General features: G+C 62.7%; 42 protein-coding genes (1 of these 42 only partly in view). 22 read left to right on the top strand and 20 right to left on the bottom strand.

Features of this window, described 5'->3' with window-relative positions:
* Window positions 1–138: 138 nt before the first annotated feature.
* From msrQ to M5B96_RS08135, 12 genes are all read right to left on the bottom strand, one after another.
* Window positions 139–765, bottom strand: coding sequence for a protein-methionine-sulfoxide reductase heme-binding subunit MsrQ (gene msrQ / locus M5B96_RS08190; protein ID WP_248796174.1), 627 nt, complete (start codon window positions 763–765; stop codon window positions 139–141).
* Window positions 765–1778, bottom strand: a complete 1014-nt coding sequence (msrP, locus tag M5B96_RS08185) for a protein-methionine-sulfoxide reductase catalytic subunit MsrP (protein WP_248796173.1) — start codon at window positions 1776–1778, stop codon at window positions 765–767. Before msrP ends, msrQ begins: the two co-directional genes overlap by 1 nt.
* A 63-nt stretch (window positions 1779–1841) precedes the next feature.
* Complete coding sequence (gene pssA / locus M5B96_RS08180) at window positions 1842–2699, bottom strand: CDP-diacylglycerol--serine O-phosphatidyltransferase (RefSeq protein WP_191489653.1); 858 nt, start codon at window positions 2697–2699, stop codon at window positions 1842–1844.
* 126 nt (window positions 2700–2825) lie between these two features.
* On the bottom strand, window positions 2826–3983 hold the full coding sequence (locus M5B96_RS08175; RefSeq protein WP_248796172.1) for a glutathionylspermidine synthase family protein: 1158 nt from the start codon (window positions 3981–3983) through the stop codon (window positions 2826–2828).
* A gap of 14 nt (window positions 3984–3997) precedes the next feature.
* Window positions 3998–4735 (bottom strand): DUF1190 domain-containing protein, encoded by a 738-nt coding sequence (locus tag M5B96_RS08170; RefSeq protein ID WP_248796171.1) that lies wholly within the window; start codon window positions 4733–4735, stop codon window positions 3998–4000.
* A gap of 27 nt (window positions 4736–4762) precedes the next feature.
* The gene (locus M5B96_RS08165; protein ID WP_248796170.1) at window positions 4763–5188 is read right to left on the bottom strand and encodes a DUF350 domain-containing protein; all 426 of its coding nucleotides are present in this window, start codon (window positions 5186–5188) and stop codon (window positions 4763–4765) included.
* A 13-nt stretch (window positions 5189–5201) separates the two neighbouring features.
* Entirely contained in the window at window positions 5202–5861 is a 660-nt protein-coding gene (locus tag M5B96_RS08160) for a DUF2491 family protein (protein ID WP_248796169.1), read from the bottom strand.
* A 97-nt stretch (window positions 5862–5958) separates the two neighbouring features.
* Window positions 5959–6663 (bottom strand): PspA/IM30 family protein, encoded by a 705-nt coding sequence (locus tag M5B96_RS08155; RefSeq protein WP_248796168.1) that lies wholly within the window; start codon window positions 6661–6663, stop codon window positions 5959–5961.
* A gap of 22 nt (window positions 6664–6685) precedes the next feature.
* On the bottom strand, window positions 6686–7357 hold the full coding sequence (locus M5B96_RS08150) for a YjfI family protein (RefSeq protein WP_248796167.1): 672 nt from the start codon (window positions 7355–7357) through the stop codon (window positions 6686–6688).
* 176 nt (window positions 7358–7533) lie between these two features.
* Window positions 7534–8550, bottom strand: coding sequence for a ketol-acid reductoisomerase (ilvC, locus tag M5B96_RS08145; RefSeq protein WP_003212125.1), 1017 nt, complete (start codon window positions 8548–8550; stop codon window positions 7534–7536).
* A gap of 56 nt (window positions 8551–8606) precedes the next feature.
* The gene (gene ilvN, locus M5B96_RS08140; protein WP_003176102.1) at window positions 8607–9098 is read right to left on the bottom strand and encodes an acetolactate synthase small subunit; all 492 of its coding nucleotides are present in this window, start codon (window positions 9096–9098) and stop codon (window positions 8607–8609) included.
* 1 nt (window position 9099) lies between these two features.
* A complete protein-coding gene (locus M5B96_RS08135; RefSeq protein ID WP_248796166.1) occupies window positions 9100–10824 on the bottom strand; it encodes an acetolactate synthase 3 large subunit in 1725 nt (574 codons plus the stop codon).
* A gap of 402 nt (window positions 10825–11226) precedes the next feature.
* On the opposite strand from M5B96_RS08135, the gene M5B96_RS08130 reads away from it, so the two are divergent.
* Entirely contained in the window at window positions 11227–11658 is a 432-nt protein-coding gene (locus M5B96_RS08130; RefSeq protein ID WP_248796165.1) for a DUF4124 domain-containing protein, read from the top strand.
* An 87-nt stretch (window positions 11659–11745) separates the two neighbouring features.
* On the opposite strand, the gene M5B96_RS08125 is transcribed toward M5B96_RS08130, so the two are convergent.
* Genes M5B96_RS08125 through mrcB form a run of 3 tightly spaced genes read right to left on the bottom strand, consistent with a single transcriptional unit; the run spans window position 11746 to window position 15201 of the window.
* Window positions 11746–12075 carry a YqcC family protein gene (locus M5B96_RS08125; protein WP_248796164.1) on the bottom strand — a complete coding sequence of 110 codons (330 nt, stop codon included), beginning with the start codon at window positions 12073–12075 and terminating at the stop codon, window positions 11746–11748.
* Window positions 12075–12854: a tetratricopeptide repeat protein gene (locus M5B96_RS08120; RefSeq protein WP_248796163.1), complete on the bottom strand. Its 780-nt coding sequence runs from the start codon at window positions 12852–12854 to the stop codon at window positions 12075–12077. The genes M5B96_RS08125 and M5B96_RS08120 overlap by 1 nt, the downstream gene beginning before the upstream one ends.
* A gap of 16 nt (window positions 12855–12870) precedes the next feature.
* Window positions 12871–15201, bottom strand: a complete 2331-nt coding sequence (mrcB, locus tag M5B96_RS08115) for a penicillin-binding protein 1B (protein ID WP_248796162.1) — start codon at window positions 15199–15201, stop codon at window positions 12871–12873.
* A 116-nt stretch (window positions 15202–15317) separates the two neighbouring features.
* Here mrcB and M5B96_RS08110 point away from each other — a divergent pair, with 116 nt between their 5' ends.
* From M5B96_RS08110 to M5B96_RS08095, 4 genes are all read left to right on the top strand, one after another.
* Entirely contained in the window at window positions 15318–16871 is a 1554-nt protein-coding gene (locus M5B96_RS08110) for an AAA family ATPase (protein WP_248796161.1), read from the top strand.
* A gap of 89 nt (window positions 16872–16960) precedes the next feature.
* Window positions 16961–17302: a pentapeptide repeat-containing protein gene (locus M5B96_RS08105; RefSeq protein WP_248796160.1), complete on the top strand. Its 342-nt coding sequence runs from the start codon at window positions 16961–16963 to the stop codon at window positions 17300–17302.
* Between the two features lie 259 nt (window positions 17303–17561).
* Entirely contained in the window at window positions 17562–17834 is a 273-nt protein-coding gene (locus tag M5B96_RS08100) for a TfoX/Sxy family protein (RefSeq protein WP_177090230.1), read from the top strand.
* A 15-nt stretch (window positions 17835–17849) separates the two neighbouring features.
* Complete coding sequence (locus M5B96_RS08095) at window positions 17850–18650, top strand: Crp/Fnr family transcriptional regulator (protein WP_248796159.1); 801 nt, start codon at window positions 17850–17852, stop codon at window positions 18648–18650.
* Between the two features lie 241 nt (window positions 18651–18891).
* Here M5B96_RS08095 and deoC read toward each other — a convergent pair whose 3' ends face one another.
* Complete coding sequence (gene deoC, locus M5B96_RS08090; protein WP_248796158.1) at window positions 18892–19674, bottom strand: deoxyribose-phosphate aldolase; 783 nt, start codon at window positions 19672–19674, stop codon at window positions 18892–18894.
* Between the two features lie 205 nt (window positions 19675–19879).
* Between deoC and M5B96_RS08085 the strand changes: the two genes are divergently transcribed.
* On the top strand, window positions 19880–20197 hold the full coding sequence (locus tag M5B96_RS08085) for a Rieske (2Fe-2S) protein (protein ID WP_248796157.1): 318 nt from the start codon (window positions 19880–19882) through the stop codon (window positions 20195–20197).
* Between the two features lie 4 nt (window positions 20198–20201).
* On the opposite strand, the gene sfsA is transcribed toward M5B96_RS08085, so the two are convergent.
* Together sfsA and M5B96_RS08075 are read right to left on the bottom strand one after the other, a co-directional pair.
* The gene (gene sfsA, locus M5B96_RS08080) at window positions 20202–20909 is read right to left on the bottom strand and encodes a DNA/RNA nuclease SfsA (RefSeq protein WP_248796156.1); all 708 of its coding nucleotides are present in this window, start codon (window positions 20907–20909) and stop codon (window positions 20202–20204) included.
* Window positions 20909–22081, bottom strand: coding sequence for a pyridoxal phosphate-dependent aminotransferase (locus M5B96_RS08075; RefSeq protein ID WP_248796155.1), 1173 nt, complete (start codon window positions 22079–22081; stop codon window positions 20909–20911). The genes sfsA and M5B96_RS08075 overlap by 1 nt, the downstream gene beginning before the upstream one ends.
* 439 nt (window positions 22082–22520) lie before the next feature.
* Between M5B96_RS08075 and dksA the strand changes: the two genes are divergently transcribed.
* From dksA to M5B96_RS07995, 16 genes are all read left to right on the top strand, one after another.
* Window positions 22521–22967, top strand: coding sequence for an RNA polymerase-binding protein DksA (gene dksA, locus M5B96_RS08070; RefSeq protein WP_100939578.1), 447 nt, complete (start codon window positions 22521–22523; stop codon window positions 22965–22967).
* Between the two features lie 102 nt (window positions 22968–23069).
* Window positions 23070–23960 carry a tRNA glutamyl-Q(34) synthetase GluQRS gene (gene gluQRS / locus M5B96_RS08065; RefSeq protein WP_248796154.1) on the top strand — a complete coding sequence of 297 codons (891 nt, stop codon included), beginning with the start codon at window positions 23070–23072 and terminating at the stop codon, window positions 23958–23960.
* A gap of 77 nt (window positions 23961–24037) precedes the next feature.
* A complete protein-coding gene (locus tag M5B96_RS08060; protein ID WP_003176118.1) occupies window positions 24038–24214 on the top strand; it encodes a hypothetical protein in 177 nt (58 codons plus the stop codon).
* Window positions 24198–27152, top strand: a complete 2955-nt coding sequence (locus tag M5B96_RS08055; protein WP_248796153.1) for a sensor histidine kinase — start codon at window positions 24198–24200, stop codon at window positions 27150–27152. Before M5B96_RS08060 ends, M5B96_RS08055 begins: the two co-directional genes overlap by 17 nt.
* 22 nt (window positions 27153–27174) lie before the next feature.
* Entirely contained in the window at window positions 27175–28605 is a 1431-nt protein-coding gene (locus tag M5B96_RS08050) for a sigma-54-dependent transcriptional regulator (RefSeq protein ID WP_248796152.1), read from the top strand.
* Between the two features lie 765 nt (window positions 28606–29370).
* Window positions 29371–30759, top strand: coding sequence for a polynucleotide adenylyltransferase PcnB (locus tag M5B96_RS08045; RefSeq protein WP_248796151.1), 1389 nt, complete (start codon window positions 29371–29373; stop codon window positions 30757–30759).
* Window positions 30760–30763: 4 nt separating this feature from the next.
* Entirely contained in the window at window positions 30764–31246 is a 483-nt protein-coding gene (folK, locus tag M5B96_RS08040) for a 2-amino-4-hydroxy-6-hydroxymethyldihydropteridine diphosphokinase (RefSeq protein ID WP_248796150.1), read from the top strand.
* A gap of 398 nt (window positions 31247–31644) precedes the next feature.
* A complete protein-coding gene (panB, locus tag M5B96_RS08035; RefSeq protein WP_248796149.1) occupies window positions 31645–32445 on the top strand; it encodes a 3-methyl-2-oxobutanoate hydroxymethyltransferase in 801 nt (266 codons plus the stop codon).
* Window positions 32442–33302 (top strand): pantoate--beta-alanine ligase, encoded by an 861-nt coding sequence (gene panC, locus M5B96_RS08030; protein WP_248796148.1) that lies wholly within the window; start codon window positions 32442–32444, stop codon window positions 33300–33302. The genes panB and panC overlap by 4 nt, the downstream gene beginning before the upstream one ends.
* A gap of 71 nt (window positions 33303–33373) precedes the next feature.
* The gene (gene panD / locus M5B96_RS08025; RefSeq protein ID WP_248796147.1) at window positions 33374–33754 is read left to right on the top strand and encodes an aspartate 1-decarboxylase; all 381 of its coding nucleotides are present in this window, start codon (window positions 33374–33376) and stop codon (window positions 33752–33754) included.
* 249 nt (window positions 33755–34003) lie between these two features.
* Complete coding sequence (gene pgi, locus M5B96_RS08020) at window positions 34004–35668, top strand: glucose-6-phosphate isomerase (RefSeq protein ID WP_248796146.1); 1665 nt, start codon at window positions 34004–34006, stop codon at window positions 35666–35668.
* Window positions 35669–35869: 201 nt separating this feature from the next.
* Complete coding sequence (gene acs, locus M5B96_RS08015; protein WP_248796145.1) at window positions 35870–37807, top strand: acetate--CoA ligase; 1938 nt, start codon at window positions 35870–35872, stop codon at window positions 37805–37807.
* A 45-nt stretch (window positions 37808–37852) separates the two neighbouring features.
* Window positions 37853–38725, top strand: coding sequence for an oxygenase MpaB family protein (locus tag M5B96_RS08010; RefSeq protein WP_248796144.1), 873 nt, complete (start codon window positions 37853–37855; stop codon window positions 38723–38725).
* 45 nt (window positions 38726–38770) lie between these two features.
* Window positions 38771–39787, top strand: coding sequence for a class I SAM-dependent rRNA methyltransferase (locus tag M5B96_RS08005; RefSeq protein WP_248796143.1), 1017 nt, complete (start codon window positions 38771–38773; stop codon window positions 39785–39787).
* A 108-nt stretch (window positions 39788–39895) separates the two neighbouring features.
* The gene (locus M5B96_RS08000; RefSeq protein ID WP_248796142.1) at window positions 39896–42829 is read left to right on the top strand and encodes a DUF748 domain-containing protein; all 2934 of its coding nucleotides are present in this window, start codon (window positions 39896–39898) and stop codon (window positions 42827–42829) included.
* Window positions 42826–43125 carry a DUF2845 domain-containing protein gene (locus tag M5B96_RS07995; RefSeq protein WP_412548590.1) on the top strand — a complete coding sequence of 100 codons (300 nt, stop codon included), beginning with the start codon at window positions 42826–42828 and terminating at the stop codon, window positions 43123–43125. Before M5B96_RS08000 ends, M5B96_RS07995 begins: the two co-directional genes overlap by 4 nt.
* Before the next feature lie 150 nt (window positions 43126–43275).
* Here M5B96_RS07995 and M5B96_RS07990 read toward each other — a convergent pair whose 3' ends face one another.
* Window positions 43276–43629: a BON domain-containing protein gene (locus tag M5B96_RS07990; protein ID WP_248796141.1), complete on the bottom strand. Its 354-nt coding sequence runs from the start codon at window positions 43627–43629 to the stop codon at window positions 43276–43278.
* A 293-nt stretch (window positions 43630–43922) separates the two neighbouring features.
* Window positions 43923–45338, bottom strand: the 3' portion of a protein-coding gene (gene pnp, locus M5B96_RS07985) for a polyribonucleotide nucleotidyltransferase (RefSeq protein ID WP_248796140.1). The gene runs 690 nt beyond the window's last position; only the last 1416 of its 2106 coding nucleotides appear in the window; its start codon lies off the right edge, out of view; the stop codon is at window positions 43923–43925.

The following is a 45338-nucleotide window of genomic DNA, read 5'->3' as shown; positions in this document are numbered from 1 at the left end:
AGTCATAAAGGTCAAAAACAGTGTGAAAACCCGGGTTTTGCGGTGCCTGAACTGGCGCCTTCGCGGCGGTGCGGCGATCCGACAAGCTCCGCGAAGCTTTTAGCGGCCTCAAGGACGCCATCACCCGCAAGCCGGCGCCTACAGGGACCGCGTTGTTGTGGAGAGCGGCTTTTTTGCCACCAGGCGAGGAATTCGACGCGCCACCACAGGGATACGCAACACCAACAGCAACGCACCGATAGCGGCATACACCGTCCACTCCTTCAGATCAGCCCGCACGATCCACAACATATGCAGCAGCCCCAACCCGAGAATCACATAGACCAGCCGGTGCAACTTCTTCCAACGCGTACCCAGGCGACGCTGGCTGTAACGGTTCGACGTCACCGAAAGCGCCAACAAAGCGAGAAAACCCAACGCCCCGACAATGATGTAAGGCCGCTTGCGCAACTCGACAACCAACTGCGACCAGTCCAATCCGAGTACGAACACCAGGTAAGCCGCCAGATGCAGGACCACATAGGCAAAACACCACAAACCCAGTTGGCGTCGCACCGCGATCCAGCCCGGCCAGCCACTGAGTTTCTGCAATGGCGTCATGCCCAAGGTCACCTGCAACAGAACCAGCGTCCCCAAGCCCAACCGATCAACCATGACCTTTCCCGGATCCGGCCCCAGGGCCAGGCTCCAGGCCTGATACAACCAGAGCAACGGCCAGATCGCCATCGCAATGAAGACGCCCACACGCCAGAACGGATAGCGCATCAGTAGTTCTTCCGCAGATCCAGGCCACTATATAAAGAGGCAACCTCATCCGAGTAGCCGTTGAACATCTGCGTCTCGCGCACATTGGGACTGAGCAGTCCGCTGGGCAAACGCCGCTCCCGGGCCTGGGTCCAGCGCGGATGGTCGACGGTGGGATTCACATTGGCATAGAAGCCATACTCATCCGAGGCAATGCTTTGCCAGGTGGTCTTGGGCTGCTCTTCCACCAGGCTGATGCGGACAATGGATTTCACACTCTTGAACCCATACTTCCACGGCACCACCAGACGCAACGGCGCGCCGTTCTGATTCGGCAGTTCCCGCCCATACATGCCCACCGCCAGAATTGCCAAGGGGTTCATCGCCTCGTCCAGCCGCAAGCCTTCCACATAGGGCCAGTCAATCAGGGCAAATCCGGAGCGCTGGCCCGGCATGCTCTTGGGGTCCTGCAGGGTTTCGAAGCGAATGTACCTGGCCTTCGAAGTCGGCTCGACCTGCTTGAGCAACGCCGAGATGGGGAAGCCGATCCAGGGAATCACCATGGACCAGGCCTCGACACAGCGCAGCCGATAGATCCGCTCCTCCAACTGGTAAGGCTTCATGAAGTCTTCCAGGGCATAACGTCCCGGCTTGCCGACTTCACCATCCACCACCACCGACCAGGGTTCGGTTTTCAGGCTGCCGGCGTTCTGCGCCGGATCGCCCTTGTCGGTACCGAACTCATAGAAGTTGTTGTAGTGGGTCGCATCCTTGTACGGGGTAATCGCCTCCCCCTTGACCGTCACGGCGCCCCATTTAGTCTCGGCCAGCTTCCCGCTAAACCAGGACGGCGCGTTTCCCGCCTCCACTTCGGCATAACGCGCCGCCTCGGCGGCACCGGACCAACGCGGCAGACTGCCGATCGCCAGCGCGGCAACGGAGGCACCGAGTACTGCACGACGGGAGAAATAGAGGGATTCGGGGGTGATATCCGATTCTTGGCAATCGGATCGCTTGGGAAGCTTGATGAGCATGGCAACTCCGTAGCATTGGAGGACTGATGCACCAATAGACTACGGAGTCCGCGGGAAATTACATCACTCGCCTGCTTTGTGCCGACGAAGATGCAACAGGTACTGGATGGGACCCGAGGCCGCATAGGCGAGGAAAATCAGCAACAGGATGCGCGGCGGATCGCTGAACACCACGGCGAACACCAGAACCACGGCGAGAATCGCCACAAACGGCACGCGCCCCTTGAGATCCAGCTCCTTGAAGCTGTTGTACTTGATGTTGCTGACCATCAGCATCCCGGCCGCCGCCACCAGCAAGGCCACCAGGAACGACATCTTCGAACCCTGGATCCCATAGTCGCTGAATGCCCATACCGTACCCGCCACCACCCCAGCCGCCGCCGGGCTGGCCAGGCCGATGAAGTAGCGCTTGTCGGCAGTCCCGACCTGGGTATTGAAGCGCGCCAGACGCAACGCCGCGCCGGCCACATAGATGAAGGCGACCATCCAGCCGACCTTGCCCATATCCCCCAGCGCCCAGCCGAATGCCAACAGTGCCGGGGCGACACCAAAGGCGACCATATCGGACAGCGAGTCATACTCGGCGCCGAAAGCACTCTGGGTATTGGTCATGCGCGCCACGCGCCCGTCGAGGCCGTCGAGCACCATGGCAACGAAGATCGCGATGGCGGAAAACGCGAAATACTTGCTCGCCCCCGCCGGGTCCCCGGCACTCGCGGCACTCTGCGCACTCATCGCACTGATGATGGCGTAGAAACCGGCGAACAGGTTCGCGGTGGTGAACAGGTTCGGCAACAGATAGATACCGCGATGGCGGACTTTCTGGCCGTTGGCGTCATGCCCTTCTTCGACATGTTCGTCGATGGGCAGCAGGCTTTCGGCGTCGGAGCCCTGACCAGGCTCTTCGGGACGTTCAGTCATGACATTACCTTGCAGCTAAATGAATGGTTTCAACAGCACTCGGCGACCGCTCTGGGACCGCAAAACGATCCCGCTTTATACCAGAAGCGCCCCGACCTGCGGAAAAACCCGGGATAGACAGGTCGATCAGCCCAGGACAACGTGGGGCAGGAATCGACTGCTGTCCCTGGTAATCAGGCTGTCGTCTTCGCGAATACCGATCCCGGCCGCGACATCCCCCACCACCCATGAACCGATCACGGTGTAGCTGTCGCCGAACTTCGGCAACGGGGAAAACGCCTGCAGGATGTAAGGCGCATCAGTGTAAGGCCCATCTTCGACCACCACCTGATTATCGCCGGTACGGATCTCGATGTTCGCCCCCTCGCGGGAAAAGAACGGTTTGCGCACCCAGCCCCTGGGCACCGGTCGCTGCGGATTCTGGTCGACGTAGGCAGGCAGCAGGTTGGGATGGCCTTCGTGGAATTTCCACAGCAGCGGCAATATGCCTTTGTTACTGACAATGGCTTTCCACGCTGGTTCGACAAACTGGGTATCACAGCCGGACACGGCCTGGCCGAACTCCTCATGGAAGATATGCTCCCAGGCATGCAGTTTGAACAACCGCTCGATCCAGCGCCCGTCCAGGTCGACAAAGCGGCCCTGGGCGGTGAGGCCGATATCCTCGATGTCGATATGCCGCGCCTCGATCCCCGCATGCGCGGCCATCTTGCGCAGGAAGTCGGTGGTTCCGCGATCCTCCTGCGAACCCGACATGGCCGAGAAGTAGAACGCCCCGCCGGGCGGAAACGCGGCGAAGGCCCTGACCAGATCCTCGGCAATGGTGTTGAACTGATTCGCCTGCGCCGGCAGTCCCCCCCGGGCGATCTGCTCCTCAAGCCAGAGCAACTGCACGGAGCCGGCTTCGAGCAGACTGGTAGGCGTGTCGTAATTGGCTTCCAGGCACTTGGCCGGACCGCTGCCGTCATACGCCAGGTCGAAACGTCCGTACAAATGCGGATGCCCTTGCTTCCATGAGTCGCGGACCAGATCGAAAAACGCCGGCGGTATGGCCAGGCTCGCCAGCAGCTCTTCGCTGTCAACGACGCGCTCGACCACATCCAGGCACAGGTCATGCAATGCCTTGGTCGGCGCTTCCAGGTCGCGGCTGACCTGCTCTTCGGTGAACAGGTAATAACCGCGCTCATCCCAATAGCGCTCGCCACCAATGGTGTGGAAAGCAAAACCTTCGCGCTCGACGCGTTCACGCCAGTAGGGGCGCTCTTCGATACCGATTTTTTTCACCCTGCCCGCTCCCCTCAACCACCGGAACTGAAGATGCCGCTGCTCTTGCCGCCCCAGCCGCTGCGCGCGGTCGCCTGGCTACCGAAACCGCCGCGCGAGACCGTCGAGGACACCGAGCCAGAACCGCTGCCCAGGCTCTTGCCGAGGGTCGCCGGGGTGTAGGTGTTGGTGGAACTGCTGCGGGCCTGGGTCGAACGGCTGAACGACTTGCCCTGCTCGATCTGCTGCGACAGCGTCGAACTACCATAGCTACCGCGATTGTCGCGACTGTCGTAGATCGGTTGGGAATAGTAGCGCCCGCCGCCACCGCTGTTGCTGAGCAGATTGCCCAGCAACAACCCGGTCAGCAGACCGCCACTCCCACCGCCGCCACCATTGCCCGACTGCGCGGCTGCCTGCTGGGCCTGTTCAAGGTCCTTGCGTGGCACATCGCCAGACATCGCCAGCTCGAAACCGCCCATCTTTGGCATGTACTTGCCGTCCGGGGTGACCTGGCAATAGCCGGGAACGAAGTCGCTGTCGCAGGAGGCCTGGTCGTCATAGGTCGGCGCGATACGCCGGTGATCGGCCAGCGCCTGCATGAAGGCGTCGGAGCAGACCTCCACCGGCACTTTCGCCGCCACGCACTCCTCGACCGATTTGAAGTTGCTCTTCGTGTTGACGGCAACGGTGTCCTGGGACGCACCACAAGCAGAAAGCGCCAACGGGAAGGTACCGGCCAGCAACAGTTTTACGGAGCTACGGGTTCTCATCGAATGATCCTTATCCTTGCCCTGGGCTCAGGTCGACGGCGTCATGCAGGCCGAATTCAGCAACCCGACACTGATGGCCACCGACGCCGAATAGATCGCCGCCGCCAACTCACCGCGCACGATACGCGCCGACAGCCCCTTGAGCACCAGGCTGGTCACGGCAAACGCCAGCAACTGCACCACGGCTGCGATCAACACCCAGACGACGACGTCGACGACACTGATGCTGTTGGCAATGATATTGCTGGCCGGCAGGGCAAAACCCACCATGGAACCGCCCAGCGCAATCGCCGCGGCGGTATTGCCCTCGCGGATCAGGGCAAACTCCTTGTGCGGTGTCAGGCGGGTATAGATGAACTGGAACAACACGAACAGGACAGCCGCCACCGCCATATAGAGGATGAAGCCATATACCGCGGTGGCGTTGAGCGATAGGCGCAGCGCTTCAAGCATGATGATTTCCTTGTCAGAGAACTTCGATATCGGTGATTTGCAGCGTCACGCCAACAGCGGTGGACAGGGTGATCACCCCCTCTTCGTCTTCCTCGACCGAAAAAAGCAGGAATTCCCGGCGGTTGAGCAGGCCGATCTCGCGCGCATAGAGCATGCTCAGGTGCCTGATCGAGTAGGCGCCGTCCGGGCTCTTGACCCACTCCTGCATCGGCGTGAGTTCGGTCTGCCCGTCTTCGCCGCCCCATTGCCGGGCATACTCCTCGCCCTCGAGCTCGTAGAGCGGCATGCCGATCTTCGCATTCGGGCCGGTCAGTTGCAGCAATTGTTCCTTGCTGTTGATCGTGGTGACATCGTGGTAGCCGAACAGGATCAGGTCCTGGATATCCTCGGCCGCGGGACCGTCCATGACCACTTGCAGGAAGTAATCCTCGTTGTCGAGGTAAAACCGCTGCAAGCGCATCGACTGCCCGAGATCGATATCGCCCACCGCCCAGACTTTCTCGTCATCGGGTACCACTACATGGGACTGCCCTTCAAGCAACAGCCTCAAGGAACGATCCAGGCACAGCATCCGCCCCGAGGCCAATCCCAGGGGATTGCCCGGCGCTAGCGGGGTCGTGCCCGCGGCAGGCGTCGGCGCCTCGAATCCCATGGCGCGCTTGATCCAACTCATCGTGTCTCTCCTTGCTGTCGCGACAATGCACTACCCAAGCGGTTTTTCAGACGGCAAAAAGGGCAAGGCGCTCACGCGCTTGCCCCGTGACCGCAACTTACTGGCCCGAGCCAGGATTCTGCCGGGCCTTCAGGCGCGCCAGCACGTCACTGCCGCTGCCCGACTTGGCGCCGATACCGGCTTCCTGCAGGCGACGTTCCAGATCGCCGCCATTGGACTCGTCAGCCAATTCCTGCGCCGCATCCAGCTTGGCGTCGCGTTCATCCTGGCGCTGCTTGATCCGCGCCAGCGAACCGACCGCCGTTTCCAACTTGCCATTCGCCCCGCCGGTGGCAGCCGCCGTGGCGACGCGGGCCTGCTGGACCGTCTCGCGGGCCTTGGCCATCTCGACCTGCTGCTTCAAACCCTTGATCTGGTTTTCCGCCTTGATCACCTGGGCATGCAGCATCTCGACCTGGGCGCCGAACTGATCGGCCAGGAGTTTCTCCTGGTCGCGCTGGGCCTCGATCTCGGCCACCTTGTTGGCGCACTCGCCGGCCAGGCTTTCCGAGCCTTTGTCCAGCGCGGCCATGGCCTTGCCTTCCCAGTTGGCGATGTCGTTGTTCAGGCCGTCGAGTCGCTGTTGCGACAGTTTGTAGCGCGCCTTGATGTCCACCAGGCCGTTCTTGGCCTTGGCCACGGCATTTTCGGCGTCGCGCTGTTCCTGCTCGAGGATGCGAATGGCGTTGGCGTCGACGATGGTCTCACCGACCTCGGAAACACCACCACGAATGGCCGTTATGACTTTCTTCCAGATACTCATCGAAAACTCCTTGGGGACTTCATTAAACGTGGATGTGGTCTTCAAAGGCTTCCACCGCACGAATCACGTTCTCGGCCAGGGTGAAAATCTCCTGGACGATCACGGTGATCGTGGAAGCCGCGCTCAGCGCGCCGAACATGCAGTAGACCTCGGTGCCGTCGCCGACCCGCTCGATGCCCACGGAGGACAGCGGGAACAGGTCGCGGCTGCGTAGTACCAGGCTGTTGAAGACCACCGGGTCCTTGACCCGGCTCACTTCAACCAGGGTCGCGTCCACCAGGATCTGGTCGCCGGACACCGCCAGGTAGAGTGGCAGGTCGCCGAACTCGGTCATGCTCAGCTTGATGCTCTGCTCGGCGTTTTCGGCGAGGGTCAGCACAATCTCGCCACTGGACACGACCTCCAGCTCCGACAGCGCCTTGTGCAGCGAGTTGATCGTCCAGTTGATGTTCTCAGTCATGAAAGCCTCCAGTTTGATCCGTTCACCCAGGAAGGGCTGGCGTAACGCCTTTTCGATACCCCGCAGGGCGGTCGCATTCTCGGGAAGAATCCAGAATTCCCGTTTCACCAGCCCGGCGTCGCGCAGACGTGTACGCATATCGCGAACGTAGTCGGCGGTGGTCTTGGGCTTGGCCGGTGATGACGATTTCTCACCCGTGAGGGGCTTGTCATCCGCTGCTTTTTTACGGGGCATCGGTCCTCCGAAAAATCTTACATGTAAGCAAATTACGTCCTTTGCCTGGAATGTTCAACATCTGACACAAGAGCTTTGTGTGACAAAACAAAACGCCCCGACAAGTCGGGGCGTTTGTGTGCAGCCTGTACCGGCGCCCAGCCCCGAGGGGGCCAAGCAACCGGTTGAGCGTCGACTCAGTTCTTGGCTTTGTCGACGATCTTGTTCGCGCCGATCCACGGCATCATCGAACGCAGTTGCTCGCCGATGATCTCGATGCCGTGCGCGGCGTTGTTGCGACGCTTGGCGGTCATCGACGGGTAGCCGGTAGCACCTTCGCTGATGAACATCTTCGCGTATTCGCCGTCCTGGATGCGCTTCAGGGCGTTGCGCATGGCCTGGCGGGATTCGGCGTTGATGACTTCAGGGCCGGTCACGTACTCGCCGTATTCGGCGTTGTTGGAGATCGAGTAGTTCATGTTGGCGATACCGCCTTCGTACATGAGGTCAACGATCAGCTTCAGTTCGTGCAGGCATTCGAAGTAGGCCATTTCTGGCGCGTAGCCAGCTTCAACCAGGGTTTCGAAACCGGCCTTGACCAGTTCGACGGTACCACCGCAGAGAACGGCTTGTTCGCCGAACAGGTCGGTTTCAGTCTCGTCCTTGAAGGTGGTTTCGATGATGCCGGTACGACCGCCACCAACGCCGGCGGCGTAGGACAGTGCGACGTTCTTGGCGTTGCCCGAGGCGTCCTGGTAGATCGCGATCAGGTCAGGGATACCGCCGCCCTTGACGAACTCGGAACGCACGGTGTGGCCAGGAGCCTTCGGCGCGATCATGATCACGTCGAGGTCGGCGCGCGGCACCACCTGGTTGTAGTGGATCGCGAAGCCGTGGGAGAAGGCCAGGGTGGCGCCTTTCTTGATGTTCGGCTCGATTTCGTTCTTGTACAGCGCGGACTGGAACTCGTCCGGGGTCAGGATCATGACCAGGTCGGCAGCGGCAACGGCGCTGGCCACGTCGGTCACTTTCAGGCCATGGGCCTCAGCCTTGGCAACAGTGGCCGAGCCTTTGCGCAGGCCGACAGTCACGTCAACGCCGGAGTCTTTCAGGTTGCAGGCTTGCGCGTGACCCTGGGAGCCGTAACCGATGATGGCGACTTTCTTGCCCTGGATGATCGACAGGTCGCAATCTTTATCGTAGTAAACCTTCATGAAATTCCCCTTTATATCCAGGCCGTTCAGGCCATTCGCTAAATTAATTAATTGAGTTAGATGCTCAGTACTTTGTCGCCACGGGCAATCCCGGTGACGCCGCTACGTACGGTTTCCAGAATCGAGGCCGTCCCGATCGACTGGATGAAGCTGTCCAGTTTGTCGCTCGTACCGGTCAGTTGCACGGTATAAACGCTGGCGCTGACATCGACGATCTGCCCGCGATAGATATCGGTGGTGCGTTTGATCTCGGCGCGCTGGGCACCGGTGGCCTTGACCTTGACCAGCATCAGTTCGCGCTCGATGTGAGCGCTTTCCGAGAGGTCCACCAGCTTGACCACTTCGATCAGCTTGTTCAGGTTCTTGGTGATCTGTTCGATGACCTCGTCATGCCCCACGGTGGTCAACGTCAGGCGCGACAGGGTCGGGTCTTCGGTCGGGGCCACGGTCAGGCTTTCGATGTTGTAGTTGCGTTGTGAAAACAGGCCAACCACACGGGACAGAGCGCCAGGTTCGTTTTCCAGAAGCAGGGAAATGATGTGCCGCATATTAGGTACGCTCCGTCTTGCTCAGCCACATATCGCGCATGGAGCCGTCTTTGATCTGCATCGGATAGACGTGCTCGCTGGTGTCGACCTGGATATCGAGGAACACCAGGCGATCCTTCATCGCGAACGCTTCTTCCATCTTCGGCTTCAAGTCTTTCAGATCCGTGATCCGGATACCGACATGACCGTAGGCTTCGACCAGCTTGACGAAGTCAGGCAGCGATTCCATGTACGAGTGCGAGTGACGGCTGCCGTAGCTCATGTCCTGCCATTGGCGGACCATGCCGAGCACGCCGTTGTTCAGGCTGACGATCTTCACCGGCAGGCCGTACTGCAGGCAGGTCGACAACTCCTGGATGTTCATCTGGATGCTGCCCTCGCCAGTGACGCAAGCGACGTCGGCGTCCGGGAAGCTCAGTTTCACACCCATGGCGGCCGGGAAACCAAAGCCCATGGTGCCCAGGCCGCCGGAGTTGATCCAGCGGTTGGGCTTGTTGAACTTGTAGTACTGCGCCGCGAACATCTGGTGCTGGCCCACGTCGGAGGTGACAAAGGCATCGCCCTTGGTCACTTCGCACAGGGTCTCGATCACGGTCTGCGGCTTGATGATGCTGCCGTCGCCCTTGTCATACGGGAACAGGCCGCGATCACCGCGCCATTCGTCGATCTGCTTCCACCAGCTGGCCACCGACTCCTTGTTCGGGGTCTCGCCGATTTCCTTGAGGGTCGCGACCATTTCGCTCAGCACGCTCTCCACCGGCCCAACGATAGGCACGTCTGCCTTGATGGTCTTGGAGATCGATGCCGGGTCGATGTCGATGTGGATGATCTTGGCGTTCGGGCAGAACTTCGATGGGCCGTTGATTACCCGGTCATCGAAACGCGCGCCCACGGCCAGGATCACATCGGCATGGTGCATGGTCAGGTTGGCGGTGTAGCTGCCGTGCATGCCGAGCATGCCGACGAACTGCCGGTCGGTACCCGGGTAGGCCCCGAGGCCCATCAGGGTGTTGGTCACCGGCAGGTTGAGCATCTTGGCCAGCTCGGTCAGCGGCGCGGAGCCACCGCCGAGGATCACGCCGCCGCCCGAGTAGAGCACCGGACGCTTGGCCGCCAGGAGCATCTCCGCCGCCTTGCGGATCTGGCCGGAGTGGCCACGCACCGCCGGGCTGTAGGAACGCAGCTTGGCTTTTTTCGGGAAAATGTATTCGAACTTCTCGGCCGGGTTGGTCATGTCTTTCGGGATATCGACAACGACAGGACCAGGACGACCGGATTGCGCCAGGTAGAACGCCTTCTTCATGACTTCCGGGATTTCCGAGGCGTGCTTGATCATGAAGCTGTGCTTCACGATCGGCCGGGAAATACCGATCATGTCGGTTTCCTGGAACGCATCGGTACCGACCAGGGTGCTCGGCACCTGGCCGGAGATGATCACCATCGGAATGGAGTCCATGTACGCCGTGGCGATACCGGTAATGGCATTGGTTGCGCCAGGACCGGAAGTCACCAGGACCACGCCGGCCTTACCGGTGGCACGGGCGTAGCCGTCGGCCATATGGGTCGCGGCCTGCTCATGACGGACCAGGATGTGGGTCACGTCCGGTTCTTTGAACAGGGCATCGTAGACATGAAGGAGAGCACCACCCGGGTACCCGTAGATGTACTTGACGCCTTCGTCACGCAAAAAGCGGACGAGCATCTCACCGCCAGATAAAAGCTCCACGTTGTTCACCTCTAAAACGCCAGAATACCGTCCACACACTGGAGACGGGTCTTAATAGGTTTACTTCCCAGCAGAGCATGAGCGACGGTGGTCGCCGACTACGTCAGCACTGACTGAGCAAGTATTGGGAGCGCCCCAGAATGTTGCGGGGGTTTCCCACCCAGCGCGAGGTAACGCGTTGCGGGTGTAACAGGTCGGCGCGGATGTGCGCCTCATGATCTGCCGAGTGGGCCTGCTTCTGGCAGTCCCTCTACAGCGGACTTTGGATTGTTCTGATTCGCCCGGCCCAAGTCAAGTCATCTTGTGCGCTTTCTTCGAACTAAGCGCATGACAACGCACAAGAAAACCTTTCCCGAGGGAATGTGCTACGTTGCTTATCGCATTGTCTGACAAGGAAACCTGATGCGTAGAAGCATTCTGATAACGGGCCTGCTGCTCGCCTTGAGCCCGCTGTGCCAGGCCGGGCAGATCTACAAATGGGTCGATGCCCAGGGCCAGACGCATTTCGATGCACAGCCGCCAGCCGGCCAAGCGGCGACCGTGGTGACCCCGGCGATCGGCAGCGTCCCCGCGCCGCCGCCGCGCCCGGCGGTGCCCGCGAGCACGCCGGTGGGTGACCAGAAGGCCGTGGATGCCAAGGTCAAGAAGCAGATTGCCGACCAGGAAGTGCTGCGCAAGGCCTATTGCGAGAAAGCGCGGACCAACCTGGCACAACTGGAAAACAATGCACGGGTACGTGAAGAGATCAATGGCGAAGTGCGCCGCCTGACCGAAGAAGAACGCCAGACGCGCCTGCTGGAGACACGCAAGGCCGTCGAGGAAAACTGCTCGTAACCGTGGGAGCTGGATTACCGGCGATGACTACCGGAAGATCGATGCAGGCCTCAAGGGCCTTATCGCCGGCAAGCCGGCTCCTACAGGTCAGCGGGTCTCGGCAATCAACCGGTCGAACTGCGCCAGCAAGCGCTGCAAGCCCCGCCCCTGCCCCGGCCGCTGGGCATAGACCATTTCCGCCATGGCCAGAATCCCGGAAGCATTGGGCAGCGGCAGGTCCTCCTCGAGGATCATCTTCATCCGCGGCAGGAAGATCCACTGCAGCCACTGCTCGAACTCCAGCGTATCGACGCTGAAAGGCTCGACACTGGCCAGGGCCTCGGCACTGGGTGGCAGCTCATCCCAGCAGCCCTGGAGCCGCAGCTCCCGCTCGATCAGCAGGAGTTGCTCGGCGATCAATGGAAAACGCGCATCCATCAGTAACCGACCTTGGCCTTCTGTTGCGCCTGGGCGGCACCGGCGGCATCACCCTGCTTGCTCCGCGCCTGGGCGATGATGCCCCAGAGGTTGGCTTGCAGGTCCGGACGTCCGCTGGCGAAGCTCAGGCCGCGCCGGGCCAACTGCTCGGCCTGCGGCGCATCGCCCTGGGCCATGCGCACCTGAGCCAGCCGATAAAGCACTTGCGGTTCACGGGGTGCCACGCGCTGGGCACGTTCAAGGCTCGACGAGGCTCCATTGAGATCGCCACTGGATTGCTGCTGCTGGGCGGTGGTCAACAATGCCAGCACCGGGCCGTCCAGCTGTTCATCGGCGGACAGGCCACTGTTGTTGTTCGACGGAACACCGCTCGGCGCCACCGGGCTCGGCATGTTGTAGCTGCCCTGAGTGACCGGCGGGGTGTACGTGCCTTGATTATAGGCACCCGAGTCACCCGGCACGGCCTGGATCGGCGTGCTGTTCGCCGGCCCCGGGGTAATCGGCCCCGGCGTGAACGGTTCGGTACTGATCGGCGCCGAGCTGGTCGCCCCGCCGCCCGGAATCATCACCACCACGCCGGAATCCTGCGGGACCGCCTGGGTCTGGTTCGGCACCGGCCCCTTGACCACGCTCTTGCGGAACCCGCCAGTGGACGAGATCCGCTCGTTGTTGGAGACCGCGGTCCCCGAATCAACCACCGGGATCGAACCCCGTGGCACGCTGGAACAACCACCCAGTACGGTCAGCGCTGCAAAAGCTGGAATCCACCACTTGTTCACGTCAAACCCTCTTCGCTCAATTCAACCAGCCCTTGACCCAATCCATCACTTCGGTGGCCGGCGCGGGGGCCGCGCCACCGCACGAAGCGCCAGGCACCGGTTCACTGCCGCGAATATACGGCATCTGCACCGCGCCCGGGCAATTGGCATCGGAGCCTTGCCCGCTGTGCGGATCGACCCAGGCCTGGACCACGTTATCCGGCTGCGGCATGTCCAGTGGCAGCGGGTCGGCCTTGCGCATGAAGCTGGTCCAGACCTGCAAGGCACCGCTGGCCCCGGTAAATGGCGTCTTGCCGTTGTCATCGCGCCCGAGCCAGACCACCGCCAGCAGATCCTGGCCGAAACCGGCGAACCAGCTGTCGCGCGAGTCGTTGCTGGTACCGGTCTTGCCAGCCAGGGTCAGGGTCTTGGGCAGGACATTGTAAACCCCGCTCCCGGTACCTTCGCGCATCACCCGCTGCATGGCCGCCTGGATCAGGTAGATCGAGCCCGCGTCGAAGCGCTGCTGGATCTGGAACGGATAACGCTTGAGCGGCTGGCCCTCGGCCGTCAGGACACTGCGAATACCGCGCATCGGCGTGTTGAAGCCGCCGTTGGCCAGGGTCTGGTACATGGTCGCGATATCCATCGGAGTCATGCTCGCGGCCCCCAGCAACATCGAAGGAAAGGCCGGGAACTCGCGGGTGACACCAAGGCGACCGAGGGTCTTGAGGACATTCGGCACGCCGACCTCCAGGCCCAGTCGAGCGGTCGACAGGTTGTAGGAGTGCGCCAGGCCCTGATAGAGGAAAATCGTGCCGTGGGAACGCCGGTCGTAGTTCTGCGGCTTCCAGATCTGGCCGTCGGCACCTTTCACCGAAAAGGCTTCGTCGGACAGCCAACTGGTCAGCGTGTACTGGCTGGGTTTCTCCAGCGCCGTCAGATACACCGCCGGCTTGATCAGCGACCCCACCGGGCGTACCGCGTCCAGCGCCCGGTTGAACCCGGCAAAGCTGGCCTGGCGACTGCCGATCATGGCCTGGACCTCACCGGTTTCCGGGTTGGTCACCACCATGGCGGCCTCGATATCGTCACTGCCCTTGCGCCCGGCCAGGCGCTTGAAGGTGTCGTTGACCGAGGCTTCGGCCTTCATCTGCAGGATCGGGTCGAAGCTGGTGAAGATGCGCAAGCCTTCCTCGGTCAAGTCTTCGTCGCGGTAGTCTTCACGCAGTTGCCGCTTGACCAGGTCAAGGAAGCCGGGGAACGAGCTGTCCGCCAGGCTGCCGCGGGCGGTCACCCCCAGCGGCATCTTCTTCGCCGCCGCGACTTGCTCGGCAGTTGCCACGCCCTGCTGTTCCAACAGGTCGAGCACCAGGTTACGCCGCTCCAGCGCCCGCTCCGGGTAACGTCGCGGATTGTAGTAGGACGGGCCCTTGACCATGCCCACCAGCAAGGCCACCTGATGCAGCTTCAGCTCCGCCAGGGGCTGGCTGAAGAAGAACTGGCTGGCCAGGCCGAAGCCGTGCACCGCGCGCTGGCCGTCCTGGCCGATAAAGACCTCGTTGAGGTAGGCCTCGAGAATCTCTTTCTTGTCGTAATGCAGCTCCAGCAACAAGGCCATCATGGCCTCGGTGAGCTTGCGGCTCAGGCTGCGCTCGTTGGTCAGGAAGAAGTTCTTGACCAACTGCTGGGTCAGGGTACTGCCGCCCTGGCGCATCTGCCCGGCCGAGGTGTTGACCCAGATGGCCCGGGCAATCGACTTGGGCGAGACGCCAAAATGGTGATAGAAATCCCGGTCCTCGACCGTGACCAGGGTGTCGAGCAGGTACGGCGGCACCTGGTCGATCTTGATCAGGATGCGGTCTTCGAGGCTCTTCGGGTACAGGCCGCCGATCAGCAGCGGCTCCAGGCGCACCACCGAGAGCTTCGAACCGTTGAGCGAGGACAGCTCGGTCACATAGTCGCCGGAGAAGCGCACCCGCACCGGCTGGGCCGTCTCCATGCCTTCATAGAACTGGAAGCCACGGGTGTTCAGGTCCACGCTATTGCCGCTGACCGCCGCCGCCCCGGGGCCGTTGGCCACGGCTTCGCGACGATAGCCGAGGGCATCGAGCTCGGTGAGGAAGTCGTCCTTGCTCAGCTTCTGGCCGACGAACAGCTCCAGCGGCCGGGCATAGACCTTGGCCGGAATGGTCCAGCGCTTGCCGGAGAATTTCTCCTGCACGATGGCGTCGAGGTAGACGGCAAAGCCGGCCAGGACGACGAGGCCCACCAGGCTGAGCTTGATCGCCCAGCCAAGCCAGGGCCGCAGGCGGCCGGCGGGAGGTTTGGATTTAGCGCGGGAACGGGGGGATCGGGTACGAGTCATGGCGGCGGATTATACGCACTTTATTGATGTTCAACATGTACGTCCGGCGGTTTGCACCTGAGCCTCCAGCGGCCATAATGACCGCCTTGAATTTACCGCCCCCTGAAGGATCGCCAGTGAGCCAGTCCCTGATTACCGCCCTGCAAAACCCGGCCCTCTACCCCCATCCGGTGGAGGCTTTCCAGGTTATCGAAACCCATATCTCCTGGGTCCTGCTCACCGGGCCCTATGCCTACAAGATCAAGAAGCCGGTCAACTTCGGTTTCCTCGACTTCACCGAACTGAGCGGGCGCGCACACTTTTGCGCGGAAGAATTGCGCCTCAACCAGCGCCTGACCCACGACCTGTACCTGGAAGTCCTGCCGATCACCGGCAGCGCCGAGGCCCCGGTCCTCGGCGGCAGCGGCCCGGCCATCGAATACGCGCTGAAAATGCGCCAGTTCCCGCAAAGCCAGCTACTGAGCACCCTGCAGGCCAACGGCGAACTGACCGCCGCGCACATCGATGCAATGGCCCAACAGATCGCCGCGTTCCACCAGAACGCCCCCGAAGTGCCGAAAGACCACTATCAGGGCACCCCGGAAGCGGTCATGGACCCGGTCCGGCAGAACTTCGAACAGATCCGCCCGTTCCTCAACGAAAAAGCCGACCTGCTGCAACTCGACGCCCTGCAAGCCTGGGCCGAAACCAGCTTCGAACGCCTCAAGCCGCTGCTGCTGAAGCGCAAGGCCGAGGGTTTCATTCGCGAATGCCACGGGGACATCCACCTGGGCAACGCCACCCTCATCGACGGCAAGGTGGTGATCTTCGACTGCATCGAGTTCAACGAACCCTTCCGCTTCACCGACGTCTACGCCGACACCGGCTTCCTCGCGATGGACCTTGAAGACCGTGGCCTCAAGAGCCTGGCCCGGCGCTTTATCAGCCAGTACCTGGAGCTGACCGGCGACTACCAGGGCCTGGCGCTGCTGAACTTCTACAAAGCCTATCGCGCCCTGGTGCGCGCCAAGGTCGCGCTGTTCAGCATGTCGGCCGAAGATCCGGTACAACGCGCCAGCAGCATGCGCCAGTACCGCAACTACGCCAACCTGGCGGAAAGCTACAGCACCATTCCTTCGCGCTTCCTGGCGATCACCAGCGGCGTCTCCGCCGTCGGCAAGAGCCACGTCGCCTTGCGCCTGGTGGAAGCCCTGGGGGCCGTGCGCCTGCGTTCGGATGTCGAGCGCAAACGCCTGTTCGGCGAACAGGCGGTCGAGAACAGCGTCGGCGACGGCATCTATAGCCGCGACGCCAGCGTGAGCACCTATCAGCGCCTGCATGAACTCGCCGACAGCGTGCTGCGCGCCGGCTTCCCGGTGGTGATCGACGCCACCTACCTCAAGCGCGAGCAACGCGACGCCGCCGCCCGGGTCGCCGAAGCCACCGGCGCGCCGTGCCTGATCCTCGACTGCAACGCCCCGCAAGCGGTGATCGAAAGCTGGCTGGCGCGGCGTCAGGCCGATGCCGTCGATCCATCCGACGCTACACTGCAAGTGATCGCCGCCCAGCAAGCCAGCCGCGAAGCCCTGGGCGCCGATGAAGTACTGCGCACCAAGCGCGTCGAAACCCACGAAAGCGGGAGCCTCGACGCCCTGGTCGAGCAGATTCGCCAGCGCCTGCCGGGCCTGTAAAAACTATTTCAGCCGTGGGGTCGCAAGTGCTTCACGGCTGAAACATAGTGGCATTATACTGGCGCCATAAAACCAACAGGAGACGTCCCATGAGCCATCCCAAGTTGCTCGACTCACCCTTGTTCGCCCTGCTGCACAAGGATGACATCGCCGGCTTCAACAAGGCACGTCCCAAGGACGGTCCGATCGATATGCGCGGCGGTGACTTCCGCGGCCTCGACCTGCGCGAACTGAATGCCGAGGGGATCGACTTCACCGATGCCTATTTCCGCTCCGCCGACCTGCGTGGCGTGGACCTGCAGAAATCCATCCTGGCCGGTGCCAGCGTGGCCCATGCACAGATTTCCGGCGCTTATTTTCCGGTGGAACTGAGCCCGGCCGAGATTCTCATGTCGATGCAGTTCGGTACACGCTTGCGCTACAACGCCTAGCCCTGCGGGCGCGGACTCGCGAATGGCGGCAGCACCTGTCATCTGCTGCTTGCCCACGACCGGGATAACGCTCCCGCTGTACAACTTTTCCCTATGCGTAGCGTCCCCGCTCCGCGAGCCCGCATGGGCGAAAGCTGCGGCTTAGAAGCATTTGCACCAGCGCCGAGCAAAGAACCACGCTTTTCCTGCTGACCGCTACACTCCTTTCAGGCTTGCCTATTCTCGTCCACGCAGCGTTCGGCCGTCGCAAGGAGGCTTGATGAACGATGAACTGCAACACCTGAAAAACCTTGGCAAGACCTCGGCGCAATGGCTGCACGCGGTGGGTATCCACAGCGCATCGGATTTGCGTCGATTGGGAGCGGTGGATGCCTACCGCGCGGTACGAACCCGCGGATTCCGGGCCTCAAAAGTCCTGCTGTATGCGATCGAGGGGGCCTTGATGGACATTCACTGGAACGATATCCCTCAAGAACGCAAAGAAGCCTTGAATAAACAGTTGGAAGCGATATCGTCGCGTCACAAAAACTGATTTCGCAGGTTTGGCATGTATTTACTTGGGGAGCAACCGGCCTACGCCGATGAACTGATCAATCGCCTGCAGGCAATCCCGGCGCAACTGCTCAAAGGCATGACCCCCTGCGCGCCCCCACTTGAGCTTGAGCAAATCGCTGACCTCGGTGCCTTGCTGCCCTCCGATCAGGTATTCCTGATCGACAGCGGCCTGCTGCACGCCCGGGTCGATGAGCGCGCGCTGTTCTATTTGCACGAAGGCGACCTGGTCGGCTTGCGCCAGGGCATCGACTGGCCGCGCTGCGTGTTGAGCAGCGACAACCCACTGCGCCTGATCCCCTATCGGCGCAGCGAGCTCTTCGCCCATATCTACGCCGACGAAAGCCGCGCCGAAGCGCTACTGCGCTACCTGATCGGCCAGACCGCCCTGCTCTCCGATGCCGTCACCCGCCTGAAACAGCCGGAGTTTCGCAGCAGCAACGGCTTCCAGCAGGTGGCCAGCGGCGAGGTGATGATCCGCCAGGGCGACGATGCCGACCATGTCTTCATCATTACCGACGGACATGCCGAGGCCTTTGTCGACGGGCACAAGGTCGGCGACGTGCCCAAGGATGAGATTTTCGGCGCCATGGCAGTATTCACCGGCGAAAAACGCAGCGCCAGCGTGATCGCCAGCCAGCCTTGCACGGTCATGCTGATCCCCAAGGAGCAATTCCTCAGCCTGACCCAGAGCAACCCGCGCATCGCCCACAGCCTGATCGAGAGCATGGCCCGGCGCATCGATCTGCTGAACAAGGAAGTCACGCGCCTGAGCGCCATCGGCACACCGCGCTGAACCGTTGCTACCGCGCCCAACCGTCCGCCGCGGTGCCGCGGACGAACGGTCGATAAAAACACATTGACTTAGAAATGAGAATCGTTATGATTACCACAACTGATCGCGAGATCGGTTGGATTTTCTGGAAGGCCCTGGTTCGGACTCCCGGATTATCTCCTCATCAGGCTAATCACGGTTATTGACCCGGCTTTTTGCCGGGTCTTTTTTTGCCTGCTGGAAAAGCCGGCAATCCAGCCCTTCAGGCCTCCCCGACCTCGGGCGCCAGCGAGCATTGCAATTTCCCGAGCAACTCATCCAGCAGCCCCGAAGCGCCGAGCCGCACGTGATCGGCGTTGACCCAGGCCGACCCGAAACGCGCGCGTGCCAGTTCGATATAGGTCCGCGCATCGTCGAACGTGCGGATACCACCGGAGGCCTTCAGCCCCACCAGTCCGCCACGCTCGGCAATGGCTTCAAGCATGATGCGCACGGCCTGCTCGGTGGCATTGACCAGGACCTTGCCGGTACTGGTCTTGAGAAAATCGGCCCCGGCGGCAATCGCGTCCTGGCTGGCCTGGCGGATCATCTGCGGATCGCGCAGTTCGCCGGTTTCCAGGATCACCTTGAGCCGGGCACGGCCCGCGCAGGCGTCACGGCAGGCGGAGACCATGCTTATGCCGGTCTGCACATCGCCCATCAACAATGAGCGGTACGGATAGACCAGGTCCACCTCATTGGCGCCGGCGGCGAGCGCCTCCAGGGTTTCGGCAACCGTCGCGGCGACATTCGGCCCGCCGTGGGGGAAGTTGACCACCGTGGCGACCCGGATCGCCTGCCCGCCGAGGATATCGAGGGACCGCCGCGCCAGGCCGACGAAACGTGGAAACACGCACACCGCCGCCACCGGGCCGAACGGTGTCTGTGCCCGCTGGCACAGCGAAATGATGCGCTCGGCATCGTCGTCGCCACCCAGCGAGGTCAAGTCGAGCAGGCCAATGGCCTGGCGTGCCAGTTGTTGATCAGCTTCGTTCATCTGCTTCATCTTCACTCCCAACCCGAGTCGTTGCATAACCGTGACGAGCGTCCGTGCCCACCTTCACAGGACTGGGCAGCCGGATGGCGCGAAATACGTTATGGGAGCCACAATAAAGGACTCGCCTTCGCCGGGGCATATCTCAGCCAAAGACAAAGACTCGGCTCACACTAGAACAAGAAACATCCCACGCCACCCAACCCCAAGGATCACGATGAAGTTTCTCTGCGACTCGAACAGCCTGGCCGACAACAGCAGCCGTGGTTTTGAAGTCGACGGTCGGCCGCTGCTGGCCGTGCGCCGTGATGGCCGGGTCTACGTCTACCAGAACCGCTGCCCGCACCGCGGCATTGCCCTGGAGTGGCGCCCCGACCAGTTTCTCGACCCCAGCGCCAGCCTGATCCAGTGCGCCACCCATGGCGCGCTGTTCCTGATCGAAAGCGGTGAGTGCGTGGCCGGGCCTTGTGCCGGGCAGTCACTGGTAGCCATATCCTGCACCGAGAACGCCCAGGGCATCTGGCTGACGCCGTGAGCCGCTAGAGCAGCACCGGCAAACGACGATCGACGCGGATCGCCCGCGGCGTCAGGCTCACCCCATAGGCCAGCACCTCGACCCCGGCCGCCACCGCCTCGCGCAGGGCCGCGGCATAGCCCGGGTCAATCTCCTCGGCCGGCCGTACCGCCTCGATGCCGGTCAGGTTCACGCAATACAACTGCACCGCACGCACACCTTCGCGCGCCAGGCAGGCCAACTCGCGCAAATGCTTGGCGCCGCGCTGGGTCACCGCATCCGGAAACGCCGCCACCGCCGTGCCATCAAAGCCGAGGGTGACGCTTTTGACTTCGACGAACGCCGAGCCCGTCGGATAGTCGAGGCGAAAATCGATCCGGCTGTTCTCCTGGCCGTAGGCCACCTCACGCTTCAAGCCGGTGAAACCGTCCAGCTCGCGGATGAGCCCGGCGCGCAGCGCTTCCTCGACCAACGGGTTGGCCCGCCCGGTATTTACGCAGGCCAGCCGCCCCTGTGGGGTTTCGCCGATTTCCCAGGTGCCGGGCAACTTGCGCTTGGGATCGCTGGAGCGGCTGAACCAGACCTGCCCGCCCGGGACCATGCAATTGAGCATCGAACCGGTATTGGGACAGTGAATGGTCAGCAACTCGCCGGAGGCGGTTTCGATATCCGCCAGGAAGCGTTTGTAGCGCTGGATCAGACGACCTTCTTCGAGGGCAGGAGAAAAATCCATCAGCCTTGCCAGCTCCGCAGGCCCCGGGCAATCCGTTCCACCGCCTGTTCCAGTCGCGGCAGGCTCTGGGTGTAGGCAAACCGCACATGATGGCTGGCCAGGTGACGACCGAAGTCCAGTCCCGGAGTAAAGGCCACGTGTTCGGTTTCAAGGAAGTGACGGCAGAACGCGAAGGCATCGCCGCCGAACGCGCTGATATCGGCGTACAAGTAGAAAGCCCCCTGGGGCTCCACGGCAATGCCGAAACCCAGCGCGCGCAACGCCGGCAGGAGGAAGTCGCGACGGCGACCGAACTCGGCCCGACGCTCTTCGAGAATGCTCAGGGTCGCCGGCTCGAAACACGCCAACGCCGCATGCTGGGCCATGCTCGGCGCGCTGATATAGAGGTTCTGCGCGAGCTTTTCCAGGTCCGCCACGGCTTCCGGCGGCGCCACCAGCCAGCCGAGCCGCCAGCCGGTCATGCCGAAGTACTTGGAGAAGCTGTTGAGCACGAAGGCGCTGTCATCGACTTCCAGCACGCTCGCCGCATCGCAACCGTAGGTCAGGCCGTGATAGATCTCGTCCACCACCAGATGGCCATGACGCTCCTTGACCGCCGCCGACAGCGCCGCCAGCTCGTCCCGCGTCAGCAGGGTCCCGGTGGGGTTGGCCGGCGATGCCACCAGGGCACCGACACTGTCCTGATCCCAGTGACGGGCCACCAGGTCGGCGGTGAGCTGATAGCGTACCTCCGGACCGACCGGCACCAGCTGCGCGGCCCCCTCGACCAAACGCAGGAAGTGCCGGTTACACGGATAGCCCGGATCGGCCAGCAGCCAATGTTTGCCGGGGTCCACCAGCAAGCTGGTGGCCAACAGCAAGGCACCGGAACCGCCCGGGGTGATCAAAATACGCTGTGGATCGATATCCAGCTTGTAGCGCTGCTGATAGAAGCCCGCGATCGCCTCGCGCAATTGCGGCAGCCCGCGCGCCGCCGTGTAACGGGTCTGGCCAGACTCCAGCGCGGCCTGGCCGGCGCGAATGATCGGCGCGGCCGTGGAGAAGTCCGGCTCACCGATCTCGAGGTGGATCACATCATGCCCGGCCGCCTGCAATTCGTTGGCGCGCGCCAGCAGGGCCATCACATGAAAGGGTTCGATCGCGCGGCTGCGCGCACTGTAGTGCTGAGACATTGGCCTTCCTTGATTTGACAGGGGAATGGGCGATAAAGCGATTCTACCCAACCTCGGCCGCACTGGAATGTTTAAAGCATCCGACGCTCCCGGCAAGATTGGCTAAAATAAACAATTAATCATTGCTTCATGAAGCTGACGCCTTCCATTCGGCATACATTGTCCCGCTGTAGGAGCTAGCGTGCTCGCGAAGGTCGATGGCACACCGCTGGGTATCAGGCCCCTGGCGTTATCGATGACGACCATCGCGAGCAAGCTCGTGCCTACAAGAGGGGCGTTCAGTCACGACGTTCGGCTCGCCAAGTCCAGCCTCGACAACCGGGAGTAGCGCACCCCGATTCGATCTGGTAAGTTCGCCCGCTTGCAGCCGCAGGGCCGGCAGGTGTCGGTGAAGTTGAAATCCTGCGCAATGGATTAGAAGAGTAGAGGCGGTCCATTCATGCCCACCCAAGCAAAGCAGCAAAGCACTGAGCCAAAGATCGGCGGCTTCGAACCCTATGTTGAAAGCAAGGGCGAGGAGTACATGGGCGAGCCCATGCGCAAGCACTTCACCAAGATCCTGCAGAAATGGAAGCAGGAACTGATGCATGAAGTCGACCGCACCGTTGATCATATGAAGGACGAAGCGGCGAACTTCCCTGACCCGGCCGACCGTGCCAGCCAGGAAGAAGAGTTCAGCCTCGAACTGCGCGCCCGCGACCGCGAGCGCAAGTTGATCAAGAAAATCGACAAGACCCTGCAGCTCATCGAAGACGAAGAGTATGGCTGGTGCGAGTCCTGTGGCGTCGAGATCGGCATCCGCCGGCTGGAAGCCCGACCGACCGCCGACATGTGCGTCGACTGCAAGACCCTGGCGGAAATCAAGGAAAAACAGGTCGGCAAGTAATCCCCGCCGATACCTGAGCAAACGGAGCGTGCACACGCTCCGTTTTCGTTTGCGCCGCCGGCGCAGTCTATCGCCTACGGGTTTTCCAGTAATATCCGAACCATGACTGCCACTCCCGCCTATATCGGCCGCTTCGCCCCCACGCCCAGCGGCCACCTGCATTTCGGTTCGCTGGTCGCCGCCCTGGCCTCGTACCTCGATGCGCGCTCGGTCGGCGGACGCTGGCTGCTGCGCATGGAAGACCTCGATCCGCCCCGCGAAGAGCCCGGCGCCCAGGCGTCGATCCTCGATACCCTGCAACGCTACGGCTTCGAATGGGACGGCGCGCTGGTCCGCCAGAGCGAACGCCATCACGCTTATGCCCAGGTCCTGGAGCGCCTGTTCAGCCAGGGCCTGGCCTACGCTTGCACCTGCTCGCGCAAGGACCTGGAGCCCTATCAGGGGATCTACCCGGGCTTGTGTCGCAACCTCGGCCACGGCATCGACAATGCCGCCATCCGCCTGCGCGTACCGGAGCTGAGCTATCGCTTCGAGGACCGGGTCCAAGGCCCGTTCCAGCAGCACCTGGGCCGTGAGGTCGGCGACTTCGTGATCCGCCGCCGCGACGGGCTCTACGCCTACCAACTGGCGGTGGTGCTGGATGACGCCTGGCAAGGGGTGACCGATATCGTCCGCGGCGCCGACCTGCTGGACTCCACGCCACGCCAGCTGTACCTGCAGGAACTGCTCGGGCTGCCGCAGCCGCGTTACCTGCACGTGCCGCTGATCATCCAGCCGGACGGCCACAAGCTCGGCAAATCCTACCGTTCGCCACCCCTCGCGGCCGACCAGGCAACGCCCTTGCTGATGCGCGCCCTGCGGACACTGGGACAACGCCCGCCCGTCGCACTGGAACAGGGCACGCCGCGAGAGGTGCTCGACTGGGGTATCGGCCATTGGGATGCCACACTGATTCCCGGGACAGCCACCCTGGCCGAAGCGCAATTGCACTGACGCCCCTTGCAGGTTGGCGCCCATCCGTTACCATCGCCGCACGTTTTCGGGCACGCACACAACAAAGAGAGGCCGGGATGTACATCTATCGCTTGGTCCTGCTGCTGGTGGTCGGGATCTACCTGTTCTCGCCGGCCATCATGGACTGGTGGATCGACGCCACCGGCGCCTGGTATCGCCCTTATCTGCTCTGGCTGATCCTGATCGTCGTGACCTTCATCCTGCAGAGCCAAAAAGATGCCGATGAGCTTTAGCCTGACCCAGATGCTGCTGATCAGCGCCGCGTACCTGCTGGCGCTGTTCGGGGTGGCCTGGATCAGTGAACGCGGAGTGATCCCACGCTCGATCATCCGCCACCCGCTGACCTACACCCTGTCCCTGGGCGTCTACGCCAGTGCCTGGGCGTTTTATGGCACGGTGGGCCTGGCCTACCAGTACGGCTACGGTTTTCTCTCCAGCTACCTGGGGGTTTCCGGCGCCTTCCTGCTGGCCCCGGTGCTGCTCTACCCGATCCTGAAGATCACCCGTACCTACCAGCTCTCGTCCCTGGCCGACCTGTTCGCCTTCCGTTTTCGCAGCACCTGGGCCGGCGCCCTGACCACGGTGTTCATGCTGATCGGCGTGCTGCCGCTGCTGGCCCTGCAGATCCAGGCGGTGGCCGATTCCATCGGTATCCTCACCCGCGAACCGGTGCAGCATCGGGTGGCCCTGAGCTTCTGCGCGCTGATCAGCCTGTTCACCATCTTCTTCGGTTCGCGCCATATCGCCACCCGGGAAAAGCACGAAGGCCTGGTGTTCGCCATCGCCTTCGAGTCGGTGATCAAGCTGATCGCCATCGGCGGGGTCGGCCTGTACGCCTTGTACGGGGTGTTCGACGGACCGCAGCAGCTTGAGCTCTGGTTGCTGCAGAACCAGACCGCCCTGGCCGCGTTGCACACACCGTTGCAGGAAGGCCCGTGGCGCACCCTGCTGCTGGTGTTCTTCGCCTCGGCCATCGTGATGCCGCACATGTATCACATGACCTTCACCGAGAACCTCAACCCACGCTCGCTGGTGAGTGCCAGCTGGGGCCTGCCGCTGTTCCTGCTGCTGATGAGCCTGGCGGTACCGCTGATCCTCTGGGCCGGACTCAAGCTCGGCGCCACCACCAACCCGGAATACTTCACCCTCGGCATCGGCATTGCCGCCAACAACCAGGCCCTGGCCCTGCTGGCCTACGTCGGCGGGCTCTCGGCGGCCAGCGGACTGATCATCGTCACCACCCTGGCGCTGTCCGGCATGGCCCTGAACCACCTGGTGCTGCCGCTCTACCAGCCGCCGGCCGAAGGCAATATCTATCGCTGGCTGAAGTGGACGCGCCGCGCCCTGATCGTCGCCATCATCATGGCCGGCTATGGTTTCTACCTGCTGCTGGGCGCCGAGCAAGACCTCGCCCACCTGGGCATCGTCGCCTTCGTCGCGACCCTGCAATTCCTCCCCGGCGTACTCTCGGTGCTGTACTGGCCGACCGCCAACCGGCGTGGTTTCATCGCCGGCCTGCTGGCGGGGATCCTGGTCTGGCTGGTGACCATGCTGCTGCCGCTGATCGGCAACCTGCAGGGTTTCTATATTCCGTTGTTGAACATGATCTACGTGCTCGACGACACCAGCTGGCATATGGCGGCCATCGCTTCCCTGGCGGCCAACGTGCTGATGTTCACCCTGATCTCGCTGTTCACCAGCGCCAGCCCGGAAGAAGCCAGCGCCGCCGAAGCCTGTGCGGTGGATAATGTGCGCCGCCCGCAACGCCGTGAGCTGCACGCTGCCTCGCCACAGGAGTTCGCCACCCAACTGGCCAAGCCGCTGGGCGCCAAGGCCGCGCAGAAGGAGGTCGAGCAGGCCCTGCGCGATCTCTACCTGCCCTTCGACGAGCGTCGCCCCTACGCCCTGCGCCGCCTGCGTGACCGCATTGAAGCCAACCTCTCCGGGCTGATGGGCCCGAGCGTGGCCCAGGACATGGTGGAGACCTTCCTGCCCTACAAGGCCGGCGGCGAAAGCTATGTCACCGAAGACATCCACTTCATCGAAAGCCGCCTGGAAGACTACCACTCGCGTCTCACCGGCCTTGCCGCCGAGCTCGACGCCCTGCGCCGCTACCACCGCCAGACCCTGCAGGAACTGCCCATGGGCGTCTGCTCGCTGGCCAAGGACCAGGAGATCCTGATGTGGAACAAGGCCATGGAGGAGCTCACCGGCGTGGCCGCGCAACGCGTGGTCGGCTCGCGCCTGAGCACCCTCGGCGAGCCGTGGAAGGACTTGCTGCAAGGCTTTATCAACCTGCCCGACGAACACCTGCACAAACAGCACCTGGCCCTCGACGGCCAGACCCGCTGGCTGAACCTGCACAAGGCGGCCATCGACGAGCCACTGGCGCCGGGCAACAGCGGCCTGGTGCTGCTGGTCGAGGACCTCACCGAAACCCAGATGCTCGAAGACAAGCTGGTGCACTCCGAGCGCCTGGCGAGCATCGGTCGGCTGGCGGCCGGCGTGGCCCACGAGATCGGCAACCCGATCACCGGCATCGCCTGCCTGGCGCAGAACCTGCGCGAAGAGCGCGAGGACGATAGCGAACTGACCGAAATCAGCGGGCAGATCCTCGAACAGACCAAGCGCGTCTCACGCATCGTCCAGTCGCTGATGAGCTTCGCCCACGCCGGCAGTCACCAGCATAACGACGAAGCCGTCTGTCTGGCCGAAGTCGCCCAGGATGCCATTGGTCTGCTGGCCTTGAACCGGCGCAACTTCGAAGTACAGTTCTTCAACCTGTGCGATCCCGAGCACTGGGTCGACGGCGATTCCCAGCGCCTGGCCCAGGTGCTTATCAACCTGCTCTCCAATGCCCGCGACGCCTCACCCGCGGGTGGCGCGGTGCGGGTCAAGAGTGAAGCTTTCGAGCACACCGTCGACCTGATCGTCGAGGACGAAGGCACTGGTATCCCGAAGAACATCATGGACCGATTGTTCGAACCCTTCTTCACCACCAAGGATCCTGGCGAGGGCACCGGACTGGGCCTTGCTCTGGTCTATTCCATCGTTGAAGAGCATTATGGACAAATCACCATCGACAGCCCGGCTGACATCCAAAGCCAACGTGGCACCCGTATCCGGGTCACCCTGCCGCGTCATGTCGAAGCGACGTCCGCTGTGAACTGAGACCGTCGAGAGAACCGAATCAATGCCGCACATTCTGATCGTCGAAGACGAAACCATCATCCGCTCCGCCCTGCGTCGCCTGCTGGAACGAAATCAGTACCAGGTCAGCGAAGCCGGTTCGGTGCAGGAAGCCCAGGAACGTTTCAGTATCCCCTCGTTCGACCTGATCGTCAGCGACTTGCGCCTACCCGGCGCCCCCGGCACCGAACTGATCAAGCTCGGCCAAGGCACGCCCGTGCTGATCATGACCAGCTACGCCAGCCTGCGCTCGGCCGTGGACTCGATGAAAATGGGCGCGGTGGACTACATCGCCAAGCCTTTCGACCACGACGAGATGCTCCAGGCCGTAGCCCGCATCCTCCGTGATCGCCAGGGCGGGCAAGCAGCCCCGGCAGAGAAAGTCGCCGGCAAGGGCGCGGCGGAAAAAGCCGGCGCCGGCAACAGCAATGGTGAAATCGGCATCATCGGCTCCTGCCCGCCGATGCAGGACCTCTACAGCAAGATCCGCAAAGTCGCGCCCACCGACTCCAACGTGCTGGTCCAGGGCGAGTCGGGCACCGGCAAGGAGCTGGTGGCCCGCGCCCTGCACAACCTGTCCAAGCGCGCCAAGGCACCGATGATCTCGGTCAACTGCGCGGCGATTCCGGAAAGCCTGATCGAGTCCGAACTGTTCGGCCACGAAAAAGGCGCCTTCACCGGAGCCAGCGCCGGTCGCGCCGGCCTGGTCGAAGCGGCGGACGGCGGCACGTTGTTCCTCGATGAAATCGGCGAACTGCCCCTCGAAGCCCAGGCGCGTCTGCTGCGGGTATTGCAGGAAGGCGAGATCCGCCGTGTCGGCTCGGTGCAGTCGCAGAAAGTCGATGTGCGCCTGATCGCCGCGACCCACCGCGACCTCAAGAGCCTGGCCAAGATCGGCCAGTTCCGCGAAGACCTTTACTACCGCCTGCACGTTATCGCGCTGAAACTGCCGGCCTTGCGCGAGCGCGGCGCCGACGTCAACGAGATCGCCAATGCCTTCCTCGCCCGCCAGAGCGCGCGGGTGGGGCGCACCGACCTGCGCTTCGCCCCCGATGCCGAGCAAGCCATCCGCCATTACGCCTGGCCGGGTAACGTCCGCGAACTGGAGAATGCGGTCGAGCGCGCGGTGATCCTGTGCGAAAGCCCGGAAATTTCCGCCGACCTGCTGGGCATCGACATCGAGCTCGGCGATCTGGACGAAGAAGAATTCATCGGCCTGGCGCCGCAACAGGCCAGCGCCAGCAACGCCAGCCACGAGCCCACCGAAGACCTGTCGCTGGAAGACTACTTCCAGCACTTCGTCCTCGAACACCAGGACCATATGACCGAGACCGAGCTGGCACGCAAACTCGGGGTCAGCCGCAAGTGCCTGTGGGAACGGCGCCAGCGCCTGGGCATTCCACGGCGCAAGACCGGGGTGGCCAGCGAGAGCTGAGTCGGGCGCGCCCACAGGTAACACCGCACCAGGTGAAAAAACTGTTACCCCAGGATTTTCACGTAACAAAAGCCGGGTCTATCGGTAACGACGATCCGGCTTTTTTTCGCCTGGGAAAAACCATTTCCTCGGGAAAGCCCAATGTTTACGGGGCCTCGAAAAAGTTGGCACGGCACCTGCTATAGCTTTGGTACAAGAACAATAACAAGCACCGCACCAGACAATAAAAACAAGACGTATCGACTCACGCACAATAAAAACAACACGGCGAGAGACGCAGCTAACTGATTCTTTTGGAGAAGTACTGTAATTGGGGCTTGCCCCACGACCAGGCCGAGAACAACAAAAACTGCCCTCAAAGCAGCGCCTGAACTGGTTGGATCCTCTGGATCATGACACTACAGCGATCAAAGCAATCCGTTTGCTCTTGGCTCCCGATTGGGAGTGCCCACAGGCGAGAAGCCTAGTGGCATAGGGCGATCAACAAAAACAAGAAGCCCGAAACCATAATAAAAATAGAGCACGCAACTACTTCTGGGGGAGCTTCGGCTCCCCTTGTAGTTTCCGCGATACCAACCTCCTCCACCCCGCTCTCGATTGATTGATTTGCAGCCTTCGCGAGACGCCCGGCTGGCCCTCTCCCTCCGGCCCCTGGCCGATACTGCGGCGGCTTCCTACACCATCCCTCGACTAAATGCTAGAATCCTCGCCCATCGTGCGGTCATTCCTTGAGGTGGCCGAATATTCCTTCAAACAGTGCCTCCCATGCTGAAGAAGCTGTTCCAGTCATTACGTTCTCCCTCGCGTCGAACGCAACATAAACGCAGCACCCCTGAAGTGCTCAATAGCAGCCAACACTCGCTGCAAAAGGCCCAGTTCAGCCGGTACGCGGTGAATATCGTCGAACGCCTGCAGAACGCCGGTTACCAGGCCTACCTGGTCGGCGGTTGCGTGCGCGACATGCTGCTCAACATCACGCCCAAGGATTTCGACGTCGCCACCAGCGCCACGCCGGAGCAGATCCGTGCCGAATTCCGCAACGCCCGGATCATCGGTCGGCGCTTCAAGCTGGTGCATATCCACTTCGGCCGGGAAATCATCGAAGTCGCGACCTTCCGCGCCAACCACCCGCAGGATGAAGACGAGGACAGCAACCAGTCCTCGCGCAACGAAAGCGGGCGGATCCTGCGCGACAACGTCTACGGCACCCTCGAAGACGACGCCCAGCGCCGCGATTTCACCATCAACGCGCTGTATTACGATCCGGTCAGCGAGCGCATCCTCGACTACGCCAACGGCGTACACGATATCCGCAACCGCCTGATCCGCCTGATCGGCGACCCGACCCAGCGTTACCAGGAAGATCCGGTACGGATGCTGCGGGCCGTGCGCTTCGCCGCCAAGCTGGACTTCGGCATCGAGAAGCACACCGTCGCGCCGATCCGCAAGCTGGCGCCGATGCTGCGCGAGATCCCCTCGGCCCGTCTGTTCGAAGAAGTGCTCAAGCTGTTCCTCTCGGGTTATGCCGCCGACACCTTCGAGATGCTGGTCGATCTCAAGCTGTTCGATCCACTGTTCCCGGCCAGCTTCGAGGCCCTCGAACACAACCCGACCTACACCCACACGCTGATCAGCGAAGCCTTGATCAACACCGACCTGCGCATCCAGCAGAACAAGCCGGTGACCCCGGCGTTCCTGTTCGCCGCGCTGCTCTGGCCGGCCCTGCCTGGCCGCGTATTGCGCTTGCAGGCGAAGGGTATGCCGCCGATTCCGGCGATGCAGGAAGCCGCCCACGAGTTGATCAGCGAACAGTGCCAGCGGATTGCGATTCCGAAGCGCTTCACCCTGCCGATCCGCGAGATCTGGGACATGCAGGAACGCCTGCCACGGCGCAGCGGCAAGCGTGCCGACCTGCTGCTGGACAACCCGCGCTTCCGCGCCGGCTACGACTTCCTGCTGCTGCGCGAAACCGCCGGCGAGCAGACCGAAGGCCTGGGCGAATGGTGGACCGATTACCAGGATGCCAATGATGCCGGTCGACGCGACATGATCCGCGACCTGGGTAGCAAGGACGACGCTACCGGCAGCGGCCCGCGTAAACGTCGGCGCAGTACGGCCGGCAAGCGCAAGCGGGCCAGCGGTACGGACGAGTAAGTCGATGGATCGCGTGTATATCGGCCTGGGCAGCAATCTGGCGGACCCGGCGGAGCAACTGCGCAACGCCATCCAGGCCTTGGCGCAACTGCCCGACACGCTGCTGGTGGGAGTTTCGGCGTTCTACCAGAGCGATTCGCTGCTGCCCGGCCAGCCGCGCTACACCAATGCCGTCGCCGCCCTCGACAGCGATCTCACGCCCCTGGCGCTGCTGGATGCGCTGCAGGCCATCGAAATCGACCAGGGTCGTGAACGGCATGAGCGCTGGGGACCACGGACCCTCGACCTGGATATCCTGTTGTTCGGTGAACGACTGATCGACGAACCGCGCCTGAAAGTCCCGCATTACCATATGCAGGCCCGACCGTTCGTGCTCTATCCCCTGGCGGAACTGGCCCCGGCGGATTTGCGACTGGCCGATGGCCGCAGCCTCAAGGCGCTGCTGGCGGATTGCCCGTTCGTCGGCCTGGAACGCCTTCCCCAGTAAGCACAAACCCTGTGGGAAAACACAAAGCCTATGGGGGAAACATGGAACCTGTGGGAGCGGAGCTTGCCCGCGAAGCTTTTAGCGCCCTTGAGGGCCCCTTCGCGGGCAAGCTCCGCTCCCACAAAAAGCCGGCGTTGCCAACCAGACTGCCTGCTACCCCCGCTGCTGAATCGCATCAGTCATGCCGGTAACACTCACGGCGTAACATTGCGGTAACACACACGATTGACTTCCCAAGTTCTCCTCACGACTATAGGCGTCCCGTTGCCGCCCCTGCGGCGTTTGAAGGGCGCAATCCAGGCTTTGCAAGCACGACACCAGAACGTGCGCCTGTATACACGACGAATCACGCGCGTTACTCGCAGTCATTTGCACGGCGCCTGAATGAGGACTTTTTCATGCCAGACATTACCCTGACCACCCTGCAAGGCCTCAAGCAAAAGGGTGAAAAAATCACCATGCTGACTTGCTACGACGCGACCTTCGCCCACGCCAGCTGCGCAGCCGGTGTCGAAGTGCTGCTGATCGGCGATTCGCTGGGCATGGTTACCCAAGGGCATGACAGCACGCTGCCAGTTACCGTCGCCGACATCTGCTATCACACCGCCAGTGTCAAACGCGGCAACCAGGGCGCTTTCATCATCGCCGACCTGCCGTTCATGGCCTACGCCACCCTCGAGCAGACCTTTCACAACAGCGGCCTGCTGATGCAGGCCGGTGCGCATATGGTCAAGGTCGAAGGCGCCGCCTGGCTCGCCGAATCCATCCGTCAACTGGCCGAACGCGGCGTCCCGGTGTGCGTGCACATGGGCCTGACCCCACAATCGGTGAACCTCTTCGGCGGCTACAAGGTCCAGGGTCGCGGCGAAGCCCAGGCGCGGCAGATGCGCGCCGACGCCATCGCCCTGGAACAGGCCGGCGCGGCGATGATCCTGCTCGAATGCGTGCCGAGCGAACTGGCCGCGGAAATCACCCAGGCGGTAAAAGTTCCGGTGATCGGCATCGGCGCCGGCAGCGCCACCGACGGCCAGGTCCTGGTCCTGCACGACATGCTCGGCCTGTCCATCAGCGGTCGCGTGCCCAAGTTCGTGAAGAACTTCATGCTCGGCCAGGACAGCCTGCACGGCGCCCTGAGCGCTTATGTCAGCGAAGTCAAGGCCGCCACTTTCCCTGGGATCGAACACGGGTTCAGCGCATGAATACAGTCAAGACCGTTCGCGAACTGCGCGCCGCCGTGGCTCGCGCCCGCAGCGAAGGCAAGCGCATTGGTTTCGTGCCGACCATGGGCAACCTGCACAGCGGCCATGCGGCCCTGGTGACCAAGGCCGCCCAACGCGCCGACTTCGTGGTGGCGAGCATTTTCGTCAACCCGCTGCAATTCGGCGCCAACGAAGATCTCGACAAGTACCCGCGGACCCTCGTCGCCGACCAGGAGAAACTGCTCCAGGCCGGCTGCCATCTGCTGTTCGCCCCCAGCGTCGAGGAGATGTACCCCGGTGGCATGAGCGGCCAGACCCGCGTCAGTGTCCCGCAACTCTCCGAAGGCCTGTGCGGCGCCAGCCGTCCCGGACATTTCGAAGGCGTGGCGACGGTGGTCAGCAAACTCTTCAACATGGTCCAACCAGACCTGGCGGTGTTCGGCCAGAAGGACTTCCAGCAACTGGCGGTGATCCGCCAGTTGGTGCATGACCTGAACATGCCGATCCAGATCATCGGCGAACCGACCGTGCGCGCCGACGACGGCCTGGCGCTGTCCTCGCGCAACGGCTTCCTCAGCGAAGAACAGCGGGCCAAGGCACCGGCGCTGTATCGCAGCCTGAAGCAGATCGCCGCCGCCATCGAACAGGGCGAACGCGACTACCCCAAGCTGTTGGCCGAGCAAGCCCGGCAGATCGAAAGCGCCGGTTTCCGGCCCGACTACCTGGAAATCCGCCACGCCTTGAACCTGCGCCCGGCGACAGCCGAGGACCGTGACCTGGTGATCCTGGTCGCCGCCTTCCTCGGCACCACGCGCCTGATCGACAACCTGCACCTGAACCTCGACAGCCCGGCCTGACAGCCCGATTGCCCGGCCCCACGGCTTCGGGCAAACTGCCGCCGCACGAGGATCCGACCGAGGAAACATCCATGCACGCCATCATGCTCAAAGCCAAACTGCATCGCGCCGAAGTCACCCACGCGGTGCTCGATTACGAAGGTTCCTGCGCCATCGACGGCGAATGGCTGGACCTGGCCGGGATCCGTGAGTACGAACAGATCCAGATCTACAACGTCGACAATGGCGAGCGCTTCACCACCTACGCCATTCGCGGCGAGGAAGGTTCGCGGATCATCTCGGTGAACGGCGCCGCCGCCCACAAGGCCGCCGTCGGCGACCGGGTGATCATCTGCGCCTATGCCCATTACAGCGACGCCGAGTTGGTCAACTTCAAGCCGCGCATGCTGTACATGGCCCCGGGCAACGAACTGAGCCATACCAGCCACTCGATTCCGGTGCAGCTCGCCTGATCGCGGTCCGACCCGGCACGCGAAAACGCCTTTCGTCCCCGAGAGTGCGAAAAAGTACCGAGTAAAGGTCAGACAAAGCCAAGACAGATGCAGGCGCGAGCGGTACTGTAATCGCCCCTGCATCATTCCACCGTGCTGACGCAGGTTGCCGGACACTGCCACAGATAGAAAGCAGGACGTTCCGGCGTTTCTGGTGTCCAAAAAGCCAAATGTCCAAAAGGCAGCTCTCGTAAAAGGAAACCCGCAGCGATGGCGTACTACCGCACTCCTCACGACGTGACCAGCCTGCCCGCTTGGCAGGCGTTGAACCAACACCGCGACAACATGCACGATTTCAGCATGCGCGAAGCTTTCAATGCCGATCCGCAGCGCTTCAATCAGTTCACCCTCAGCAGCTGCGGGTTGTTTCTCGACTACTCGAAGAACCTGATCACCCAGGAAACCCGCAACCTGCTGGTGGGCCTGGCCAATGAAGTCGACCTGCAAGGCGCGATCAAGTCGCTGTTTGCCGGTGAACTGGTCAACGCCTCCGAAGGTCGCCCGGCCCTGCACACCGCGCTGCGCCGCCCGGTTGGCGACAAGCTCTCGGTCAACGGCGTCAACGTGATGCCCGACGTGCACAAAGTGCTGAACCAGATGACCGAGCTGGTCGGAAAGATCCACGACGGCCTGTGGCGCGGCTACTCCGAGAAGCCGATCACCGACGTGGTGAACATCGGTATCGGTGGTTCGTTCCTCGGTCCGGAACTGGTTTCCGAGGCGTTGCTGTCCTACGCCCATAAAGGCGTGCGTTGCCATTACCTGGCGAATATCGATGGCAGTGAGTTCCACGAACTGTCGGCGAAGATCCGCGCCGAGACCACCCTGTTCATCGTCTCGTCGAAAACCTTCACCACCCTTGAAACCCTGAAGAACGCCCGTGCCGCACGTGACTGGTATCTGGCCCAGGGCGGCTCCGAAGCGGAGCTGTACAAGCACTTCATCGCGGTCTCGAGCAACAACGCCGCCGCCGTGGCCTTCGGCATCCGCGAAGAGAACATCTTCCCGATGTGGGACTGGGTCGGCGGGCGTTACTCGCTGTGGTCGGCCATCGGCTTGCCGATCGCCCTGGCCATCGGCATGTCGAACTTCAAGGAGCTGCTGTCCGGGGCCTACACCATGGACCAGCATTTCCAGACCGCGCCGTTCGAACAGAACATGCCGGTGCTGCTGGCCTTGCTGGGTGTCTGGTACGGCAACTTCTGGGGCGCGCAGAGCCACGCGATCCTGCCGTACGACCACTACCTGCGCAACATCACCAAGCACCTGCAACAGCTGGACATGGAATCCAACGGCAAGAGCGTGCGCCAGGACGGCACCCCGGTGTCCACCGATACCGGCCCGGTGATCTGGGGTGGCGTCGGCTGCAACGGCCAGCACGCCTACCACCAGTTGCTGCACCAGGGCACCCAGTTGATCCCGGCCGACTTTATCGTGCCGATCGTCAGCTTCAACCCGGTCGCCGACCACCATCAGTGGCTGTACGCCAACTGCCTGTCGCAGAGTCAGGCGCTGATGCTCGGCAAGACCCGCGGCGAAGCGGAAAGCGAGCTGCGTGACAAAGGCCTGAGCGAAGCCGAGGTGCAGAAACTGGCACCGCACAAGGTGATCCCGGGCAACCGTCCGAGCAACACCTTGGTGGTCGAACGCATCAGCCCGCGGCGTCTCGGCGCCCTGGTGGCGATGTACGAACACAAGGTCTTCGTGCAGAGCGTGATCTGGGGCATCAATGCCTTCGACCAGTGGGGTGTGGAGCTGGGCAAGGAACTGGGCAAGGGCGTCTACAACCGCCTGACCGGCAGCGAAGAGTCCTCGGCCGAAGATGCTTCGACCCAGGGCCTGATCAACTATTTCCGCGGTCGTCATCGCGGCTGATCACCTGCTCCCGCAGTAGCCTGTGTGTACACAGGACCTGTGGGAGCGGAGCTTGCCCGCGAAGGCGCCCTTGAGGACGCCAAAAGCTTCGCGGGCAAGCTCCGCTCCCACAAGGACCTGCGTCGACCTTTTATCCGCTTGAACCCCACCGCAACAGGGTGCACCCTTGAGTCTTGTCGTAGACAAGAACAAGGAATCGCCATGTTCGATCTTCGCACCTATCCCCAGGCCGACGCCGTGCGCCAGGCCGCGCAGTTGAGCCAGGCCGACTACCGGCGCCTCTACCGCCAATCCATCGACCACCCCGACCGCTTCTGGGCCGAACAGGCCAAACGCTTTCTCGACTGGTCCAGACCCTGGGACAGCGTCCAGCACTGCGACCTGCACAGCGGCCAGGCCAGCTGGTTCGCCGGCGCGCAACTGAATGTCAGCTACAACTGCATCGACCGCCACCTCGCCACCCGTGGCGAGCAGATCGCCCTGATCTGGGAAGGTGACAACCCCCTCGAATCGGCGCAGATCACCTACCGCAAACTGCACCACAACGTCTGCCGCCTGGCCAATGTGCTCAAGGCCCGCGGCGTGAAAAAAGGCGATCGGGTGTGCATCTACATGCCGATGATCCCCGAAGCCACCTACGCCATGCTCGCCTGCGCGCGCCTTGGTGCCATCCACTCGGTGGTCTTCGGCGGCTTCTCCCCCGACGCCCTGCGCGATCGTATCCTCGACGCCGACTGCCGTACGGTGATCACCGCCGACGAGGGCGTGCGCGGCGGCAAATACGTGCCCCTCAAGCAAAATGTCGACCAGGCGCTGCTCAGTTGTCCGGATGTCAGCAGCGTGCTGGTGGTGGAACGCACCCAGGCCGAGGTGAACTGGGTCGCGGGCCGCGACCTCTGGTACCACGAAGCCCTGCATGGCATCAGCGACGACTGCCCGGCCGAACCGGTGGACGCCGAGGACCCGCTGTTCATCCTCTACACCTCCGGCAGCACCGGCAAGCCCAAGGGTGTGCTGCACAGCACCGGCGGCTATCTGTTGCAAGTCGCCATGACCTTCCAGTACGTGTTCGACTATCGCCCCGGCGAAGTCTTCTGGTGCACCGCCGACGTCGGCTGGGTCACCGGCCACAGCTATATCGTCTACGGCCCCCTGGCCAACGGCGCGACCAGCCTGATCTACGAAGGCGTGCCGAACTATCCGGATGCCTCGCGCTTCTGGCAGGTCATCGACAAGCACCAGGTGAATATCTTCTACACCGCGCCCACCGCCCTGCGGGCCTTGATGCGCGAAGGCCCGGCAGCGCTGGAAAACACCTCGCGGGCCAGCCTGCGCCTGCTTGGCAGTGTCGGCGAGCCGATCAACCCGGAAGCCTGGGAATGGTATTTCAATGCGGTCGGCAAACAGCGTTGCCCCATCGTCGACACCTGGTGGCAGACCGAGACCGGCGGCATCATGCTCACCCCGCTGATCGCCAACAGCCGGATCAAACCCGGTTGCGCGACCCAGCCGATGTTCGGCGTGCTACCGGTCCTGCTGGATGACCAAAGCCAGGAAATCAGCGGCGCCGGCAGTGGCGTGCTGGCCCTGAAAAGCAGTTGGCCGGGGCAGATCCGCAGTGTCTATGGCGACCCGCGGCGCATGCTCGAAACCTATTTCAAGCCCTACCCGGGCTACTATTTCACCGGCGACGGCGCCCGCCGCGACGAGGACGGCGACTACTGGATCACCGGCCGCATCGACGACGTGATCAATGTCTCCGGCCACCGCATCGGCACCGCCGAAGTGGAAAGCGCCCTGGTGCTGCATGACCGCGTCGCCGAGGCCGCGGTGGTCGGTTATCCCCATGACCTCAAGGGCCAGGGCCTGTATGCCTTCGTCACGCCGATGAAGGGCGTGGAAGCGGATGAGGCCCTCAAGCAGGCACTGCTGGCCCTGGTCGGCAAGGAGATCGGCAGCTTTGCCAAGCCGGACCTGATCCAATGGGCCCCGGCCTTGCCGAAAACCCGCTCGGGCAAGATCATGCGGCGTATCCTGCGCAAGATTGCCAGCAACGAGCTGGACAACCTGGGCGACACCTCGACCCTGGCCGATCCGGGAGTGGTCAGCGGCCTGATCGAGCAACGCCTGAATCCCTGAACCCGGGCGGCGCACACGCTGCGTCGCCCTCTTGACCGAGCCAGCATGGAATTCCTTCGCAGTCGTATCGAAACCCAGATCATGAGCCTGACCGGACTGTCCCTGGGCATGCTCGACCTGGAAAACCCCAAGGGCGACCCCGGCCTCTTCGGTCCGGACTCCGTGAGCTGGCAGGTACATGGCGACTTCAGCAGCATGCTGATCGGCGGGATCAGCGCCCTGATGCTGCAAGCCCTGCACCCGCTGGCGCTGGCCGGGGTCTGGGATCATTCGAATTTTCGCCAGGACATGCTCGGGCGCTTGCGCCGCACCAGCCAGTTCATTGCCGGGACCACCTTCGGCTCGCGCAAGGACGCCGAGTGGCTGATCGACAAGGTGCGCACCATCCACCTGCAGGTGGTCGGCACCGCGCCGGATGGCCGGCCCTACGCCGCCAGCGATCCGGAGCTGCTGACCTGGGTGCATGTAGCCGAGGTCAGCAGCTTCCTCAAGGCCCATCTGCGCTACCGCAATCCGCATCTGTCCGCCGCGGACCAGGACCGTTATTACGCTGAAATCGCCCTGATCGCCGAGCGCCTGGGCGCGCGGGACGTGCCGCGCTCGCGCCAGGCCATCGCCGAGTACTTGCAACACATGCGCCCGCAACTGCTCTGCGATGCCCGTAGCCGCGAGGTCTTGCGCCTGCTGCTGGCCGCCCCGGCGCCGAGCCGCCTGGCCCAGCCGTTCGGCAACCTGATGATGCAGGCCGGCATCGACCTGCTGCCGGACTGGGCCGGCGAAATGCTCGGCCAGTCGCAAAACCCGCTGCAACGCCAGGTCATCCGCGCCGGCGTCAAACGCAGCGCGCCGTTGTTGCGCTGGGCCATGCGCAACGGCTCCGCCCAGCGCGCCAAACGCCGCATGGGCCTGATCCCCTGAAGGCTGGTAAACTTGCGCGCCAAATCCGACCCCAAGGCGCCGTGCATGTCTTCCTTGAACCAGGCGCTGCGCGCCGCCCTCGATCATCGCCAGGACCTGCTGGCCGAGCTGCACAGTCAGGGCACCGACTGCTATCGCTTGTTCCATGGCAGCCAGGAAGGCGCCGGCGGCCTGACCATCGACCGCTACGGCCCACAGCTGATGGTGCAGACCTTCCACCAGACCCTGGCACGCGAAGACCTGCTCGCCCTGCACGCGGCGATCAACCAGCACCTGCAACTGGACACCCTGCTGGTCTACAACGATCGCTCCCGGGGCAACTCGCGGATCGATCGGGAAGACCCGGTCTATCGCGCCGAAGAGGCCGCCCTGGCCGACCTGGTCGGTCATGAAGGCAGCCTGAACTACCGCGTCCGTGGCCGCCACGCCGGCCAGGACCCACTGCTGTTCCTTGACCTGCGCAACGCCCGCGCCTGGGTCCGCCAGCACAGTGCCGGCAAGCGCGTGCTGAACCTCTTCGCCTACACCTGCGGCGTCGGCCTCAGCGCCGCGGCCGGCGGGGCCAGCGAGGTCTGCAACCTGGACTTCGCCGAGGGCAACCTGGCGGTCGGCCGGGAGAACGGCCAGCTCAACCCGCACCTGCTGGAGATGGACTTCATCCAGTCCGACTACTTCCCCGCGATTCGCCAGCTCGCCGGCCTGCCCATCAGCCAGCGCAGAGGCCAGAAACTGCCCAGCTACCAGCGCCTGGAACAGCGCCAGTACGATCTGGTGCTGCTCGACCCGCCGGCGTGGGCCAAGAGCGCCTTCGGCACCGTCGACCTGCTCCGCGACTACCAGAGCCTGCTCAAGCCGGCCCTGCTGGCGACCGCCGAGAACGGCGTGCTGATCTGCTGCAACAACCTGGCGAAAGTCAGCCTGGAAGACTGGCGCGAACAGGTCCTGCGGTGCGCGGAAAAAGCCGGGCGCCCGGTCCGCGAATGGCAAGTGCTGGCGCCCGCCGCCGACTTCCCTTCCCGCGACCAGCAACCGCCGCTGAAGACCTTGATTCTGCAGCTCTAGGAATCACTCGCAAACAACCATTTTTCCGTCGCAACAAGGGCTTGCTTCGGAACCGTAAACGCATGCCATACTCCAAGGCACCTTCGACTCAGAGAGACGACGCCTCACATGCCCAAAGGATTGAAACGCGCCCTCGGCGCCTTGTTGACCGGCCTCGCGCTGTATACCGTGCTCGGGTTCCTGATCATCCCCGGCGTTGGCCTGCGCATCGCCAACCAGCAACTGGCGAACTACGCCACGGTACCCGCCAAACTGCAGCGCCTGGAGTTCAATCCCTTCAGTCTCGAACTGACCCTGTGGGGCCTGAATATCGGCGAACCGGGCAAGGAGCAGGTCGCCTTCGAGCGCCTCTACGTCAACCTGCAGATCGACAGTCTCTGGACCCACGCCCTGCACCTGGCCGACATCCAGCTGGACAAACCCAACACCGAGGTGACGTTCAGCAAGGACGGCAGCCTGAACCTCGCCCAGTTGTTCAAGCTGCCGCCCAGCCAACCGACCCCGACCGCGCCCGCCTCCGACAGCAAGCCGTTCCCGCTGCGTATCGACCAGATCGGCCTGGCCGGAGGGCGCCTGCATTTCCAGGACCTGCGCCCCAGCGAACCGATCGAGTTCACTTACACGCCGATGGACCTGGCGCTGAAGAACCTCAGCACCCTGCCTGAAGACAACGCCGACATGACCCTGGTGGCCATCGGCGGCGAAGGCGGACGGATCGACTGGAAAGGCAACCTGAGCCTGGTGCCCGTCACCTCCGAGGGCTCGCTCAAGATCACCGACAGCCAGATGAAAGCCTGGTGGCCCTATGTCCGCGATGCCCTGCCGCTGGTGCTGGAAAACGGTGTCGTCAACCTCAGCACCGACTACAAGTTCAGCCTGGCCAAAGAAACCGAGCTGCTCCTGAGCAACACCGCCGTCAGCGTCGCGCCCTTTGCCATGAAGGCACCGGACGGACGCCCGCTGGTCCGCCTGGAGCGCCTCGACGTCAGCGAAACCAGCGTCGACCTGGGCAAACAACAGGTCGTCGTCGGCAAGATCCGCAGCAACAAGCTTGAAACCTGGGCCGCCCGCGAGAAGGACGGGCAGCTCGACTGGCAGAAACTCTTCGCCGCGCAACCGGCCAAGCCGGCGCCCAAGGAAGCACCCGCCGCCTCCGACAGCGCCAAGACCACGGCGCCGGCCCCGAGCAAGCCCTGGCAGGTCCTGCTCAAGGATGTGCAACTGCGCGACTACCGCGTGCACCTGGCCGACCGCGCGCCGAAAACCCAGGTGGCCCTGGAGCTCGGTCCACTGAACCTGGACCTGGAGAATTTCGACAGCCTCAACCAGTCGCCCTTCACCCTCAAGCTCGATACCGGGCTGGGCAAGCAGGGCAAGATCCTCGCCAGTGGCGAAGTCAACCTGAACCCGGTCAGCGCCAAGCTCAAGGTCAATACCCAGGACATCGACCTGCGGGTGGCGCAGGCCTATGTCGAGCCGTTCATTCGCCTGGAAGTGCGCAGCGGCATGCTCGGCAGCGACCTCGCGGTCAACCTGAAAAGCGTCGACCCGCTGGCCTTCAGCGTGATCGGCAAGGCCCAGGTCGACCAATTGCACACCCTCGACACCCTCAAGAGCCGCGACTTCGTCAAGTGGCAGAAACTGACGATCGATGGCCTGAGCTATCAGCACGGTGACAGCCTCTCGATCGACAAGGTCAATCTGCTGCAACCCTATGCACGCTTCATGATCAACGATGACCGCACCACCAACATCGATGACCTGCTGATCCCGCAACCGCCGGCGAGCAAGTCGGCGGAAAAGCCCAAGGCACAAGCCACGGCATCGAGCAGCAAGCCGCTGGGCATCCACGTTGGCGGCATTGCCATCAATGACGGTTCGGCCAACTTCGCCGACTTCAGCCTGACCCCGCACTTCGCCACGGCGGTCCAGCAGCTCAACGGCCAGATCGGCACCATCGACAGCCGCCAGCCGAAGCCGGCAGGCGTCGATATCCAGGGCAAGGTCGACCGCTACGCGCCGGTGACCATCAAGGGCGCGCTGAACCCGTTCGACCCGATGGCCAGCCTGGATATCGCCACCAGCTTCAAGCGCGTCGAGCTGACCACGCTGACCCCCTACTCCGGCAAGTTCGCCGGCTACCGTATCCGCAAGGGCCGGCTCAATCTCGACGTGCACTACCTGATCACCAAGGGCCAGCTGAAAGCCGAAAACAAGCTGGTGGTCGAACAGCTGCAACTGGGTGAGAAGGTCGACAGTCCGGATGCCGTGGACCTGCCGATCAAGCTGGCAATTGCCCTGCTCAAGGATTCCGACGGCAAGATCTCCATCGAACTGCCGGTGAGCGGCGACCTCAACAACCCGCAGTTCAGCGTGATGCCGATCATCTGGCAGACCCTGCGCAACCTGATCGTGCGGGCCGCCACCGCGCCCTTCAAGTTCATTGGCGGGCTGATCTCCGGGGGCGACTCCCAGGACCTCAGCAACGTGTCCTTTACCCCTGGCTCCAGCGAGCTGAGCGGCGATGCCCAATCGTCCCTGACCAAGCTGGCGGCGGCCCTGAAGGAGCGCCCCAACCTGCGCCTGGAGATCGAAGGCACCGCGGCCCAGAGCAGCGATGGCGCGTTGATCGCCGAGCAGCGCCTGGATCGCGAATACCAGGCCACCTACTACAAGATGCTCCAGCGCCGTGGCGACAAAGTGCCGGCCCAGGCGTCGATGATCCAGGTGCCGGAAAGCGAGAAAGCACCGATGCTCGAAGGTATCTATCGCACCTTGCTCAAACAGCAACCCCCTGCCGAATGGGCCAAGCTGGGTAACAACGAACGCACCGCCAAACTGAAGGCCGGGGTGATCAGCGCCTGGAGCGGCAATGAGCCACTGCTGCGCAAGCTCGGTCAGGACCGCGCCAGCAGCATCAAGGACTTCCTGGTGGACAAGGGCCAGTTGGCTGATGATCGCGTGTACTTTATCGACGCCAACCTCGGCGAGGCGCAAAGCGATGGCCGCGTCGTCACCCCACTGCACCTGGATAGCGAATGAGCATGTTCAAGCCGCTGATGTTCGGCCTGGCCCTGGCGTTGCTCGCCGGCCAGGCCCAGGCCGACACCTTGCGTTGCGGCAGCCAGTTGATCAGCGTGGGCGACCGCAAGTCGGAGGTGCTCGGCAAATGCGGCGAGCCGCGCTCCCAGGACCTGGTGGGCTATCAACGCAGCTTCGACCGACGCACCGAGGTGCAGATCGAAGAGTGGGTCTATCCGCAGAGCGGCGGCATGGTCCAGTACCTGCGCTTCGTCGGCGGGCGCCTGGAGAGTATCGACAGCAAGCGCGGCAACTGACCCCCCACAATAAACAGGCCCCGACGCATAACGTCGGGGCCTGTGGCTGGTCACTCCCTGTGACCCATCGCTTGAACCTCAAGGTTCAGCAGGTGTACGGCAACACCACTTGCTTCACCCTGAAGCGGGTTCAGACGAAATCCATCAGCATCACTCGGTTTTCAGGCCAGCGGCCGAAACGTCCTTGACCCCTTTGATGCTCTTGGTGATCTGGACTGCCAGGTCTTTCTGCTGGGAGGTCACCGGCGTCATCGACGACAGGGAAACCACACCTTTGTTGGTTTCTACCTTGATGTCGGTACCCGGGATGCCTTTTTCAGTGACCAGGTCAGCCTTGACCTTGGTGGTGATCCAGGTGTCGGAAGTCTCTTCCTTGGCCTTGGTGACTTCACCGGCCGCGACAACCATCGGAGCTTGAGAAGTCGGTTGGGCAGCAAATGCAGCGTTGGCCAAGGTCAGGGTCAGGACGGTGGCAGTGGCGGCGGCGATAGCGAACTTCTTCATACAAGTAACTCCTGTTCTTCTGGAAAAGTCTGCGCCGTAGTCCTGGCGGCAGGGTTATCTGTAAGGTTGCAGGCGCTGTGCCAACCCCAGAAAACAGAATAAAACCATTTAAATCAATAGCTTAAACAAATACCTAAAAATCGGAATCGTGCAGATTGCATGACCGGCCGCCAAACTGCATGCAAGTTGCGGGTTTGCGCGATGCACAAGCCACGACAACGGCCGGCTTTTCCTGCGCACATAAAAAAAGCACCCCGGAGGGTGCCTTTTCTCAGCATGCAGTCGAAGCGCGATTAGGCGCCCGACGCCTTGGCTGCGGCGACGTCCTTAATGGACAGCTTGATACGGCCGCGGTTGTCCACGTCCAGTACCAGCACTTCCACTTCCTGGCCTTCTTTCAGGATGTCGGTGACTTTCTCTACGCGAGCGTCGCTCAGCATCGAGATGTGCACCAGACCGTCCTTGCCCGGCAGGATGTTGACGAATGCGCCGAAGTCGACGATGCGCTCAACCTTACCGACGTAGATCTTGCCGATTTCAGCTTCTGCGGTGATGCCCAGGACGCGCTGACGAGCCGCTTCAGCCGCTTCCTTGGTTTCGCCGAAGATCTTGATCGAGCCGTCGTCTTCGATGTCGATCGAAGCCTTGGTCTCTTCACAGATCGCCCGAATGGTCGCGCCGCCTTTACCGATGACATCACGGATTTTGTCGGTGTCGATCTTCATCGCGATCATGGTCGGAGCGTTTTCCGACAGTTCGGTACGCGACTGGCCAATGATCTGGTTCATCTGGCCGAGGATGTTCAGGCGCGCTTCCAGGGCCTGGCCCAGGGCGATCTCCATGATCTCTTCGGTGATGCCCTTGATCTTGATGTCCATCTGCAGCGCGGTCACACCCTTGGCGGTACCGGCTACCTTGAAGTCCATGTCGCCGAGGTGGTCTTCGTCACCCAGGATGTCGGTCAGGATGGCGAATTTCTCGCCTTCTTTAACCAGACCCATGGCGATACCGGCAACCGGAGCCTTCATCGGCACACCGGCGTCCATCAGGGCCAGGGAAGCACCGCAGACCGAAGCCATGGAGCTCGAACCGTTGGATTCGGTGATTTCCGAGACCACACGGATGGTGTACGGGAATTCGGCGGCATCCGGCAGCATGGCCTGGACCGAACGACGGGCCAGACGACCGTGACCGATTTCACGACGACCGGCACCGCCCATGCGACCACACTCACCCACCGAGAACGGCGGGAAGTTGTAGTGCAGCATGAAGGGGTCTTTTTTCTCGCCTTCCAGGGTGTCCAGCAACTGGGCGTCACGCGCGGTACCCAGGGTTGCCACAACCAGGGCCTGGGTTTCGCCACGGGTGAACAGGGCCGAACCGTGGGTCTTCGGCAGAACACCGACTTCGATGTTCAGCGGACGTACGGTCTTGGTGTCGCGGCCGTCGATACGTGGCTTGCCGTTGACGATGTTTTCGCGAACGGTGCGGTATTCGATTTCGCCGAAGGCAGCTTTCACTTCGCTGGCGGAAGGCTGGCCTTCTTCACCGGACAGCTTGGCAACCACCTGGTCTTTCAGCTCGCCCAGGCGCGCGTAACGATCGGCCTTGACGGTGATGGTGTAAGCCTGGGAGATCGCGTCGCCGAACTCGGCACGGATCGCGCCCAGCAGCGCGGTGGCTTCAGGCGCGGCGGTCCAGGACCAGGT

It is taken from the genome of Pseudomonas sp. MWU13-2105, from assembly GCF_023242315.1.
GTDB lineage: Bacteria > Pseudomonadota > Gammaproteobacteria > Pseudomonadales > Pseudomonadaceae > Aquipseudomonas.
The sequence above is the reverse complement of the archived record's forward strand: the minus strand, read 5'-3'. Positions and strand labels throughout refer to the sequence as shown.

Excerpts from the sequence above, each read along its gene's own strand:
- panD (WP_248796147.1), top strand. The coding sequence starts at position 33,374 with ATGCACGCCATCATGCTCAAAGCCAAACTGCATCGCGCCGAAGTCACC.
- M5B96_RS07995 (WP_412548590.1), top strand. The coding sequence starts at position 42,826 with ATGAGCATGTTCAAGCCGCTGATGTTCGGCCTGGCCCTGGCGTTGCTC.
- folK (WP_248796150.1), top strand. The coding sequence starts at position 30,764 with ATGGATCGCGTGTATATCGGCCTGGGCAGCAATCTGGCGGACCCGGCG.
- M5B96_RS08170 (WP_248796171.1), bottom strand. The coding sequence starts at position 4,735 with ATGAGAACCCGTAGCTCCGTAAAACTGTTGCTGGCCGGTACCTTCCCG.
- M5B96_RS08055 (WP_248796153.1), top strand. The coding sequence starts at position 24,198 with ATGCCGATGAGCTTTAGCCTGACCCAGATGCTGCTGATCAGCGCCGCG.
- M5B96_RS08060 (WP_003176118.1), top strand. The coding sequence starts at position 24,038 with ATGTACATCTATCGCTTGGTCCTGCTGCTGGTGGTCGGGATCTACCTG.
- msrQ (WP_248796174.1), bottom strand. The coding sequence starts at position 765 with ATGCGCTATCCGTTCTGGCGTGTGGGCGTCTTCATTGCGATGGCGATC.
- sfsA (WP_248796156.1), bottom strand. The coding sequence starts at position 20,909 with ATGGATTTTTCTCCTGCCCTCGAAGAAGGTCGTCTGATCCAGCGCTAC.
- M5B96_RS08130 (WP_248796165.1), top strand. The coding sequence starts at position 11,227 with ATGCGTAGAAGCATTCTGATAACGGGCCTGCTGCTCGCCTTGAGCCCG.
- pssA (WP_191489653.1), bottom strand. The coding sequence starts at position 2,699 with ATGACTGAACGTCCCGAAGAGCCTGGTCAGGGCTCCGACGCCGAAAGC.
- dksA (WP_100939578.1), top strand. The coding sequence starts at position 22,521 with ATGCCCACCCAAGCAAAGCAGCAAAGCACTGAGCCAAAGATCGGCGGC.
- M5B96_RS08165 (WP_248796170.1), bottom strand. The coding sequence starts at position 5,188 with ATGCTTGAAGCGCTGCGCCTATCGCTCAACGCCACCGCGGTATATGGC.
- M5B96_RS08100 (WP_177090230.1), top strand. The coding sequence starts at position 17,562 with ATGAACGATGAACTGCAACACCTGAAAAACCTTGGCAAGACCTCGGCG.
- M5B96_RS08105 (WP_248796160.1), top strand. The coding sequence starts at position 16,961 with ATGAGCCATCCCAAGTTGCTCGACTCACCCTTGTTCGCCCTGCTGCAC.
- M5B96_RS07990 (WP_248796141.1), bottom strand. The coding sequence starts at position 43,629 with ATGAAGAAGTTCGCTATCGCCGCCGCCACTGCCACCGTCCTGACCCTG.
- M5B96_RS08005 (WP_248796143.1), top strand. The coding sequence starts at position 38,771 with ATGTCTTCCTTGAACCAGGCGCTGCGCGCCGCCCTCGATCATCGCCAG.
- acs (WP_248796145.1), top strand. The coding sequence starts at position 35,870 with ATGTTCGATCTTCGCACCTATCCCCAGGCCGACGCCGTGCGCCAGGCC.
- M5B96_RS08095 (WP_248796159.1), top strand. The coding sequence starts at position 17,850 with ATGTATTTACTTGGGGAGCAACCGGCCTACGCCGATGAACTGATCAAT.
- panC (WP_248796148.1), top strand. The coding sequence starts at position 32,442 with ATGAATACAGTCAAGACCGTTCGCGAACTGCGCGCCGCCGTGGCTCGC.
- M5B96_RS08085 (WP_248796157.1), top strand. The coding sequence starts at position 19,880 with ATGAAGTTTCTCTGCGACTCGAACAGCCTGGCCGACAACAGCAGCCGT.
- M5B96_RS08160 (WP_248796169.1), bottom strand. The coding sequence starts at position 5,861 with ATGAGTTGGATCAAGCGCGCCATGGGATTCGAGGCGCCGACGCCTGCC.
- panB (WP_248796149.1), top strand. The coding sequence starts at position 31,645 with ATGCCAGACATTACCCTGACCACCCTGCAAGGCCTCAAGCAAAAGGGT.
- M5B96_RS08155 (WP_248796168.1), bottom strand. The coding sequence starts at position 6,663 with ATGAGTATCTGGAAGAAAGTCATAACGGCCATTCGTGGTGGTGTTTCC.
- ilvN (WP_003176102.1), bottom strand. The coding sequence starts at position 9,098 with ATGCGGCACATCATTTCCCTGCTTCTGGAAAACGAACCTGGCGCTCTG.
- M5B96_RS08125 (WP_248796164.1), bottom strand. The coding sequence starts at position 12,075 with ATGGATGCGCGTTTTCCATTGATCGCCGAGCAACTCCTGCTGATCGAG.
- M5B96_RS08050 (WP_248796152.1), top strand. The coding sequence starts at position 27,175 with ATGCCGCACATTCTGATCGTCGAAGACGAAACCATCATCCGCTCCGCC.
- M5B96_RS08150 (WP_248796167.1), bottom strand. The coding sequence starts at position 7,357 with ATGCCCCGTAAAAAAGCAGCGGATGACAAGCCCCTCACGGGTGAGAAA.
- M5B96_RS08000 (WP_248796142.1), top strand. The coding sequence starts at position 39,896 with ATGCCCAAAGGATTGAAACGCGCCCTCGGCGCCTTGTTGACCGGCCTC.
- M5B96_RS08075 (WP_248796155.1), bottom strand. The coding sequence starts at position 22,081 with ATGTCTCAGCACTACAGTGCGCGCAGCCGCGCGATCGAACCCTTTCAT.
- mrcB (WP_248796162.1), bottom strand. The coding sequence starts at position 15,201 with ATGACTCGTACCCGATCCCCCCGTTCCCGCGCTAAATCCAAACCTCCC.
- M5B96_RS08010 (WP_248796144.1), top strand. The coding sequence starts at position 37,853 with ATGGAATTCCTTCGCAGTCGTATCGAAACCCAGATCATGAGCCTGACC.
- pgi (WP_248796146.1), top strand. The coding sequence starts at position 34,004 with ATGGCGTACTACCGCACTCCTCACGACGTGACCAGCCTGCCCGCTTGG.
- M5B96_RS08045 (WP_248796151.1), top strand. The coding sequence starts at position 29,371 with ATGCTGAAGAAGCTGTTCCAGTCATTACGTTCTCCCTCGCGTCGAACG.
- msrP (WP_248796173.1), bottom strand. The coding sequence starts at position 1,778 with ATGCTCATCAAGCTTCCCAAGCGATCCGATTGCCAAGAATCGGATATC.
- gluQRS (WP_248796154.1), top strand. The coding sequence starts at position 23,070 with ATGACTGCCACTCCCGCCTATATCGGCCGCTTCGCCCCCACGCCCAGC.
- deoC (WP_248796158.1), bottom strand. The coding sequence starts at position 19,674 with ATGAAGCAGATGAACGAAGCTGATCAACAACTGGCACGCCAGGCCATT.
- ilvC (WP_003212125.1), bottom strand. The coding sequence starts at position 8,550 with ATGAAGGTTTACTACGATAAAGATTGCGACCTGTCGATCATCCAGGGC.